Below are 57,319 nucleotides of genomic sequence, written 5' to 3' on the forward strand. Positions count from 1 at the left end.
TGCTGAACATCGGCCGGCTCTGTCCCTCCGGTCCGCCGTGGAAGCTGACGACGACGGGCACCTTCTTGCCGCCCGTGTTCCTGGGCACGTAGAGGAGCGCGGGCACCTGCACGCCGTCGGTGGACGGGTAGCGCACGAGCGTGGGCTCCACGAACGCTTCCGTGTCCAGACCGCCCACCTCCGAGCGCGTCCAGCGCGTCGGCTTGCGCGACTTCAAGTCCACCGTCCACACGTCCATGGGGCTGCGCGCGCTGCCCAGCGAGAGCGCCAGCACGTCCGAGCGCTTGCGCGGGAACTTCAGCCCGCCGCCCACGCCCTTGGGCAGGACCGTCAGCGCGGACAGGGCGCGCGTGCGCGTGTCGAGCAGCGACACCGTGGTGTAGCCGTCCTCGTTGAAGGCCACCGCCAGCTTGCGCCCGTCCGGGGACAGCGCCAGGTCCGTCACGCTCCACCGCACCGCCTTCGTCAGCGACGCGGGCGGCTGGGCCGTGGGCGCGGTGCGCGTGTCGAGCAGGTACAGCTCGGAGAAGTCGCTGTAGCGGTCCGTCACCAGGTACACACCCTGGCCGTCCTTCGTGAAGGTGGCGCCGTCGACGCTGCCCTTGCCCTCGGAGGGCGTGAGCTGACGGCGCTCCCCGGACGCCACGTCCACCAGGAACAGGTCCGAGTCATCCGCGGCCCGGAAGCGCTGCACCAGCAGCTTCGAGCCATCCGCGGAGAACTCCTGCGGTGAGTACGTGCCCTCCAGCTCCGTGAGGCGGCGCGCCTTCGTGGGCTCCGACGTGGGGGCCACGTACACGTCTGTGTCCTTGCCGTTGCGGCCCGTGCCCGCGTACGCCAGCCAGCGGCCATCCGCGGAGACGCGCAGCGCCTCGTGGCGGCTCTTGCCATCCGTCAGGAGCTCCGAGCGGCCCGTGCGCCGGTCCAGCTTGAACACCTGGAAGAACTCACCGCCGCCCTTGTCCTGCAGGTAGTAGACGACGTTCGCGTCGCCCGGCTGGAAGACAGCCCGGTTGATGGGCTCCTTCGCGAAGGTGATTTGCGTGCGCGCGCCCATGGGCATCTCCACCACGTGGAGCTGGTTGGTGTCCGCGAAGCGCGTGGTGATGAGCAGCTGCTTGCCGTCATCACTGGCGTCCGAGAGCGCCGCGGTGCGGGACTCCAGGTACTGCTCCATCCGGCGACGCAGCGCGTCCGGCACCGGGGGCACGTTGCTCACCCACACGTTTGGCTGACCGGGCAGCGGCGCGATTCCGGGCACCTGCGACGGTTTCGCGGCGGCGCCCTGGGCGGCGGCGGGGGTCGCGGCGGGCGCGGGCGCCTGGGTCCAGAGCAAGGACACGACGAGGGGAATCAGGCCTGGGTTCATGGGGCGGGCACGGTAGCAGCGCTCGCGCGGACACGTCCCATCAACCAGGTCCACCGCCTCATTTCGTAAGGGCCCTCCAACAACGAACAGGCCCTGGCTCCCCCGAGCCCGAAGGCCGCTTCAATGGAGGCGCACATGAAGAGGAACGCCTGGAATCGCCGTGGCATCACCCTGGCGCTGGCCGCCACGCTGTCCGCGCTCGTCGGCTGCGGAGACGACGACGAGACGCCGCCCGACCCGACGCCGTCCACCCAGGCGAAGCTGCGCGTCGTGCACGCGTCGCCGGACGCGCCCGCCGTGGATATCTACGCGGAGGGCAACTCCACGCCACTGTTCACCAACGTGCGTTACGGCGACACCACGTCCTACGCCACGGTGCCGACGGGGACGTACAACGTGCAGGTGCGCGCGGCGGGCTCGGCGGCCACGTCCGCGCCCGTCTACTCCACCGGTCCCCTGACGCTGACGAAGGACCAGAGCGTGAGCGCGGTGGCCGCGGGTCTGCTCACCGCCACCGACAGCGCGAGCGGCTTCCGCGTGCTGCCCCTCACCGAGGGCTTCGGCGCGCCCGCGGAGGGCCGGGCTCGGGTGCGCATCGTCCACGCGGGCGCGGACGCGCCCACCGTCGCGCTGGACGTGGGGGATGACGGCAGCTCCGAAATCACCAGCCTGGCGCGCTTCCAGGACACGGGCGCCGCGGGCGTGGAGTTGCCCTCCGGACAGTCGCTCCAGGTGGGCGTGCGCACGACGGACAACCAGAAGGTGACGTCCTTCACCGTGCCCGCCCTGCCCTCGCGCGGCGAGGTGTTCGTCATCGCCACGGGCAGGCTGTCCGAGAAGGCGCACGCCCCCGCGGGCTTCGGGCTGCTCGCCGCGGGCGTAGGGCTGGTGCGCCAGAACCCCGTCGTCTACGCGCTGCACGCCTCGCCGGACGCGCCCCCCGTGGACGTGTTCGTCGGCAACGCGGAGCTGGTGGATGACCTGAGCTTCGGCGAGCTGTCCGCGCCCATCCAGGTGCCGCCGGGCAGCTACACCCTGGACTTCTTCGCCAGCGCCTCCGGGAGCACGCGCCCCTCGGGCGCCCCCGCCGCCAGCCGGCCCACGCCCGCGCTGGTCGCCGGTGAGCGCTACCTGGTCCTCGCCTCCGGCTTCCTGAGCCCCGCGGCGGACGACCCGGCGGATTCCACCTTCGAGCTGCTCGCCTTCACGGAGGGCTTCACGCGCGACACCGACAGCCTGCGCCTGCGCGTGGTGCACGCCTCCCCGGACGCGCCCGTGGTGGACGTGTCGCCGGTGGAGAACGGCGTCGTCCCGGCGAGCGCCGCCTTCGATGACATCCCCTACCGGCTGGCCACTTCGGTGGAGGGCTTGGAGCTGCCCGGCGCCCAGCTGCTGGTGGGCGTGGCGGCGGCCAGCTCCGCCAACCGCTCGCCGGTGGCTCGGTTCCAGCTGGACACCAGCGCGTTCCTGGGCCGGGGCGTCTTCGCGGTGGCCGCGGGCGCGCTGTCGCCGTCCACGTCGGGTGAGGCCAGCTTCCGGTTGGTGCTGGTGGACACGAGCACCACGCCCTGGAGCGCGCTCAACGTGCATCCCCAGCCGTAACGCATTTTCCCGCCGTCCGTCTGCGAAGACATCCAGGCCAGCCAACTGGCGCCGCGCAAGCCTCGTGCCCGCGGCGCCAGTCGTTCGTTCCGACGGGAGGAAGGCTCCATGCAGCGCCGCGTCGCGCCCATCCTGCTGCTCCTCACCGCGCTGACGGGCGCGTGCCTGGACCCCATCCGGAGCGCTCCGACGGACACGTGCGCGGAGGACCCCGAGGCGTGTCCGGAACCGGACTCCGAGCCGAGGGGCGTGGCGCGAAAGGTGACGGTGGGACGGCAGCACGCGTGCGCGCTGTTGGAGAGCGGCGGCGTGCGGTGCTGGGGCGGCACGGGCCTGGTGGGCGACGGCACGCGCGCGCTGCGGGCCTCGGCCGTGGCGGTGAAGGGCCTGTCCACCGGAGTGCTCGGCGTCTCCGCGGGCGCGGACCACACCTGCGCGGTGCTGGAGGGCGGCACCGTGCGCTGCTGGGGGGACAACACGTCGGGGCAGCTGGGCCAGGCCTCGCTGTCGTCCTCGCTGGAGCCCCTGGATGTCGGCGGCGTGGGCTCCAACGTGCTGACGGTCTCCTCGGGCGAGGCGCACACGTGCGCGCTGCACGCGGGGGGACAGGTGACGTGCTGGGGCGACAACTCACGACTTCAGCTGGGCTCGACGGAGGTGAGCGAGCGGAGCTACGCGCCCGTCGAGGTGCGGGGCCTGCCCGCGAACCTCACGGTGCTGGCGGCGGGCGCGTACCACACCTGCGCGGCCACCACGGCGGGCGAGGCGTGGTGCTGGGGTGACAACGCCTACGGCGCGCTGGGGGATGGGCTTTCGGGCGTGGGGCTGAAGTCGCCTCCCGTCCGGGCGCGGAGCCTGGCCCTGCCCGTGAGGGCGCTGACGGCGGGCAAGGGACACACCTGCGCGCGCGTGGGCGACGGCGCGGTGGAGTGCTGGGGCTTCAATGCCTCCGGGGCGCTGGGGGATGACACCGCGCTCGACAGCACGGTGCCGGTGCGGCCGGTGGGGCTCACGACGGACATGCGTCAGGTGCGCGCGGGCACGGACTTCACCTGCGCGCTGAGCGCCGAGGGACGGGTGCGCTGCTGGGGCCTGAACGAGGCCGGGCAGCTCGGCGACGGGACGCGGGTGCATCGCGCGGCGCCGGTGGACGTGTCGGGCCTGGCGAACGAGGTGGTGGACCTGGGCACGGGTGTGACGAGCACGTGCACGGTGCTGAGGGATGGGCGCGTGCAGTGCTGGGGCGCCAACGCCGCCGGACAGCTGGGTGACGGGACACAGACGGAGCGCGCCGGGCCCGTCGAGGTCCAGGGGCTCGAGGCCCCTTGAGGGGAGGACGGCATGTCGCTGTTGAGGGACGACCCGCGGTTGCTGCAGGCCTTCCGCCGAGGAGAACCGGAGGCGCTCGCGCGCGTCTATCGGGCCTACTCCGCGCACGTGGCGCGGTTCCTGTCGCGCACGTACGTGTCCCACGGGCCTGGGGGCCTGGGACGCGTGGGTCCGTTGGATTTGGAGGCCGCGCACCAGGAGACCTTCGTGCGCGCCTTCCGTGAGCAGGCGCGGCTGGCGTACGACGGCGTGCGTCCGTATTCGACGTGGCTCAACGCGGTGGCGAAGCAGGCGGCGGTGGACGTGCTGCGCTCGGCGGGCCGCATCGCGCGCGAGGCGGTGGCGCTGGATGACACGCCGATGGCGGAGCGGCTGGCGAGCACGTCGCCCTCTCCCGAGGACCGGGCGCTCGAGGGGGAGCTGCGGGAGCTGGTGAGGCGCTTCCTCGCGGGGCTGGACGAGGGGACGCGGAGGTTGGCGGACCTGCGCTTCGTGCAGGGGTTGTCCCAGGAGCGCGCGGGGCTGCTGTTGGGGTGGTCCCGACAGGAGCTGAGGACGCGCGAGATGAAGCTGCGGCGCGCGATGACGGCGTTTCTCGTGGAGGAGGGCTGGCTGATGGCGGAGTCGCCCGATGGGCTGCCTTCCGCCGCGGCCACGGCCGCGATGGTGGCCCTGCTCTTCCCCCTCTTCGTGCCCTGACGAGAGTGAGTTGCCCATGGCCTTGTTCACTCCCCACGTGGACCGACAGCTCGTCCACCTCGCCAACGACGGCACCCTGCCTCCGCGACAGTGGAGCCGGGTGCTGAGTCATGCGCGAGCCTGCGAGCGCTGTGGCGCCCGCTATGCACAGGTGATGAACCTGCGCCGCGTGTTCGCGCGGGACACCGTCACCGAGCCGACCCCGGGAGAGTTGGAGCGGCTGTCCACCCACGGCCTGCAGGCGGTGCTGGGGGCGCTGGAGCGGCGTGAGGTCTCGGCGTCCGTGGACGTGACGAAGGGCCCGTGGGCGCGCGTGCTCGAGTGGGTGCGCGGGGCGTGGAACATGCCGACGCTCGGGCACGTGGGCACGGCGTGGGTGCTGGCGCTGATGGTGTCCGCCGGGGTGCTGTGGACGGGCGTGCCTGAAGACACGGGAGAGTGGGCGGCGCGCGGCGAGGGCCCCGGCACCGCGGTGCTGCGGCTGTTCTGCGTGCCGTCGGACGCGGAGCTGCGTGAAGTGCGCGGACAGGGCACGTGTCCTTCGGGAGCATCCCTCGCGTTCGCGGCGGGCGTGCGGGCGCCGTACACGCATGTCGCGGTGGTGGTGCGCACGGAGCAGGGCTCGCGCGTGGAGGGGCCGTTCGAGGTGAAGGCGGCTCCGGGCGCGGAGACCGCGCTGGACATCACGCCACGGCTGCCCGCGTCGGGCGAGGTGGAGCTCACCGCGGTCTTCGCGTCGAGCGCGAGCGTCGCGCTCTCGGCCGCGCGCGGAGAGACGGTGCAAGGCGAAGTGGTCCAGGTGCGGCACAGGGTTCGAGTGGGGGGCGGCAAGCCATGACGCACTGGATGGAAGGGGAGCGTGGAGGCGCGCACGAAGGGCCCGGGAGGGAGTCGCCGGGCACGAGGCGGCTCGGGGCATCGCGGCGCATGCGGGAGTCTCGGCGCGGGAGATGGCGCGAAGCATCGCGCCCCCTCCATGAGTGCACCGTCACATCGCAGCGCGTGACGCGCACCTCAGGCCGCATCGAGGTGTGGCAACTCGAAGCCCCATCCATCCAAGAGCGCATCGACACGGAACGAATCGGCACGTCGAGCTGCGTGACGCGCACTCCATGCAGCATGGTGATTCGCTCCCTCTCCAGGTCCCGGGGGCTGCGATGAGTCGAGAGCGCTACGCACTCCTCGGGCGGTCATGGGCGCTGCTGCTCCTGTGCACGGCGACGATGAGCGCCGCGCAGGCCGAGAATCCGGCCTCGCCGGAGCCGTCTCCCGTGCGACGCGCCCTGGTCGTCGCATACAACGGCAGCGACACCCCGGGCATGCCGCCGCTGCGCTACGCGGATGACGACGGCGTGCGCTGGGCCGAGACGCTGCGCCGGCTCGGCGTGGACGTGGTCCTGCTCACCGTCCCCGACGCCGAGACCGCCCAGGCCGAGCGCGAGCGGCTGGCCGACGCCCGCCTCCCCACGCTCACGGTGCTCGATGAGACCGTGGACCAGCTCGCGCGTCGCAACGCCGAGGACCGCGCCGCCGGGCGCGCCGTGGACTTCCTCTTCATCTACGTGGGCCATGGCCGCACCGGCGAGTCGGGCCGCGCCTACCTCACGCTCGCCGACGGACAGCTGGACCAGGAGGGCCTCTACTCGCGCGTGGTGGAGAAGCTCGACGCGGACTACGTGCACCTGCTCGTCGACGCGTGCCACGCGGCGGGCGTCGTCGGCAGTCGCGGCGGAGACCCGCTCGTGCTGCGCAGGCTGCGACGCGCGCTGGAACAGGAGCAGCTCGCCGGCCACCCGCGCGTGGGCGCCATCTTCGCGGAGAGCACCGAGGGCGAGACCCACGAATGGTCGCGCATCCGCGCGGGTGTCTTCAGTCACGCGGCGCGCTCGGCGCTGCTCGGCGGCGCGGACGTCAACGGCGATGGCCGCGTCGAGTACAGCGAGCTCGACGCCTTCGTCGCCGCCGCCATCCGCGGCGTGAAGTCCCCCCAGGCCCGGCTCGCGGTGCGCACCTTCCCTCCCGCCCTCAGCCCCTCACGCGCCCTCGTCGGCCCCGCCCCGGAAGGCCCTCGCCTCGACCTCCCCCCCGCCCCCCGAGGCGCGCGCATCTCCGTGGAGGACACCTCCGGCGTGCGACTCGTGGACGCGCACCAGGCGGCGGGAGAGCCCCTGACGCTCGCGTTGCCAGAGCGCTCGGCGTACTGGCTGCGAACGCCCGGCGGCGAGGCACGCGTGCGTCGCTCGGACCTCGGCTCCGGAGAGCTCCCGCCCGCCTCTCCACCCGAGGTCGCCTCTCGCGGCGCCGCCGAGGAGAGCCTGCTCCAGGGCCTCTTCGCCCTGCCCTTCGGCCGCGACTTCTACGAGGGCTACGTCGCCTCCACCGGAGTGCCCGCCGTCGACTTCTCCAGCCCCCTCGCCCCAGGCGAACCCTCCGGCGTCCCACGCTCACTGGGCCTCGAAGTCGGACTCACCCTGGGCGCGCCGCCCCTGGGAGGGCGCGGTGTCGCCCGCGGCCTCGCCCTGTCCTGGCGCACCCCCGGCCCTGGCCTATCGCGCTTCGGCGCGCGCGCCACCTACGCGCTGGCACCCGACGCCTGGGCGGACGACGCCACGCTCCAGCGCATGTCCGTGCTCGCGATGGCGGGCCTGGGAGGACGCGGCACCCTGGCCCCCTTCGCGGAGGTGGGCGCGGGCTGGCTGATGACCGTGGTGGACCGACCGGGTCGCCGCGAAGGGGACGCCCTGGGGCTCTCCGCGCGCGCCGCCGCGGGCCTCCGCTGGAAGACGGGTGACTTCGCGCTGAGGGGCACCCTCGGGCTGGACTGGGACTCGGTCCGCGTGGACGGACAACGGCGGGGACGGTGGATGCCCGGCGTCGAGCTGGGCCTGGAGCGCTGAGCCACCGCCGTCCACCCGGTGCACGGCCGCTGTGAACGGCGTTGACAGTCCTGCCCGCTCGCCCGCCCAAGCTCCTGGAATCAGGCCCGCCCCGCGCTGGCAGGGCGCTTGCGATGGCCCCCTCCCGAAAGGGACGGGCCATGGACACGAGCGACACACGGTGGGGCGAGGCGCGGTGGGACACGGGGAAGCTCGTCCGGTGGAGCGTCCTCCACGTGGCGGCCCTGCTCGGCGGCGCGCGGTACCTGGAGTGGAGCGCCGTGGCGGTGTGGGCCGCACTCACGGGCCTGACGATGTGCCTGGGCGTCTCGGTGGGCATCCACCGCGGCCTCATCCACCGGGCCTTCCGCGCGCCGCTCGCGGTGGAGCGCGCGCTCGGACTGCTGGGCACCCTGGCGGGCCTGGGCGGCGTCATCGCGATGAGCCGCATGCACCACCTGCGCGACTTCCATCAGAACCAGCCGGAGGCGGACTGCCCCGAGTACTTCGGCTACCGCGACGGCTTCCTGAGCGCGATGAGCCACGCCCTCTTCCGCACGTGGCACCCCAAGAGGCCCACCGCCGCGGCCCCGGTGGAGCCCGCGGTGGCGGACGACGCCTTCTTCCTCGCGCTGGAGCGCTGGGGCCTGTGGCTCCAGGTGCCGCTGGCGCTCGGGCTGTACGCGCTCGGCGGCCCCGCGTGGGTGGCGTGGGGCGTGTTCGTGCGACTGGCGCTCACGCAGGACGGCTTCTGGTTCGTCCACTACGTGAGCCACGTCGAGGGCGAGCAACCCTACGAGCTGCCCGGCTGCGCGGAGCAGGGCCGCAACGCGGGCTGGCTCGCCTTCGTCAGCATGGGGGAGTCGTGGCACAACAACCACCACGCGTGGCCACGCTCGGCGCGGATGGGCCTCGGCTGGCGCCAGCCGGACCCGGGATGGTGGATGGTGCGAGGGCTCGCCGCGCTGGGGCTGGTGCACGACGTCAAGACGCCCGCCAACCTCCCGCCGCGCCCCGGCGTGAAGGAGCGCCCCACGCCTCCACGCGGCCAAGGCCCCTGCCACCGAGGCGCGCACGGCGTCGCGCTGTAGCGCCACCGTGTCAGAAGGCCCAGCCCAGGGACACTTGCAGTCGCTCATCGAAGGTCCAGCTCCGCCCCTTCGTGGTGCTGCTCACCTCGCCGCTTGGCAGCACCGGCTGACGGCTCTCATACCGGTCCGAGGAATGACGTGCACCCACGCCGACCCCCGCCTGCACCGCGAGCCCCTGTCCCAGGATGGCGGTGTAGCCCACCAGGGCCGCGCCCCCGAGCTGCAGGGAGCGGATGCTGCTCTCATTGCCCTCGTCCTCGACGACGAACTGCTCGTACTCGCGCCACTGGTGGATGACCTCCAGCTGCGGTGACACCCAGAGCCCCTCGGGCGCCGTCCCGGACAGGAAGAACCGGGCGCGCGGCACGACGCCCAGCTGGAAGAGGGAGTCCCTCGTCTCCAGTCGCTGCTCCGTCCGCTCCAGGTCCCTGCTGCCATTCGAGACATGGAATCCGACGAGCAGCCCCAACCCCACGCTGACGCGCGGGGCCACCACCCGCTCCCCCTCCAACACCAGCTGTCCCCAGTCCGTGGGATTGACGGCGAGCCCCAGCACCGTCTTGCGAGGCACGGCCTCGGTCGACCCGGTGCTCGTGGGATTGGCCTGGGCGACGGCGGACGACAGCAACACCAGACACAGCGACGACATGACGCTCATGTGCGGAACTCCCCCTGTGCATGCAACCCCCCGGGAGGGTCCTCCCTGGGCATCACGCGCCCACTGCAACGCGCGTGCACAACCCATTTCGAGAGGGAGCCGCGCTCGACGAGGACCGACGCCGAGGACAACCTGTCAGCACTCCGCGTTCCAGGGCCGGACATGCTGACAGCGATTCCGGGATTCGACGCAAGGCATTGCGCAGGAAACCCGCGGCCAGGGTTCTTCCCCGCGTTGACCCTCTCGTATGGGAATGGAGCCCTTCGATGTCGCGTTCGCGTGTGCTGTGGGTGGTGGGGTTGTTGGCGCTTGGCGCGTGTGGGGGTGAGGACCGCGAGCCCCAGGAGGAGCCGGGGAACAGGCCGCCGCCGGGCGGGTCCAATCCTCCCGTCACATATCAGCGCTCCAACGTGACGGGCACCTACGCCGTCACGGGCACGCTGCAGAGCAACGCTCCGGACGGGAGCGGGCACAACATCGCCAACCTCCGGGACTCCATCACCGTCTCGGAGAACACGAGTGGTCTCAACCTGCTGAGCATCAACATCGCCAGCATGAGCTGCGGCGGCGGCATCCGCGCGGCGATGAACGGGGAGCGCACGTTCGACGTCAGCGGGGGCACGTGCCCGGTGGACGTGGAGTCGGGCTGCACCGCGAGCATGAAGGTCAACAACGGGAGCGGCAGCCGTGACGCGGGCGGCGCCTTCCAGCTCGAACTGCGCGGCGAAGTCTCGATGACGTGCGGGCCGGTCTCCAGCCGCCGGATGTTCGTCATGAGACTGGCGGGCACGTCCTCCGGGCTGTCCGCCCCGGACACGACGTTCGAGAAGCTGTCGCTCGGAACGAGCATCTCCGACACGTTGGAGCTGCTGTCGACGGAAACCGGACACACGCCGTGACACGGACGGACGACGCGCCGTCGCCGTGAATTGCGTGACCGAGACGTCGTAAGAATACTCCGGCCCCAGGATTCCAGTCGGGAGCGGAGGATGTCGATGATGCGGATGCGCGTGGTGACGGCGGCGCTGTTGCTGGGGCTCGGAGCGTGTGGCGGAGGTGACGACGGCGGCGACGACGGCGGGACGGTGGACCATCGCCCCAACGTGACGGGCGCCTACGCCAGCACGGGGACGATGACCCTGGTCATCTTCGGCCAGTCGCAGACCAATGACTTCTCGGACACGATTCGCATCGCCGCGAGCGCGGGCTCCAACAAGTCGGCCCTGAACCTGCGCTCGGATGCCTTCGAGTGCGGAGACGGCTTCCCGGGCACCATGACCGGGGAGCGCGCGTTCTCCGTCCAGCAGACCGAGTGCCAGGTCCACCTGGACGAGCAGAACTGCGACGGGACGTTGACGGTGCGCTCGGGCACCGGCAACCGGGACGAGGCGGGCACGCTCCACCTCTCCATGAAGGGCGACTTCTCCTCGCGCAACTGCGCCCCCATCCCCGTCACCGGCCAGTTCACCATGGAGCTGACCGGCAACCGCACCGGCGAGTAGCCCTTGTGCCACCGCGCGCCCCGACGAGCTTCCGGGGCGCGCGTGGAGCCACGTGGCCAGGTTGCGCTGCCAGGAGTCCTTGGCGCGCTCCTCCGCCGCGTCCCCTGCCAGCCCTCGCCCACCCGCACCGCCGCCGCCACCACGGGCACCAACGCCCACGGCGCCAGCCGCCACGCCTCGCGCACGAGCCCCCTGGGGCGCAGCTTCTCCAGCAGGCTCACCGAGTCCGCCGCGCGTCGTCCGCTCAGCCGCACCGCGAGCGCCTGGGCGATGCCCAGCCGCTGCCGCATGCCTCCTGAACACTCCTTCACCTCGCGCTTCGCCGCGAACGCGAGGTCCAACCGCTCGAGCAGCTCCGCGCACACCTTGGCGGACGATGTCCACGCCCTCCAGCGTCACCTCACCCGACGTGGGCTCCAGCAGGCCGAACATCCCGAGCGGAATCTCCAGGTCCACGCCACGCAGCGCGGACACCGGCCCCGGATACACCTTCACCCGCATGCGAGGGAGAGCATCGCTCCCTCCACGCAGACGACCTCCCGCCATTTCCCCGCCCTGAGGCGAACCGCGACGACGAAGGTCTTCATCTGAAAGGCAATCGGCTGGCGTTGAATCCCCGCTCGGCCCGAAAGCCAGACATCACCTCACGGCGCCGAGCGCACCAGCCGCAATGGCACGCGTGCCCCCGTGGCCGCCGAAGCCGCCAGCATGGGCACCTCCGGCGACAGCGTCTCCGGCTTGCCCTGCGTGAGGAACTCCACCGCCGGCGCCACCACCTCCGGCGCATACAGGATGCGGTGGTGCCCCAGTCCCTGCGTGCGCGTCAGCCTCGCGCCCGGCCACGCCCGCGCCACCGCCTCCCCCGCGACGAGCGGCACCTCCCGGTCCCCCACGTCGTGGAACACGTGCAGCGGCACCTGCCCCAGCAGCGGCACGAAGTTCGGCAGCGCCAGGTCCTTGAGCCGCACGTGGAAGCGCCGCTCGATGCGCTCCTCCATCCGCATCCACACCCCGTCCGTCAGCCCGAAGGCGCGCGCGAAGGCCTGGATGCCCCCACGCGGGTCCGCTGGCGGCGACACGAACACCGCGCGCCCCACCTTCAGCCCATCCCGCATCGCCACCGCCGTGGCCGCCGCCCCCAGCGAGTGCGCCACCACCGCGTACGGCCCCCCCGTCGCCCTCGCCACGTCCGCCACCACCTCCGCCATCTCCGGCAGCGAGCTGGTCCGCCCCGACGAGCGCCCATGCCCCGGCGCGTCGTACGTCACCACCGAGAACCCCGCCGCCACCAACGGATCCACGAACGCCGTGAGCTGCCCGCCGTACCCGCTCCACCCATGCACCAGCAGCACCCGCGGCCCCTCGCCCCAGCTCCACACCGCCACCTCCTCGCCACCGAGCGTCAGCATCCTCGGCTGCCCCCGCGCCAGCACCGCCTCCGCCGTCCGGGAGCGGTGCGGCCGCCACGGCGTGCGGAACCGCTCGTCCGCCCACGCCGCCGTCAGGCCGGGCGCCACCGTCCCCGCCCCCAACGCCGCCGCACGCATTCCCCACTTCGCCAGTTTAACGCGAACGTTCGTGCTATTTTCCGCCATGACGAGGTCCTCCTCGGAGGGACACAGAGCCTTTGAAGAAGTCAGGAGCCCGTGGGACGGGCGGCGCGCAGCAGGGCCTCGAAGCCGCGGCGGGCCCAGGTCTCCGCGCGGGGCTCCTTCAGGAGCCGGGCGGCGTGGTGGAAGCCCAACAGCAGGGCGTTCTCGTCGTGGGCGAACTGCTCCACGTCCACGTCCTTGTGGAAGTGCCCCTCGGCCACGGCGATGCGCGCGGCCTGGGCCAGGCAGTCCATCCAGTCGCGCTGCGTCTGCACCAGCCTGTCGCGCGCGGGGCCCGGGGCGTCATCCAGCTCCGTCGCCGCCGCCACGAAGATGCACCCGCCCTCCGGCACCAGCTCCCGCTCCCACGTCAGCCAGTTCTCGAAGAGCGCCCGCACCCGGGGCTCGCCGCGCGGCTGCATCAGCGCCGGACGGATGACCCGCTCGGTGAACAGCGCCGTGGCCGCCTCGAGAATCTCCACCTGGAGCGACGTCTTGGAACGGAAGTGCGCGAACAGGCCGCTCTTGGAGAGCTGCAGCTCCTCCGCCAGCCCGCCGATGCTCAGCCCCTGCAGGCCCACCCGGCTGGCGAGCTGGATGGCCCGCTCGAGAATCGCCTGATGGGTGAGCTCGCCCTTGCGCATGGCGCCTTTCTAAACGCCCGTGCTTTTTTCCGCAAGTCGACGGCGATGCGGAGGCTCAGCCCTCGGTGTTGCGCAGGAAGTCGGCCACCTGGGCGAAGCGCTCGTCCAGGAAGCGGCGCAGGCCGCCCGTCACGCCCCGGGCATCCATGGCGCGCTGCATGGCCCGAAGCCAGGCATCCCGCATGGACAAATCCACCGGCACATGGCCATGGCGCATGCGCAGCCGCGGATGCCCATGGCGCTCCGCGTAATGCTGGGGTCCTCCCAGCCAACCCATGAGGAACAGGCCGAAGCGCTCACGCGTGCCAGGGTTCACCCGGCCTTCGGCATCCAGTTCGTGCAGCTTCGCCAGGGCGGGCTCGTGGGCATCCATCGCGTCATAGAACGCGCCCGCCAGCGCCATCGCCGCCTCCGCGCCGCCCAGGCGCTGGTACGGCGTGTCCTCCAGCGAGGGAACCCAGTCATCCGAGGCAGGAGCGTTGAGCTCCAAGGGCTTCAAATCAACAGACATGACTTCCTTCAACGGCACGCGGGGCCCGGCGGCTTCCCTCTCGTACTGCTCGTCACGAGCGCTCGCACCGCCGCCATCAGAGGTGTCGAGCGGGCGACAGGTTGGCAGTCCCGCCGTGCGTTGCCCATCGAAGAATTGACCGAGGCGAGAATCGATTGCTAGAGCCTCGCTCCACCCGTGCCCCCCACCGACCCCCGCCTGCCGGACCCGATGCAGGCCGCGCCCCTGGTGTGGGTGCTCGACGACAGCGCCGGAGAGACGGAGGCCATCCTCCGCGCGCTCACGCCCATCTGCCAGGTGGTGACCTTCACGGATGGCGCCGCGCTGCTGGAGGCGCTGGGTCAGGGCCGCACGCCGGACGTGCTCGTGCTGGACTGGTACCTGCCAGGGATGACGGGCCTGGAGGTGTGCCGCTTCGTGCGCCAGGGCTCCACCACCGCGCTGCTGCCGGTGTTGCTGCTCACCGTCAACACCCGCGCGGCCGACGTGGTGGAGGCGATGGCCGCGGGCGCCAATGACTATGTCTTCAAGCCCTTCCGCCCGCTGGAGCTCCAGGCGCGCGTCACGGCCCTGGCCAGCCACGAGCGCAAGCGGCGCCAGCAATTGGAGGACGAGCGCGCGCGGCGGCTGCTCGCGGAGGGCACGCTGACGGAGATGCAGGCGGCCGAGGAGCGCGCGTGGCGCAGCGAGCTGCGCTTCCGGCTGGCCGCCCGGGCCACGCGGGACGCCGTCTGGGAATGGGACCCGCGCACGGGCGCGGTGGATTGGACGAGCGGCCTGCACGAGCAGTTCGGCTACGCCTCCTCCCTCATCCGGGACACGCGTGCCTGGTGGGAGGAGCGGCTGCACCCCGAGGACCGCGAGCGCGTGGTGCGAGGCCTGCGCCTGGCGGTGTCCAGCCAGAGCCACGAGTGGCAGGAGAACTACCGCTTCCAGCGCGGCGACGGCACCTGGGCGCACGTGGTGGACCGCTGCCACATCGTCCGCGACACCGAGGGCATCGCGGTGCAGGTCGTCGGCGCCATGCAGGACGTCACCGAGATGCAGCAGACGGAGTCGGAGCGCCTGCGCCTGCTCGCGGAGGTGCACGCCCAGGCGGACTTCGAGCGGCAGCTCATCGGCATCGTCAGCCACGACTTGCGCAACCCCCTGGGGGCCATCACGCTGGCGGCGTCGCTGCTGGCGCAGACGCCGGACGCGGACGAGCGGCAGCAGCGCAACGTGCAGCGCATCCAGCGCGCGGCGGACCGGGCCACGCGGATGATTCGCGACCTGCTCGACTTCACGCGCGCGCGCCAGGGCCGGGGCCTGCCGGTGTACCCGCGGCTGATGGACCTGCACGAGGTGGTGCACGCGGCGCTGGACGAGTTGCAGGTGGCGTGGCCGGACCGGCGCATCCTCTCCGAGTACACGGGCAACGGCGTGGGCCAGTGGGACCCGGACCGCGTGGCGCAGGTGCTCGGCAACCTGGTGGGCAACGCCATGCAGTACAGCGCGCCGGACACGGTGGTGCGCGTCGTCGCGCAGGGCGAGGACTCGGGCGGCGTGGTGCTGGAGGTCCACAACCAGGGCCTGCCCATCCCCCTGGAGCTCAAGTCGCGCATCTTCGAGCCGCTCGAGCGCGGCCTGGAGCGGCCCGAGGACCGGGGCATGCGCAGCATCGGCCTGGGGCTCTACATCGTGCGCAGCATCGTCGTGGCGCACGGCGGGACGGTGGACGTGCGCTCCACGCAGGACGACGGCACCACCTTCACCGTGCGCCTGCCGCGACAGGCGCCCGTCGCCCTCGTGCCCCAGGACGACCGGGGCGACAAGGCCGCGGGCTAGTCCACCCAGCGCTTCGGTCGGCGCTTGAGCGTGGTGACGCCCAGCCTGTCGCAGAGCGCCTCGAACCGCTGGCGAGGCACGCCCGCCCAGGCCACGTCCGCGAGCGTCTTCGTCCCGGGCAGCGGCGCGTCCTCCACCAGCGTGGCGAGCTTGCGGTACAACAGCGCGTCCTCACGGTGGGCGCGCAGCGTGGCGGCCAGCTTGTCCGCGCCGCGCGGCCGCACGGACCAGGTGGAGGCGTCGTCCGGAATCGCCTCCAGCCGGCCATACGCGGACACGAGCGCGGACGCGCCCTTCTCCCCGAAGCCGTCCAGCCCGGGGATTCCGTCGGCGACATCGCCCATCAGCGCCAGGAGGTCCGGCACGCTCGTGGGCGGCACGCCCAGCTTCGCGCGCACCGCGTCCTCGTCCAGCACCTTCTCCTGTCGCCGGTCCACCTGCACCACGCGCTGGCCGCGCACGCACTGGCCCAGGTCCTTGTCCGGCGTGCAGATGCGCACCTGCTCCACCTCGCCGCCGAAGCGCGCCGCCGCCGTGGCCAGCGCGTCGTCCGCCTCGTGCTCCTTCATGGACCACACGCGCACGCCCAGCGACGCCACCGCCTCCTCGGCCAGGTCGAACTGCGCGCGCAGCTCCGGCGGCACGCCCTCGTCCCCCTTGTAGTCGGCGAACAGCCTGTTGCGGAACGAGCGGATGGGGTTGTCGAACGCCACCGCCACGTGCGTCACCGCCTCGTCCGCGTCGTGCAGCAGCATGAGCAGCGACGACATCAACCCCACCGTCGCCTTCACGTCCTGGCCATCCGGCGCGGCGTGGCCCGGCCGGGGCGAGAAGTGGGCGCGGTACAGCTCGTACGTGCCATCCACCAGGTGCAGACGCATAGGCCCCACGTCCTATCGCTTGCGACGACGGGCGGCCAGCGCGCGCTGCGGCACCGTCACGCGGCTTGGCGAGCGCAACCCCTGCCCGCCCCACCCCGGGGATGCCCGGTCCCTCCCCATGCGGCCTGTGCCCTCGTGGATTGCCGCGCTGTCGGCCCGAGCACACTTCTGGACCTGGGGCGCGACACCCGCGCTCCGTGGACCGACGGCTGGAGGTAGACCGTGCGCCCGAAGCTGCTTGCCGCGATGCTGTGCGCCACCCTGTTGGGGTGCGCCAGTCAGAGCGTGAAACCCACCTCGAACACCCGACGGACGGAGGCGGTGGCCTCCATGCGCGCCGCGGAAGGAGCCGGCGCAGCGCGCATCCCGGAAGCCGCGCGCCATCTGGAGTTCGCCCGCCAGCAAGTCAACCATGGCGAGCAGCTGCTGATGGACGATGACGCGGAAGGCGCGGAGCTGAGCTTCATGCAGGCGGACGCGGACGCGGACCTCGCGCTGGCGCTCGCACGCGCGCTGCCCATGGAGCAGCAGGCGAAGAGAACCACCCAGCAGGCCGAAGCGCTGCGGCGCGGCCTGCAGTGAGCCCCAGTCCGGGAGGAGACCGTCATGGCAGGCAGCAAACATGGTTGGAAGGCCCTCGTCGGAGCCTCGGCGCTCCTCGTGGCGGGGAGCGCGAGCGCGGCCGCGCCGAAGGAGCTGGTGGAGGCCCGCGCCGCCTATCAACAGCTCGCGGCGAGTCCGCAGGGGCGTGAGCGTCCCCGCGACGTGGCCGAGGCCCGCGACGCCCTGCGCGCCGCCGAGCGCGAGTACCAGCGCGACGAGAAGTCCCAGCGCACGCGGGTGCTCTCCTACGTGGCCCTGCGCAAGGCGGAGACGGCGGGCGCCTGGGGCATGGCGGACATCGCCGCGCGCCAGCAGGCCCAGGCGGAGGTCGCGCTGAACCAGGCCCAGGCGCTCCAGGAGCAGCAGCGCCTGGCGCAGGCCCGTCAGCAGGAGGGCGAGCTGCGGCTGTCCGAGGAGGCCGCGCGGCGTCAGCAGGTGGAGCAGGAGGCGCAGCAGCTGCGCGCCCAGAACGAGGAGCTGCAGCGACAGGCGCAGCTGCTCCAGGGCCAGCAGCAGACGCAGAGCCAGGCGGACCAGCAGGCCGCGCAGCAATTGGAGGCCGAGCGTCAGGCGCGCGTGGAGGCCGAGCGACAGGCGGCCGAGGCCATCTCCAAGCTGGACCGGGCCAACAAGGACCTGAAGGTCCGCGAGGAGGCGCGAGGCACGGTGCTGACGTTGTCGGGCAGCGTGCTCTTCGCGTCCGGTGCCTCGGACCTGCTGCCGGTGGCGCGTGACCGGCTGGCGGACGTGGCCCAGGTGCTGAAGGAAGGGGACCGGCCGCTGCTCATCGAGGGACACACGGACTCGCAGGGCTCCGACGCCCTCAACGAGCGGCTGTCCTATCAGCGCGCCGAGCGGGTGAAGGAGTTCCTCATCAACCAGGGCGTGCCCGCCAACCGCATCGAGGCGCGCGGCATGGGGGAGTACCGGCCGGTGGCCTCCAACTCCACCGCCGAGGGCCGCGCGAACAACCGCCGCGTGGAGATCATCCTGGAGCGCGGAGGCTCGCGCGCCGTCGGCGGCAGCGGCCAGGAGCAGCCCGGCACGGGCGGCTCCTCGAGCGGCGGCGAACAACAGCAGCCTGGCACCGGCGGCTCCTCGAGCGGCGACGAGCAGCAGCAGGCGCCGGAGTCGGGCGCGGTGCATGACGAGGACTTGGGGGACGTCCAGCAGCCCGGCACGGGCGGCTCGGGCGACACCTCGGAGAGTGGCGGCCAGCAGGACACGTCCGACGACCACCACCAGTTCCATGGCTCGGGCGACGGTGCGAGTCAGGACGTGCGGCAGTAACGCCTCACCGCTCCCGCTCGGAGAAGACGCTCCGGGCGGGAGCTTTCTTTTCCGGGGGCGTGCGGGACAGCGCGTGGCGCGTTAGCTTCCGCGGCCGCCGACACGCCATGGACTCCGACAAGCCCATCGTCCTGCTCACCACCGAGCGCCTGCGCATCACCCAGCTCCCTCCGGACGGGGCCGCGCGCGTCGTCGCATACCACGAGGCCAACCGCGAACACCTGGGCCTGGTGTCCCCCTCGCGGCCCGGCAACTTCTACACGCTGACGTACTGGCGCACGCGGCTGGCGCAGGACCTGGAGGACGCGCGCTTCGACCGCTCCCTGCGCCTCGTCGTGCTGCCTCGCGACGCGCCGCCCTCCTCCGCGCCCGTCATCGGCAACATCTCGCTCGCGCACATCCGCCGAGGGCCCTTGCAGGCCACGGACCTGGGCTACGGGCTGGACCATCGCCACGAGGGCAAGGGCTTGATGACGGAGGCCCTGCGCGCCGTCTGCGCCCACGCGTTCCACGGCATGGGCCTGCACCGCATCCAGGCCAACCACCTGCCGGAGAACCTGCGCAGCGCGGCGGTGCTGCGCCGGCTGGGCTTCGTGGTGGAGGGCTACGCCCGCGACTTCCTGGAGATCAACGGCCGCTGGAGGGACCACGTGCTCACCTCCCTCGTCGCCCCCGAGGACAGGCCCGGCGCCCGCTAGGCCCCCCTCGCGAGACATTCGTCCGCGTCCACCGACTCACCGTCCCAGCCGGAGCGAAGACGCACTGGCCACGCGGTCCCGGAGCGTCTACGGACAACGAGGACTGGAGGTCGGCACATGGCGTATCTCTTCCTGCTCGGGGCCATCGCCTTCGAGGTGGCCGCGACGAGCCTGATGAAGTCCACCGAGGGCTTCACCCGGCCGTGGCCCACCGTGGCGTGCCTCACCGGCTACGGCGTGGCCTTCGCGCTGCTCTCGCAGGCGGTGAAGCAGGTGCCCATCGGCGTCGCGTACGCGATGTGGTCCGGGCTGGGTACCGCGGCCATCGTCGTCATCGGCGTCACCTTCCTCGGCGAGGCCATCAACGTCACCAAGGTGGCCGGCATCCTGCTCATCATCGGCGACGTCGTGCTGCTCAACCTGCGCGGCGCCCACTGAGGCCACGGGCACCGTCTCAGCGGGGCAGGAGCGACGTCCTGGCCGCGCCGCCGGCCGAGCCGGAGGGCAGGTGCGCGTCCATCCACTCCACCGTGCGCCGCATCCGGTCCACCACGTGCTCGGGTTTGCGCAGGGTGTGGCCCTCGTCCGCGTAGACCACGAGCTGCGTCTTCACGCCCAGCTCCTTCAGCGCGCGGTGGAACTCGTGCCCTTGCGTCACGGGCACCTCCAGGTCCCGCTCGCCGTGCAGCACCAGCGTGGGCGTGCGCGCCAGCTTCACGGAGTTGATGGGGGAGCTGCGCGTGTAGATTTCCGGCTCGTCGTACAGGGACGCGCCGAAGTACGGCTTCATCCACGCGTCGATGCGGTTGGTGCCGTAGTAGCTCTGCCAGTTGGAGATGCCCGCGCCCGCCACCGCCGCGCGGAAGCGCTGCGTCTGCGTCACCGCCCACATCGCCATGAAGCCGCCGTAGCTCCACCCCGTCACGCCCAGCCGCGCGGGGTCCACCGGCGCGCGCGCCAGCACCGCGTCCACGCCGGACAGGATGTCGCGCAAGTCTCCAAAGCCGAAGTCGCGCCGGTTGGCCTGCGCGAACTGCGCCCCCTGGCCGAAGCTGCCCCGGTAGTTGGGCAGGAACACGTAGTAGCCGCGCGCGGTGAACATCAGCACGTCCGGACGGAAGCCCGGCACGACGCCCGCCGCGGGCCCGCCGTGCACCATCGTCACCATGGGCGCCCGCACACCGGGGGGCGGCATCATCGACGGAGGCGGCGCCACCAGCCAGCCCTGCACCTCCGCCCCGTCGCTCTTCCACGTCAAATCCCTCGCCTCGCCCACCAGCGCGCGCAAATCCTCCTCGCGCCGCGTGACGCGCTCCCACTCCCCCACCGGCCCCACCCAGAGGTTCTGCGCCCTGGAGAACGACTCGCGCACCACCGCGCTCACCTTGCCGTCGCGCGACAGCGACAGCCCCACCTGACCGCGCGCGCTGATGCGCTCGGCCCCCTTCCACAGCACGCGCGGCTCACCCTGCTGCGTCGGGTCCACCGTGGCCACCGCCGACTCGCCCCGCACCTGCGCGCCGAACACCAGCGAGCGCGACGACACCCACTCGAGCGACATCGCCGTCGCCTTCATCCCCGCCGTGAGGTTGCGCGCCTTGCCGCCGTCCAGCGGCACCAGCATCACGTCCCCGCCGTTGGAGCCGTGGTCGCTCATCAGCCCCTCGATGACGGCCACCTGCTTGCCGTCGGGGCTCCAGGTCGGCTCGGTGAGCTGCCACTTCGGCGCGTATAGCACGCGCGAGCGCGCGCTCGCCGTCTCCACCACGTGCAGCTTCGCCAGCCACCAGCTCGCGTCCCCCGGCGGCGGCGCGCCGGTGTACGCCAGCCGCGCCGCGTCCGGGCTCCACGCGAACTCGTAGACGAAGGTCTGCTCCGGCGTGACGAAGCGGTGCGAGCCCTCCGCCACCGACACCACCGCCACCCGCTGCACCGGATGCGACTCGCGCACCACGCCCGTCTCGCGCGCGCCGGGACCGCGGGGCCCCAGGGCCTGCGCCGCGCCCTCGCCCTGCATCACCAGCACCCCCACCGACGCGCCGTCCGGCGACCAACGGGGCGAGGCGATGGGGCTCTCGAAGGACGTCAGCTTCGTCGCGACGCCCTCCTGCAAATCCGCCACGTACACCTGTGTCCTGCCACGCTGGTGCCCGTCCGACAGGAACAGCAGCCGGCGCCCCTCCGGGCTCCACTGGATGGAGGACTCGTCGCACGTCTTGCCCTCGGGACAGGCGCTCACCAGCAGCGCCTTCGGCTCGCGTGCGCCCAGCTCCATCGCCTGGATGAGCGTGCCGCCCGTCGCCGCCACCTCCACCCACGCCAGCCACTCGCCGTCCGGAGACACCGCCACCTGCTTGAAGCGCGTGGTGCGTCCCATCACACCCAGCAGGCTCTCCACCGACGGCTTGCTCGACTTCGCCGCGCCCCCTCGCGGGACGCTCACCGCCAGGTCGAACGCGGACGGCGCGGGCGCCGACTCCTGCGCGACGACGGGCGCCGCGAATCCCAGCACGGCGACCAGGGCCAGCATTCTCGCCACCATCCGAATCAACACGTCCCCCCACGGGTCAGGAAGAGGCCACCAGACTACATGAGTGGGACGGCGCTTCGCGCCCATTCCCAGCCCACGCCGCATTCGTTGGACCTCGGAAATTTGGGCGTGCGAGCACAATCCCTCACGTCCATCCGCCAACGAAGCACCGGACATCTTCCGCGTCGCGCCCGCGCGGGCGTGGACACTGCCGGCCATGGCACGGACCGAGATGGAGAAGATGCTGGCCGGCGAGCTGTACAACGGCTGGGACGCGCAGCTCACGGCGGCGCGCTCCCGGGCGCGGCGGCTCTTGCGCGCCTACAACGACACGCTCATGGAGGACGAGGACCTGCGCAAGCAGCTGCTCGGACAGCTGCTGGGACAGGTGGGCGAGGGCGTCTACCTGGAGCCGCCGTTCCACTGCGACTACGGCACCTTCATCCAGCTGGGCAAGCGCGTGTACATGAACTTCCAGTGCGTCATCCTGGATTGCAACCGGGTGACGATTGGAGACGACGTGTCCTTCGGCCCCAACGTGCACATCTACGCGGCCACGCACCCGCTCGACGCGGACGAGCGCATCAAGGGCCCGGAGCTGTCCAAGCCCGTCACCATCGGCGCGAAGACGTGGGTGGGCGGCGGCACCCTCATCCTCCCCGGCGTCACCGTCGGGGAGGGCGTCACGCTGGGCGCCGGCAGCGTGGTGACGAAGGACGTGCCGCCCCATGTCCTCGCCGCGGGCAACCCCGCCCGCGTCATCCGCGCGCTGCGCTGACGGACTTCAGCGCTTCGTCATGTCGAACAGCGCGCGCGCCTGCGGCCCCAGGAAGCCGTCGAAGTCCGGCGCGCGCTGCGCAATCTCGAAGTACGCATAGGGCCAGGGGCGACGGCCTCCCTCGCGCAGGGCCACCGACAGCGGGGCCGCCTGGGTGGCCGTCTGCCTGAGCGACGTGCCCGGCGCGCCCTCGATGTCCGCCTTCATGGGCACGCCCGCCTCCCGCATGCGGTGCTGCCACGCCTCCACGTCATCCACGGAGCCGGTGAAGTGGTTCACCTTGCGGCCGAAGGCGAGCAGCCAGGCGCCGTACTGCGACTCCTTCTCCAGCTCCAGCAGCGCGGCCTCCGACGGCGGCGGCGGCGAGCAGAACCACGACGCCAGCGCGTCCACGTCCTCGGGCGGGGGCGGGTCGTCCGGCAGCGTGGCGAGCAGCTCCCGGGCGCGCGGCGACAGCTCCTCCGACTTCAGCTCGGAGATGAAGACGCGCGGCAGCCCCTCCGGGTGCGACAGGTAGATGGCGGACAGGTGCGCGTCGGGGAACGTGTACGCCCCCGCCGGCTTCCAGCCCAGCCGCTCGAAGGGACGCGAGAACAGCGCGATGCCTCCGCCGGGCCGGGCCAGCGAGCGCAGCGCGACGTGGTCATTGCGGAAGCTGCCCCCGGAGAGCTGCACGAAGGTGCGCGCGTACGGCACCTCCGAGGCATAACGCTCCCAGAGGAGGTCCAACAGTCGGGTGGCCTGTGAGGTCGACATGGCGGAGCAGTCTAATCCGCCAGGAAAAGTGCGGCGGCGCGCGGCCCCGAGCCCTTGGAGGGGATTTCGTTCGGAGACGCGCGCCGCGCGCTAGAGACTCGCCTTGGAGTTTCGAGTCTCTGTGTCCTTGTCCTTGGTATGCATTGACTTCCGTACCGGCCCGCTCCGCACCACTTGAAGTCGTGCGGCCAAATAGGGTGTGACGTTGGAAAACGCCAGCGCGACGCAAGAGTGAGCATCAAAGTCCCATTGCGCCAGCCTGTAGCCCCACTAATTGACACAATTGTGAACGTAAAGTTTCGTCCCCGCTGTGCCCGCACCGCCGGATTGAAACGAAAACCCCCGAGCGAGCCCGCGTGCGCACCACCTTCCGAGAAGGAGAGCGGCGCGGATGACCTCGTCCCCTCTCGATTTCTCGCCGCTCGGAAGGCACATGGCGGCCTGCCCTCGGGGTTGACGCGCCGCTCCATGCGGCGTGGAGCAGGTCAGTGGAGGTGCTCGGGGTACATGGGCAGGCCGTGGAAGAAGCGGCGGCCGGACTCGAAGCGGCGGTGGAAAGAGACGCGGTCCTCCACGTAGAGGCGGGCCATGTCCTCCTCGCCGTAGGCGCGGAAGAAGGCGGCGCGAGCCTCGTCGCAGGCGCCCTCGTACTCGGCGAGCAGGGCCTCCCAGTCCTCGGGGGGCGGCTCGTCGGCGTCGTGCCACACGCCGTCCTCCATGCCGTACTCGCGCTCCATCAGGTCCAGCTCCAGCGCGAGCCGCTGGACGCGCGGCACCTCCGTCAGCGCCTCGTCCGCCATGGCGGTGAGGATGTGGGCCACCAGGAAGAAGCCGGCGTCCGGCGGTACGACGCCCTCCTCGCGCGCGGCGCGAAAGGCCACCAGCAGCTGCGCGTCCATCGCGTCGTCCCCGAGCTCCAGGAGCCGGGCGGCGAGTCCACGCCACTTCTCCTCTGTCTCGCGGGCCTCCTGGAGGGCCCGGCTCAGCTCGGGGTCTCGGGTCTTCTTCATCGCGTACTCCTATCGGGAATGCACCGAAGCTCTCATCCAGGTCTGACGTCCGGCCCCTCGCCTCGCGGACGTGGGGGGCCGGGGGTTGCTTCAATCCGCGTCGTCGGTTGGACGCGGGCGCCCGGCGGCGTGTCGGGTGGTGGACGCCCGGGTGTCCGCGCGTCCATGCTGCCCGGCACCGTGCCGCTCACCTCGCGTCCCCGCGCTCCCTCCGACGACGGCTTCCTCTTCGACCTGTACGCCAGCACGCGTGCGGGCGAGCTGGCGACGTGGGGTTGGACACCCGCGCAGCGCGAGGCGTTCCTGCGCATGCAGTGGTTGGCGCGCGGGCGCGACTGGGCCGTGCGCCATCCGACGGCCGAGGACCGGGTGGTGTTGGTGGCGGGTCAGCCCGCCGGCAGGCTGCTGGTGGACCGAGGTGCGCGGGAGTGGCGATTGGTGGAGATCGCCCTGCTTCCCTCCCACCAGGGCGGTGGACTGGGGACACGGCTCTTGCGTGAGCTGTTGGACGCGGCCACCGAGGCCCGGGTGCCCGTGCGGCTGCACGTGCTGCACGACAGTCCCGCGCGCGAGCTGTACGCCCGGCTGGGCTTCCAGGAGGAGCCGTCCTCACAGCCCCCGGACGCGGGGCCGCCGTATGTCGCCATGCAGTGGAGTCCCGCGCCGCGCGCGGGGTGAGGGCCAGGAGGGCCGTCTCGGGGGAAACGCGCCATGCCTCGAAGGACGAACGGGCCTCGCGCCGATTGCGCGCGAGGCAGCCCGTGTCCTTGAGGCAACGGACCGCCTCGCCTTCGTGGCCCGCGTGATTACCGCGGCCCCCTCCGACACGAAGGCGAGTCGTTCCGCCCGGCTTCAGACCGCATCCACCGCGACGCCGCGTCATGGGCTCCGTGAGGAGCCGCGCGGCGCGCGCCGGGATGCACCGCCGCCCGGAGGTGGGCCGACCTTCCGGGGTGCAACCTCCGCGGGCGACACGAGGCACCCGCACACGAGGGCCGGGCGTCCTGTCGCTTCCGCGAAGTCCTGCCGAGGCGAAGCCCGCTCGGGCCGCCTCACCGTCAGCATGAACCGCGTGGCTCCGCGCGCCGCCGCGAGGTCCTCACGCCCCCCGAGGAGACCTCGGAGGATGCCGTGCTCCACCGCCGGTCCGGAGGGACCGACGATGGCCGCGACCCACGACCCTCGATGAGACCTCGGGGGAGGAGGCCGCGCACCACCGCCGGTCCGGAGGGACCGACGATGGCCGCAATCGACTCCCCTCGAATCAGAGGAAGAGGTTCTCCGGGTTCGGCACCACGGTCTGGATGACGTAGCCATCCGCGCCCGCGCCGGGCGCGATGGGGTTCGTGAGGTTTCCGCCACCACCCGAGCCGCCCGCGCCGCCCATGGCACCACCGCCACCGCCCGCTTGGATGACCTGGCTGGCGCCGGTCGGGAGCGCCGTCGTTCCGGGCGCGCCACCGGTGACGACGAGGCCGCCCGTGACGGTCGGAGACGCCGAGGAGACGACCTGGATGATGCCTCCGCCACCACCACCGCCGCCGCCCTTGCCACCACCGCCGGCCAGGTTGTTGCCGTTCACACCGTTGCCGCCCTGCGCGCGGACAAAGCCCTGCACCGTCACGCCGGCCTTGCCGAGGATGACCACCACACCACCCGCGCCCCCACCGGCGCCTTGAGTGTTCTCGAGCACATTGCCACCCGACGCGCCCGAGGCATTGATGACGCCCGAGCCCTGGATGCGCACGGTGCCCTGGGACAGGATGACCAGCGAGCCACCGCCGCCGCCGAACGGACCCGCCACGGTGCGCGCGCCCGAGCCGCCGCCCTTGTTGCCGGGCCGCAACAGCTGCGCCGCGTGGACGGGCGAGACGCCGAGCCCACCCGAGGGCTCACCCGCCGGAGCGCGGGACAGGCCCGAATCCGCCCCGCCCGGGCCGGTGTCCAACGAGCCTGGGTCGACGATGATGGTGCCGCTGATGGTGACGTCGCCCGTGGCCCGGATGACGGTGCCGCTCGGGACGATGAGCGTGCCGGAGACGTTCACGGTGGTGAACTGCATGTGGTGCCGGCCCGCGAGGGTGGAGAACCCGCTCACCGTGGTCAGGTCGACCGTGTTCGAGACGGTGTACGCACCGGCCGAGCCATCACCGAACACCCCCGTCGAGCCCGCCGGCCCCTGAGGCCCCGTGGCGCCCGTGGCACCCGTCGCGCCCGTGGCTCCCACGGGGCCCTGCGCGCCCGTGGCGCCGGTGGCACCCGTCGCGCCCGTCGCGCCAGGCACCCCCTGCGGCCCCTGGGCTCCGTTGCACACGTAGCGCGTCAGCGCCGCGTTGACCTCGCCCGCGTCCAGCACGCCGTTGCCGTTGGCGTCCTGGCCGAACTGCAGCCGCACGCCACCCGTCGCACAGTTGGCTCCAGCAGCCTCCGCGGCCGTGGCCGCGACCGAGTGGATGCCCGCGGCGCCCTGCGGCCCCGTCTCGCCGCGCAGGCCCTGCGGCCCCTGCTCGCCGCGCAGGCCCTGCTCGCCGCGCGGGCCCTGCTCGCCCTGGGGACCCGTCTCACCTCGCGGGCCCACCGGGCCCACCGCGCCGGTGTCACCGCGAGGCCCCTGCTCACCCCGGGGACCCACCTCGCCTTGAGGACCCACGGGGCCCTGCGCGCCCGTCTCACCCCGCGCGCCCTGCGGACCCTGGGGGCCGTTGCACACGTAGCTGGTGGCATCCACCTCGGCTTCGTCCAGCGTTCCATCGCTGTCGTCGTCGACGCCGGTGTCGATTCTCACGCCGCCCGTCGCGCAGTTGGCGCCAGCGTCCTCCACGGACGTGCGGGCCAGGGAGCGCTTGCCCTCGGGCCCTTGAGGACCGGCGGGACCACCCGCGGGGCCCTCTGGCCCCTGCGGCCCCTGCGGCCCCACCGGGCCGACAGCGCCCGTGTCACCCTTCGGTCCAACGTCCCCCTGCGCGCCCGCGGGACCCTGTGCCCCCGCGGGTCCCTGCTCACCGGCAGGCCCCGCGGGTCCTTGCGGTCCCTGCGGCCCCTGGGGCCCCTGCTGACCTTCGTCACAGCCGGTCAACGACAGCAGCGCCACCACGGGTAGAGCCGTCAGCCACCGCGACCAGGTCGCGGCGCCTTGCCATTTCATCTGAGCCATTGATGCGTCTCCCCTCTTGTCGAACCTCGGCGCGCGAGCCAGAGCAAGTCACGAGCCAGGATGGATTATCGAGCCGTTCGCCGCCGACCCACCAGGGCGGGCGTGCTTGTGATTCGAATCCCGCCCGCCACGGAACGCCCGTTCGCGTTCCCTCGGGACGCGGCGCCGTCACACCGGAACGCATGACGCACGCGGACGGGAAATCCCTTCGTGGGCGCCCCTCCTCGTGAAGCAGGGACCGACACACGGCCCTGATTCGTTCCCGACCCAGGAGGAAGGGCTGGCCGATGCTTTGCTCTGGTGTGTGTGACGCGTACTCATTGGCGCGTGAAACACACACACGAAAGGTGTACCCATGTCCGAGCCATACATTGGTGAGATCCGCATGTTCGCGGGCAACTTCGCGCCGCGCGGTTGGGCCTTCTGCCAGGGGCAGATCCTCGCCATCGCGCAGAACACCGCGCTGTTCTCGATTCTGGGCACGACGTATGGCGGCAACGGGCAGACGACGTTCGCGCTGCCGGACCTGCGCGGTCGCTATCCGATGCAGCCGGGCCAGGGGCCGGGGCTGTCGCCGCGGACGCTCGGCGAGCAGGGCGGCAGCGAGACGGTGACGCTGATTTCGAACCAGATGCCGCAGCACACCCACAGCCTCAACGTCAGCTCGCAGCAGGGTGACACGGAGACGCCGGTGGGCACGGTGCTCGCGGCGGACAACAACGGCACCATCTTCAACTACCGCGCGGCGCCCATCGACGGGACCATGAACCCGGCGGCCATCGGCATCGCGGGCGGCAGCCAGCCCCACAACAACATGTCGCCGTTCCTCTGCCTCAACTTCATCATCGCGCTGGAAGGCATCTTCCCCTCGCGCAACTGACGCCTCCCGCGTCACGGCCAGGCGCGTTCCCCTAACGCGCCAGCTGTCGACCCGTGGACAGGCCTCGTGATGGCCGGGCGTCGGGCTGGAGCCCACTCCACAGCCGGGCCGCTCCGGGCATGCGGGCACTGGCGCTCCGGCCCCATCGTGCTTACCGCGACACGGTGAACGGTGAGCCGGGGCCCGGGGGTACGGTGGCGGAGCAGGATGGAGCCAGACAGCGCTCTCAGGTGACACCGAAGACGGTGTTCACCGTGTGTTTCGCGGTGCTGGCGGTGGTGGCGCTCGTGGTGCTCGTGGTGCGCACGCGCGTGGCGCTCACGTTGACGGGCATCGCGGCGCTGATAGCGCTCGCGCTGGAGCACGGCGTGTCGCGGCTGGAGCGCTGGCGGGTGCCGCGCGCGCTGGCCATCGCGTTGATGCTGGCCGGCGCCCTGACGGTGCTGGCGACGCTGGCGCTGCTGGTGATTCCGGCGACGGCGGCGCAGGTGGACGCGCTCGTGGTGCAGTGGCCGCAGCTCTGGCAGGAGGTGCGCGACTCGCGCCCGTTCCGAGGGCTGAACCAGCGGCTCCACAACCTGGGCTGGATTCGCCCGCTCGAGGACGCGACGCCGGAGCTGGCGACGGGGACCTTGCCCTCGCTGCTCATGTACGCGCTGGGCAGCATGGTGGGGCTCGTCGGCGGCGCGCTGAGCGTCTTCTTCCTGGTCGTGTTCATGCTCGTCTTCGGCGGCGGCCTGCTCAAGCGGCTGCTCGACCTGCCCAAGCCCGAGCACCGGCTCCGCTACGTGCGCGTGATGCGCAACGTGTATCGGGCCACGGGCGGCTACCTGACGGGGCTCACGCTCATCTGCACGTTCAACGCGCTGCTCACCTCCGCGGTGCTCGCGGCCATGGGCGTGCCGTACTTCCTGCCGCTGGGCATCATGAGCGGCTTCTCCAGCATGGTGCCCTACGCGGGCCCCGTGGTGGCCGGCGGCTTCATCACCCTGCTGACGTGGGCCACGGGCGGCATGTGGATGGCGCTGGGCGTGCTCGCGTACTTCGTGCTGTACGGACAGCTCGAGGGCAACGTGCTGGCGCCGCTCGTCTTCCGCCGCACGGTGCACGTCAACCCGCTGCTCATCCTGCTCGCGGTGCTCTTCTGCGCGGAGCTGGGCGGCATCGTCGGCGCGGTGGTGGCGGTGCCCGTCGCGGCCACGGTGCAGATCATCTTCCGGGAGATCCTCCTCTTCCGGCAGGAGCGCCGCATCGCCAGGCCCGAGTCTCCACCACCGCCCTCCGTGCTGACCTGAGTCACCCAGGCTGACGCGAGACGGTGGCCGCTCCACGCGGCGGACCTCCGCAGGCACGGCCGCGAGCGACACGCGTCCCGGTGAGACCCGAAGCGGCGAGCGCCTCAGCCGCCCGCCACCTCGCGCAGCGACTCCTCCATGCCGCCCAGCAGCTCGTCGAGCGCTGTGTCCGGGATGTTCAGCGCGGGGGCGATGTACACGGTGTCGCCGAGCGGGCGCAGGTACAGCCCCCGCTTGCGCGCGGCCTCGTACACACGCCATCCACCGCTGGCGAGATAACCACCGCCGCCCAGGTCCACCGCGCCCACCATGCCCACGGCGCGCGGGCGCACCAGGCCCGGAATCGTCGCGGCCATCCGCTCGAACGCGGCCTTCACCTTCGGCGCCTTGCGCGCCACCTGCCCCAGCACGTCCTCGTCCCGGTACACCGCGAGCACCTCGCGCGCGATGGCCGCGCCCAGCGGGTTGCCGCAGTACGAGTGCCCGTAATACAGCGCCCGCGACGACGCGCCGAGGAAGCCCGAGAAGATGCGCTCCGACGCGAGCGTCACCGCGAAGGGCATCAGCCCGCCCGACAGCGCCTTCGCGAGGCAGAGCAAATCGGGCACCACGCCCGCCAGGTCCACCGCGAAGCGCGCGCCCGTGCGCCCCAGGCCGGTGAAGACCTCGTCCGCGATGAGGAACGTGTCCACCCGGCGGGTGGCCTCGCGCACCGCGCGCAGGAAGTCCGGCGAGTACATCTGCATGCCGGAGGCGCCCTGGATGACGGGCTCAACGATGACACCCGCGATGTCCTCCGGGTGCTCGCGCAGCGCGGCCTGCACCTGGGCGAAGGCGCGCTCCCAGCCGCCCTCCTCCGCCGGCGACGGCACGTGCACCACGTCGAACAGCAGCGGGCCGAAGATGTCGCGGAACTCGCGCACGCCGCCCACACTGGTGGAGCCCAGCGTCTCGCCGTGGAACGCGCCCGTCAGCGTGATGAAGCGCGTGCGCTCGGGCTGCCCGTTCTGCGCCCAGTACTGCGCGGCCATCTTGATGGCCACCTCCACCGCGGTGCTCCCGTTGTCCGAGTAGAAGACGCGCGACAGGCGCTCCCCCGAGGGGAGGTCCGCGCGCTGTGCGCCCGGGGCGATGGCGACCAACTCGGCGGCGAGCGCGGCGGCGGGCTCGTGCGTGATTCCGGCGAGCGAGACATGGGGCAGCCGGCCCGCCTGCTCGACGAGGGTGCGCACCAGCCGAGGGTGACGGTGGCCCAGGGTGGACACCCACCAGGAGCCGTTGGCGTCCAGGTAGCGCCGCCCGTCGACGTCGAAGAGGTAGGCCCCCTCCGAGCGCGCGATGACCAGCGGGTTCGTCCCCGCGATGTACGCCTCCATGGCGGTGTACGGGTGCCAGACGTGCTGCTTGTCCAGCTTGACGATGTCGGCCCGCTCCATGGGTGTTCCCCTTCCCTGCGTGTGACGTGTAGGCGGAGCGCTCCGTACCGGAAACCGGGCCCCTTGCGCCGCGCGTCAACGCGGCGGGCCACACGTTGGACTGATGGGGGCCTGAAGCCGGGGGCCATCCGAGGGTCCACGGGAGGCATCTTCCGGCCCGGGATGACGTGGCCATGACATGGGCGGTGTTGGCTCTCCTGGACACCGAACCGGGAAAAGCGCCATGGCCGTCCTCATCTTCTTCGTCTCGCACTGGCTGCTCTGCGTGTTCTTCCAGAGCTTCTTCCAGCACCGGTACGCCGCGCACCGCATGTACACCATGGGTCCGCGCACGGAGCGGGTGATGCACCTGCTCACCTATCTGGTGCAGGGCTCGTCGTACCTGTCGCCCAAGGCCTACGCGATTCTTCACCGCGAGCACCACGCCTTCTCGGACACGGAGAAGGACCCGCACTCGCCGCACTTCTTCACGGACGTGTTCCGGATGATGCTGCACACGAAGACGCGCTACGACGACTTCGCGTCGGGCAAGGGTGAGACGGAGAAGCGCTTCCTCGGGGGCTATCCCGAGTGGCCGCTGGTGGACGACACGCTGCGCAACTCGTGGGTGGCGACGCTGGGCTGGGTGGCGTTCTATTCCTCGTTCTACGTGCTGTTCGCCACGTCGCCCTGGCAGTTCCTGCTGTTGCCGGTGCACTTCCTGATGGGGCCGGTGCACGGGGCCATCGTGAACTGGTGCGGCCACAAGTACGGCTACCGGAACTTCGACAGCAGCGACAAGTCGCGCAACACGCTGCCGGTGGAGGTGCTGTGCATGGGTGAGCTGTTCCAGAACAACCACCACAAGTACGGCAGCAGCCCGAACTTCGCGGCGCGCAGGTTCGAGGTGGACCCCACGTGGCAGGTGATGCGCGTGCTGGCGAAGCTGGGCGTCATCCGCATCGCCACGCCCCAGCGCGCGGTGTGGCCGGAGCCCCGCGAGACGGCGCGTGAGGCAGGCGCCGCCCGGGCGGCCTGAGGCCTCTTCCAGACTTCGAAGGACACGTCGCGCCGAGGGGATGACCGTCCCCCCGGCGCGAGTCGTTTTTTGGCCGTTACCTCCACCGGAGACCGGGCGAGCGGGCGGGTGGGCGGCGCGGACGCGGGGCACGCGTTAGAACTGCTCCCCGTGCCTACAGAGACCCCGCTCCGCCTCCGTATCCTCGACGCAGTGACAGACGTCCCGGCCGCTGACTGGGACGCGCTGACCGGCCTGGACGCACCGCCCTTCATCAAGCACGCGTGGCTGGCGGCGATGGAGGAGAGCGGCAGCGCCACCGAGGAGACCGGGTGGGCGCCGCATCACCTGACGCTGTGGCGGGGCGAGACGCTGGTGGCCGCGGCGCCCGCGTATCGCAAGTTCCACAGCATGGGCGAGTACATCTACGACTTCGGGTGGGCGGACGCGGCGGCCCGGCTCGGCGTGGAGTACTACCCGAAGCTCGTCGTCGGCGGGCCGCTGTCCCCCGCCACGGTGCCGCGCCTGCTGGTGGCCTCGGGAGAGGACGTGCCCGCGATGCGCAAGGCGCTGCTCACCGCGGCGGTGGAGAGCGCCGAGGAGGCGGGCTGCTCGTCGGTGCACTTCCTCTACCCGACGGACGACGAGGCGGACTTCCTGGAGGAGCAGGGGCTGGCGCGCCGGGTGACGCTCCAGTTCCATTGGAAGAACCCGGGGTACGGCGGGTACGACGACTATCTCTCGCGGTTCGACTCCAAGCGGAGGAACCAGCTCAAGCGCGAGCGGGCGGCGGCGGCCACGCAGGGAATCCTGCTGCGCACGGTGCGGACCACGGAGTTGACCCCGGCGCACGCGAAGCGCGCGTACGAGTTCTACACGGCCACGTGCGAGCGGCACGCGTGGGGGCAGATACAGCTCACGCCGGGGTTCTTCTCACGGGTGTTCAAGGCGATGCCGGACCAGGTGGAGATGGTGGAGGCGGTGCGCGAGGGACGGGTCATCGCGGGGGCATTCAACCTGGCGACGAAGGAGCGGCTCTATGGCCGCTATTGGGGCAGCACGGAGGAGCACCCGTTCCTGCACTTCCACGTGTGCCTGTACCACTCGGTGGACGACTGCATCCGAGCGGGGCGCAAGGTGTTCGAGCCGGGCGCGGGCGGTGAGCACAAGGTGTCACGAGGCTTCGAGCCCACGGCGGTGCACAGCGCGCACGTCATCTTCGACCGCAGGCTGGACGGCGCGGTGCGCGACTACGTGCGGCGCGAGCGGGCGCGGCTCAACATGGCGGTGGAGGAGGCCGAGCAGATCTGCGGCCTCAAGCCCTGGCCCCTGAAGCAGGCCAGCGGCACCTGACCCTCGTCGGCTGAGACTTTCCGCCGGATTCGCGGGGCTCCAAGGGTGCCGAGCCGCCGTTCAGGCACCTCCAGGCCCCCCGCTGGGCCCGCGCCGAGGCCTTGCCCCGAGGACGAGCCCCTCCCGGGCCCCCTCCGGGGGGCCGCCCGCTGTCTCCCACCAGCCAGGCGCGCGCCCGGCCCCTCACGGGGAAGTTGAGAAACCGGGGTGACCCTCTAGAGTAGACGCGTCATGAAAGCCCCGGAGAAGGACGAAGACTTCATCCAGTGGTACGAGGACTGCTGGGCGGACCGCGATGAAGTCGAGTACCCCAAGCTGTTCGGCGCCATCGACGAAGGCGTCTTCACGCTCGACCAGACGGACGCCATCCAGGCCTGGATGGAGAGCGAAATCGCGCAGGTAGAAGGTGAACCGGACCCCAACTGGGGCCCCATGGGCGTGCGAGTGGCCAAGCCCAGCCCCGACTACCCCTACTGGACCTACGTCACCAGTGGCCTGTCCAACCCCTTCACCATCGCCCCCGGTGAGGAGATCGCCCCCGACGCCCCCAGCGGCATCGGCTACGAGATGGTCATCCACACGCCGGAGGAGGCCAAGTGGCCCGTGTTCCGGCTGCTGGACATGATGGCCTACAACCTCGTGTGCATGCGCGCGTTCGCGCTCAACCACCGCTACCCCGTCGAGGGCACGCTGGACGGCGGAGACTCCAAGCTCAGCGGCTTCGTCTTCGTCCGGGACCCGTCGCGCCCCGACCACTTCGCCCTGGAGAGCGGCAAGGTGCAGCTGCTCACGCTCGTCGGCGTCACCAAGAACGAGATGGCCTTCGCGCGCTCCAACGGCATGGACAAGCTGATGGAGAAGCTGGTCGCCGCGGGCTCGGGCTACATCACCCGGCCCGAGCGCGACGAAGTGAAGCTGTAGTCACCCTCTTCGCGCCACGCGCGGCAGCGGCTCCAGGGCCCTGTCGCGCGGGGGCGCGCCCTCCACCAGCGCCCTGAGCGTCCCCGGGTCGAACGGCTTCTCGATTCGCGGCAGCGGCACCGACTGGAGGAACGCCCGCGCCCGCTCCGTGAAGGCGCCGCCCGTCATGAAGACGAAGCGCGACAGCAGCTCCGGCCCCCGCGCCGTCAGCTCCGCGTGCAGGTCCATCCCCGTCAGGTCCGCCATCATCAAGTCACAGAAGACGCGGTCGAAGTCCGCGTCGCGCTCGAGCAGCGCCAGCGCCTCGCGGCCGCTGTGCGTCACCACCACCTCGTGGTGTCGTCCCAACAGCCGCCGCAGGAGCGACGCGAGCTGAGGCTCGTCGTCCACCACCAGCACCCGCTTGCGCTCCGGCACGTCCCTGGGCGCGCCCTGGGCCACCGCGTCCGCCACCACCGCCGTCACCGGCAGGCGCACGCGGAACATGCTCCCCGCGCCGGGCGTGGTGTCCACGCTCAGCTCGCCGCGCATGCTGCGCACCATGCCCAGGCTGGTGGACAAGCCCAGCCCGCTGCCCTCGCCCACCGCGCGCGTGGTGAAGAACGGCTCGAAGACGCGCTCGGCGACCTCGGGCGTCATGCCGTGGCCCGTGTCCGCCACCTCCACCACCACCCACGGGCCCTCCAGCCACGTGGACAGCGTGACGCGGTGCCGGGTGAAGTCGCCCTCGGGAATCGCGTGCGCGGCGTTGACCAGCAGGTGCAGGAACACCTGCCCCAGCCGCGCCTCGTGCGCCATCACCGTGGGCACCTGCGAGTACCTCCGCACCACCTCCGCCCGGTAGCGCAGGTGCGGCATCGCCATGGCCAGCCCGAACTCCAGCGCCGCGTGCACGTCCACCGGGGACAGGTGCGGCTCGTCCGCGCGGGCGAACGTCTGCAAATCACGCACGATGACGCGGATGCGCTCGGCGCCCTCGCGGGCCTCGCGCAGCGCATCCAGCGCCTCGGCCAGCGGACCGCCCTGCACCTGGCCCTGCAGCACCGTCTCCATCTGCTCCAGCGCGAACTGGAGGTTGCCGCTGACGTAGGAGAGCGGGTTGTTGATTTCGTGCCCCACGCCCTCGGCGAGCTGGCCCGCCATGGCCAGCTTCTCCGACTGCACCAGTCGCTCGCGCGCGGCCACCAGTTCCTGCGTGCGCTCGCGCACCAGGGCCTCGGCCTCCAGGCGCCCCGAGTGCTCACGCGTCAGGAGCGCGTCCCGCTCCGCCTCCGCGCGCTTCTTGCCGGTGATGTCTCGCGAGAAGACGGAGACGTTCTGCCCCGAGCACCACGCGTGCACCTCGTGCCAGCGCTCCGGCGAGGTGCGCACCTCGAAGATGGTGGACGAGCCCTCGGCCGCCACGCGCCGCAGCTCACGCTCGAACAGCGTGCCCACCAGCTCCGGGCACGCCTGCCACAGAATCTTGCGGAAGACCTGCTCCTGCGTGCGCCCGGTGATTTCAGCGGCCTGGCGGTTCACGTAGGTGATGCGCCACTCGGCGTCCACGGTGAAGAACGCCTCGGGGGTGCTCTCCAGCACGTCGCGCACCCAGTCCAGCGTGTCGCGAAGGCCCTCCTCCATCCGCAGCGCGCTGGTGACGTCGCGCAGGCGCAACAGCACACCGTCGCGCAGCGGCACCGCGGTGCCGAGCAGCCACGCATCACCTTCCGGGAAGCTGTCCGCGGCGGGTCGCCCTGACTCCACCACCTGCTTGAGGATGGCGAGCCGACCGCCGAGGCCCGCCACCGGCGAGACGTCGCCCAATCGCTTGCCGCGCAGCGAATCGGTGCCGTGCCCGAGCGCGCGTGAGGCGGCGGGGTTGGCCCACAGCCACTCGAAGTCGACGATGGCGCCGGACGCGTCGCGCACGGCGCTCAGCACCATGCACCCTTCCGAGTCATGGCGCTCCGCCTCTTCCAGCGCCTCCAAGAGCGTGTCCGCGCCCAGGGCCGGGACTGTCTGTCTCGTGTCCTTCGCCGACATGCCCCGCTCACTCCGGGCATCCGCGCCACCCGGAGGCCAAATCTCCGGAACCCTTCAGCAGGGCCGCAATTCCTGGAAACGTCCGGAGTCCCCGCATGTCGCCATGAAAGGCTCGCAGGCACAAGCCGAGGCTGTGAGACCCACATCCGCCTCCCTGACACCTCGGAGCACCGGGTTGAATACGATGAGCCGACCTCTCGCGTGTCCCCTTCTATCCAGGGAGCGGACCAGGATGCCTTTCCGGACATGACGCCCACCCTCATCACCGCCGTCCAGTTCGAGCCGTTGGACCTGCCGCTGACGGAGCCGTTCGGCATCGCCACGGGAGCGCAGCACGCGGCCGAGAACGTGTTGGTGAAGCTGACGCTCGCGGACGGCACGGTGGGGTTGGGCGAGGCGGCGCCGTTCCCCGCGGTGAGTGGGGAGACGCAGGCGAGCACGCTCGCGGCGCTGGAGGGGGTGCGTGCGGGACTCATGGGTCGGGACGTGCGCGCGTGGCGACCGCTGTCGGAGTGGCTCGGGGACGCAATGGCGCTGGCGCCGGCGGGGCGGGCGGGTGTGGAGATGGCGGTGCTGGACGCGTTGGCGCGGCATCACCGCGTGCCGCTGTACGTGATGCTGGGTGGGGCGTGCACGGTGCTGGACATCGACATGACGGTGACGGTGGGGGACGTCACGCACGCGGCCGAGTCGGCGCGGTCCATCCTGAAGCGCGGCATCACCACGTTGAAGGTGAAGGTCGGCGCGCTCTCTCCGGACCAGGACGCGGCGCGGATGGTGGCCATCCACGAGGTGGCGCCGCGGGCGCGGCTGTTCGCGGATGCGAACGGGGGTTACGACGTGGCGGAGGCGCTCGCGTTCGTGAAGGAGTTGGAGCGGGCGGGGGTGCCGCTGGCGTTGCTGGAGCAGCCGGTGCCGGCGTCCGACGTGGCGGGGATGGCGGAGGTGGCGAGGCGCTCGAAGGTGCGGGTGTGCGCGGACGAGTCGGCGCGCTCGGCGAAGGACGTGCTGCGGCTCATCCGCGAGGGGGCGGCGCACGGCATCAACATCAAGACGATGAAGTGCGGGGTGGTGGAGGCGCTGACGATGTGGAGCCTGGCGCGGGCGGCGGGGTTGGAGTTGATGGTGGGAGGGATGGTGGAGAGCGTGCTGGCGATGAGCGCGTCGGCGCACCTGGCGGCGGGGCTGGGGGGCTTCACGTACGCGGATCTGGACACGCCGTTGTTCATCGCGCGGCATCCGTTCCGGAGCGGGATTCGGTACGAGGGCTCGCGGTTGCACCTGGATGAAGGGGCGATGGGGCACGGTGTCACATTGAGCTGACCCAAGAGGTGGCGCGCGCGCGTTAGGATGGGCGCATGGGTCTGGCCGTCTGTGTGGGTTGCGGCGAAACGAAGGAGGGCGCGTTCGACGTCTGCGACGGGTGCGGTCTGGACCCGGCGCGCGGCGGCACGGACCGGATGCTCCAGGCGCGCAGCCTGTGGTTGTCGGAGCGGTTCTTCTCGGAGCGGGAGCTGGTGGAGCTCGGGCGCAAGCTGAGCACGGGCGAGCCGGTGGCCTATGACACGGGGCAGCTGTCGCAGCTGGTGGACGAGCTGAAGACGCAGAAGCTGCCGGTCATCTCCCAGGCGTCACCGGGGTGCTCCATCGTGACGTGGAGCCTGTTGGGCATGTTGCTGGCATTGGCCGCGGGGCTCGCGTACCTGTATGGCACGTGGAGACACTGAGACTGTTGCATCAGGGTGACGGCGCTGCCGTGGCGGCGACGTCGAGGGCCTTGTCGAGCTGCGGGTCCTTGCCGGAGGCGTAGGGCAGAGTGTCGGGGACCTCGACGTCCACGGGGACGCCGACGCCCTCGAGCAGGACGCCCTCGACTTCGACGGCCTCGACGGCGAGGTAGAGCAGGTCACCGGTGGACAGGCGCAGTGGGGTGCCGGCGAGCACGGCGCCCGCGGTGTGCTGGCCCACGAGGGTGGCGAGCCCGAGTCGCTTCATGGTGAAGGCGACGACTTCCTTCCCGCTGCGGGAGTTGCCGTTGACGAGGAGGACGGCGGGCTTGCGCCAGGTGGCGGACCACGGGTTGCGGCGGCCGTCTCGGCCGATGCCGACGAAGCGAGGGACGGCGCGGTCGAAGAGGTTGAGGAAGGTGGGACTGCAGCCGCCCCAGCCGTCGCGGAAGTCGATGACGACAGCGTCCGCCTGGGCGAAGTCGTCGGAGAGGGCGTCCTGGAGCTTCTGTTGATGCTCGGGGCCGGCGCACGAGTAGAGCTGCTGGTAGGCGACGCGGCGGCCCTGGTGGTCGACGACGCGGGTGCTGGCGTGCTGGGCGTCGAGCCACTCGGCCTTGGGGTTCACGAGGCGCGGGGTGATGGTGAGGACGGTGGGCTCGGCGCCGAGGGTGCGCTCGATGGTGAAGCGCGTGGGCTTGTTGACGCGTTGGGTGAGTGAGGCGACGGAGGTGAAGGGTTTGCCTTCGACGGAGAGGAGGCGGTCTCCGCGCAGCAGGCCGGCCTTGGCGGCGGGGCCGTGGGCGAAGACGTGGCGGGCGAAGAAGCCTTGTGGGGTCTCCTGGATGTCGGCGCCGATGCTGGGGACCTCGACCTTGGGGAGCTTGAGGTAGCGCTGGAAGATGGCGGAGAGGTCGGCGTGGCCGGTGGTGCCACGCGGGTAGAAGGCGGTGTGCGAGGCGTTGAGTTCGGAGAGTGCGGCCTGGGTGCGCCGGGCGAAGTCGTCCGCGCTCGTGGCCGCGGCGCCGTAGCCCTGGTGCTTCGTGGCCCAGGCCTCGCCGCGCTTCGCGTCGTAGAAGCGCGAGCGGACGTGGTCGACGACTTCGTCACCGGGCTTGAGGAACGGACTCGCGGCGTGGGCGCTCGTGGCAAGCAGGGCGGCGGCCAGCAGGATGCGGGGATAGAGACGCTTCGACATGGCCGCGGGCTCCTCCTGGTGGACAGTATCAGGCGCGTCATTCCTGGGACGCCCCTGGGTCGTCTGTCAGCGTCGTCTGGTACTGCCTGGGTGTGCCCGCCTCACCGCGGGCCTCTTGCCAGGGACTACCATGACGCTTCGTTGGGTGGTGTTGCTGCTCCTGTCGATGGCCGTTACGGGGTGCGCGACGGGTCGCGTCGTGCGGCTGGAGACCGGGGAGGACACCTTCCTCGTCACCCCTCACGAGGAGCCTGATGCGGAAGTGAGTGCGGCTGAACTCGGAGACGACGAATTCGAGGAGGCCCTCACGGAGCTGGCGCGAGATGTTCCTCTCTCTCGCAACCCCATGCAGGCCGCGCGGGAGCGCTTCGGCGTTCCATCCCGGAGCGGAGTGTATGGGTATGAGCGTGGTTCAGCGCGACTCATCCCTCAAAGTCGAGGGGATGCGGAGGGTCCCCGGCTGCTGGAGGACTACGCGGACGAGGCACTGACGCGCGCCTACGGCCAGTGGTGTGAACGGAAGGACCGACCTGGGGACTGCTTGCGGCTGCTGGACGAGGGCCCGCTGCTGGCCAGCGACGGCAAGTACACCTGGGCCCTGGCCATCGCCATGGACTCGGTGTTGGAGGAGACGGCCGAAGCCCTGGAGGACATGACGGACCCCCAGGCCGTCGTCGCTGGCATCACCGCCTCCGCGACGATGTACCTGCTCTTGTGGTCGCTGCCCGAACCGGTGAGCAAAGGCGTGGCGGCGACCCTGACAGCATGTCTCATCGCCTACCTGGGCGTGGACACGGTGTGGAGCATGCTGGACGGGTGGTTGACCCTGATGCGCCAGGTGGACCGGGCAACGAGCGTCGAGCAACTCCACGCGGCGGGCGAGGCGTACGGAGAGGTGCTCGGGGAGAACGCGGCGCGCGTCTTCGTGATGCTGGCCACGGTGGCCATCGGGAACACGGCGGGGCTCGCGGCGAAGTCAGTGGGGTTGCCGGGTTCCGCCCAGGCGGCCCTGGCCGTTGAGTCCCAAGTGGGCTTCCAGTACACGGCCGTGGGCAGCGTGAGCGCGGTCTCCTTGACGGCGGAGGGGTTCACCATCGCGCTCGCGCCGAACGCCGTGGCCATGGCGAGCCGGAGAGGGCGCAGCGAGCGTCATCACATCGCCACGAACAAGAACGACGTCTCCACCGCGCGCGGCGGGCCCTGGACGCCAAGATTCAGGAAGCTATTCGCAGGAGCCGGGATGAAGCTGAAGGACCCCGAGAACGTTGTCGAGGTCGTAGGCCACAAGGGGCCACATCCGCGGAAGTATCACGAGTACGTCCATGATCGACTGGAGCAAGCCTTGGGGGAGTGCCGCAAGGTAGAAGACTGCCGGAAGGCTCTGACGGATACGCTCCGTATTCTCGCTAGAGAAGCGCAGACCCCAGGAACCAGAATCCACAGGCTTTTGACTCGCCCCCAGTGAGGACTCTAGGAAGTCCACCATGCCGAATCCGTCCCGATACTTCAGGCTCAGAGAAGACGTTCAGGGTGGGAACTGGTTCCTTGGAGACCCGCTGGATGAGACAGGCAGCGAGGTCGAAGCCATCTGGCAGTTCACCCGCGGGCGGTCCATCCAGCTTGCAGGCCGACTGAAGTTTCCTATCGAGGAGCCCGGAAGGTGGTTGGACTACTGTACGGCCGGCGCCGGTGGCGCTCCTGTTGTCCACGTCCGGGTGGCCAACATCTTCGCCGAACTGGCGCCCGATGATGTGCAGTTGATACCCGTCGATGTCGAAGGTCGCCCGGAACAGCATGTCCTGCTCGTCGCCACGAAGCTGATCCGCTGCATCGATGACGAGGCCTCGGAAGAGGCGACGTACTACCAGCCCGAGGATGATGTGCCGGAGAAGCTCGGCCAGTACAAAGGCATCTACGGGATGCGAATCGACCGCACGAAGGTGGGCAACGCGAAGGTCTTTCGCACCTGGGGATGGGAGATCGCCCTCGTCATCTCCGAGGACATCAAGGTTGCCCTGGAGCGCGCGAAAATCACGGGGGCGAAGTTCGAGGAAGTCTGAGCCGACACACAAACTCCAGGCGTCCCCAGGTGAGACTGCCCCGGCTCCGTGAATCCCCCTGTTCGTGCCCTCTTCCGGCTCGGTGAATCCACCGCCTTCGCGTTCAGCCGTGAGCACTCACGGCGCCAACGCGGGCGGCGCGTGGAGCACCCCGTTATGGAAGAGGTTCCGTGCTGGATGCATCCCTCTCACCCTTGCGTCTCGCGTTGGTCGCGGAGGACCCGCTCGCTCGAGGTGCGCTCTCACGAGTGCTCGGGGACCAGGGGAGCGAGCTGCAACTGTTGGCCTCGGGCACGCAGGTGGAGCTGGAGACCACGCGGGGCGAAGCGCCTGACGTGGTCCTCTGGGACACCGGTCTGCGCCTCGCCGAGACAGAGGCGCGATTGGACGCGCCAGACCTGGGCGCGCCGGTACTCGCGCTGGTCGCGGACGAAGCAGCGGGCGAGCTGGCACTCGGCGCGGGAGCCAAAGGGTTGTTGTTTCGCGACGTGAGCCCAGGCCCGCTCACAGCGGCGCTGTACGCGGTGGCACGGGGGCTCGCGGTGTTCGACCCAGGGCTCTCGGAGCTGCGGGCCAGCACGAGGACCACAGCCTCCGTGACCACGAGCGCTCAGGGACCTGATGCCCTCACGCCGAGGGAGCGCGAGGTGCTCGCGTTGCTGGCGGAGGGCCTGTCGAACAAGGCCATCGCGGACCGACTCGGCATCAGCGAGCACACAGCCAAGTTCCACGTGAACGCGGTGCTCGCCAAGCTGGGTGTCCAGCGACGCACCGAGGCCGTCGTCCGCGCCGCGCGCATGGGCCTCGTCACGCTGTGAGCCAATCGCCTCGTCGATGCTAGGCTCCCCACCGCATGGCGAACCAGGATTGGGTGTCGCGCCTGCTCTCCGGGCGCGCGTCGGTGGACAAGGGGCTCAACGTCCACCTCTCCGAGCGTGACGGCGGCAGCCTCCACGACAAGATGCGGCAGGCGTACTGGTGGATCACCAACAACGCCGTCATCTGCCCCTACTACGACATCGAGTTCGGCGGCTCCGCCTCTCTCAAGAGCAGCGCCGGGGACGAGCTCCACCTCCCCGAGGACATGAGCTACAGCTCCTTCGTCCTCATCCCCCTGCTCACCCTCTTCACCTGCCGCCGAGCCCTCCTCATCGGCGGACCCGGCCGCGGCAAGACCACCTCCGCCGTCCTCATGGCCCTGCTCTCCGGCATGTCCCGCGAGGACATCCACCGCTCCATCCAACGCGGCCACCCCCAGCTCTCCATCGCCGACCTGCTCGGCGCCCCCCTCCCCTCCGACATGCTCAAGGCGGAGGACCTCTCCGCCGTCAAGGTGAGCTGGCGCAAGTGGATCACCCAACGCGTCAAGATCATCGACGAGTACAACCGCATCCCCACCAAGACCCAGTCCGCCCTGCTCTCCCTCATGGCCGAGGGCTACGCGGAGATGATGGACCAGTACGTCTACGCGGGCCGCTCGTCCTGGTTCCTCACCGCCAATGACGACCAGGGCGGCGGCACCTTCCAGGTCATCGAGGCCCTCAAGGACCGCCTCGACGTCGTCGTGCGCGCCGTCCCCTTCAACTCGAACTTCATCGACACCCTCCTCCAGCGCATCGAAGCCGACAAGTCCCCCGAGGAGCTGCTCCCCAAGGACATCGTCTTCACCCCCGGCGAGCTGGAGCGCGCCTACACCTCCATCCTCGAGGTCGAGGTCCCCCGCGACGTCCTCGAGCGCGTGGCCTTCTTCCTCGGCCAGCTCGACTTCTGCCGCATGGCGTCCCCCCGCTTCGAGTTCAAGCACAAGGACACCCTCAAGCTCGCCGGGCAGACCGTGTCCGCCGTGTGCAACGAGCAGTGCCCGCTCGACAAGAAGGTGCACCTCTGCACGCAGACCGAGAACGGCGTCAGCGTGCGCGCCTACCAGACCATCCTCCACTACGCGAAGGCGCTCGCCTTCTTCCGCGGCCACTCCGTCGTGGAGCTGGAGGACTTCCGTCAAATCGCCCCGTGGGTGCTGCACGAGAAGCTGGTCCCCAACACCCGCAGCGCCTTCTTCGAGGCGAAGGGCCACAAGCTCCTCCTCCAGGACCGCGTCGCGTGGATTCGCCACATGTTCGACATGGCCATGGGGCACCACGAGAAACACGAGCCCATCCGCCGCAAGGTGGGCGTGCTGCGCGAGGAGCTGGACAAGGGCCTGTCCGGCATCGACCTGCGCACCACCGAGAAGCGCCTCACCGCCGTCACCGCGCTGATGAACGAGCTGCTCACCAAGCAGGAGCTCTCCGGCCCCATCTACGAGGACCTCATCCACTTGAAGTCCATGTACAGCCGCTACCGGAACTACGCGACGTGGCTCAAGGAGAACCCGGGCGGCGGAGGTCGGCCGTGAGCAGCTACGCCGACGAGCTCGAGTCCAGCGCCCGCGCCCGCTACGTCCGCTGGGACGCGGACCTGTGGCGTGAGCTGATTCAAGGCCCCGCGCGAAAGCTCGGTGACGCCCTCACCCAGTCCGGCGCCGCGCCAGAAGAAGCCGAGGAGCTCCTGCGCGCCTACCTGCGCCTGGGCGCCGAGGCCATCGGCCTGGGCTATCTCTACCCCGCCACCGCGGGACGCCAGAACTTCTTCACCCTCGCGTGGTCCGACCTGGTGCCCCGCCTGCTCACCGGCGTCCCCGCCCCCGAGCGCGCCGGCGTGCTCGCGCAGCTCTGGAACGTGGGCGAGAACCTGGAGTCCACGCCGCCGTGGGTGCAGCGCATCTTCTACCGCGTGAGCCAGCGGCTCGGCTCGCTCGCGGGCATCGAGGAGCGCCTGCGCGAGACGGCCGCGCTCGCGATGGAGCCTCCCGCCTCGAAGCTGGGCGACAAGGCCCAGCCCTTCCTCGTCGACCTGTCCCGCGAGGACAGCCGCTTCCTCCCCGGCGCGATGCACTTCCTCGCGCCCACCGTGCTGTGCGTGCACGACCGGCACCGACACGCGGTGGCCGGACGCGAGGCCGCGACGCAGGGCCTGCTGCTCGCGGACACGCCGATTCCGCTCGGCGCCATGGGCTGCCGCGAGACGCCCGAGGTGACGCACCAGCACACGCCCCACCTGGGCGCCGTGTCGTGGAACGACCCGCGCGTGGACGCGTGGTACGCCACCCTCACCAACGACTGGCGCGCCGCCGGCACGCTGGACACGTCGCAGCACGTGCTGGTGCTCGTGCCCGCATGAGCCCGTCGCGCTTCACGCCCGAGCACATCGAGCAGTGCTGGCGTCAGGCGCTGGCGCTGTGGGACGTGCAGGTGCGGCTGAGCCCGCCGGAGCCCCACGTCCCCTTCCAGCCGGACGCGGACCATGCGAACGAGCCGCTCGCGTACATCGACCTCGCCAGGCGACAGGTCTTCGTGCACTTCCAGCTGCTCCAATCCATGGGCGCGGCGGACAGTCTGTTGGCGGTGCTCGCGCATGAAATCGGCCACCACGCGAGGTTCCCCCACACGCTCGGCTGGGACGCGGAGCTGCGCGTCGTGGAGCAGCGGCTGGTCCCCGGACTGAAGCAGTCGCTCACCAACCTCTTCTACGATTTGCAGGTGAACGAGGTGGTGGGCCGCACCCACGCGGAGGACCTGTGCCGCGTGTACCGGGGCTTCCAGCGCACGCGCGGCGACACGCCGACGTCTCCGCTGTTCTTCTTCTACCTCGCCATCTACGAGGAGCTGTGGGGCCGCGCGCCCGGGGACCTGGTGCCCCCCGCGGCGATGGCGCCGATGGAGGAGCAGTTCCCCGGCCTGCGCGCGGAGGCGCGGATGTTCGCGCAGACGTTCTACGCGCTGCCGAACCCACGGCTGCAGTTCCTGTACTTCTGCGCCGCCTTCATCCGCTACCTCGGCAAGCCCGACGAGCTGTCCTACGTCCTACCGCTCGGCGATGACGTGTCACAGCCGGACGTGGATGACTGGGACGCCGCGCTCCAGAGCGGAGGCCGCTGGGAGGACGTGCTCGACGAGGCGCGGGAGCGCGGGTGGCTCGACGCGGTGCCCGACACGACGGAGCCGGACCTGCTGGACCAGATTCGCCGCATCACCCACCACCTGCCGGGCGTGGGGGATGGGAAGCTGCGCCAGGCGCTCGTCGCGCGGCACTACCGGCGGCTCGTCGACCAGCACCTTGTGAAGCTGCCGTCCGCGCCGTCCCGCCCGGAGCCGTACCTGCGCACCACACCCCAGGCCTGGGAGCATGGCGACGACCCGTCCGCCATCGACTGGACGTTGACGGTGCTCACGCAGGGACACCTGGCCGCGGTGTCGCCACTGCGCCGCGAGCTGGAGGCCGACGTGCCGCCTCCGTCCGAGCTCGGCGTGCCCTCGGTGGAGCTCTACCTGGACACCAGCGGCTCCATGCCCGACCCCGCGCAGCAGCTCAACTCGATGACGCTGGCCGCGCAGGTGCTGTCCGCCTCCGCGCTGCGCAAGAAGGCGAAGGTGCGCGGCATCATCTACTCGCATCACGCGCCCGTGGTCTCGCCGTGGATGTACGACGAGGAGCGGGCGCGTGACTTCCTCCTGGGCTACATCGGCGGGGGGACGCAGTACCCCTTCGACATCCTGGACGCGCTGTCCGAGGAGGACCCGGACGCGCTGCGGGTCATCATCTCCGACAGCGACTTCCTGGCGAACGTGACGGCGAAGGGGGCGATGGAGGCGCTGGTGCGCGCGACGAGGCGCTCGCGGCTGCTCGTGGCGTTCCTCGCGTTGGGGGAGGACCTGCGCGCGCGGCAGGTGCTCGGGCCGGTGTTGAAGGAGCGCAACTTCCGCCTGGTGGTGGTGAAATGGCTGTCGGACTTCGGCCAGGCCGCCGCGGCCCTGTCCCAGGCCCTGCTGGAGAAGTGATGGTCTTCGACGTCAAGGACATCCAGAAGCAGCTCACCGCGGCGCCCATCGTGTCGCCGTATCCGCACGACCTGGCGATGGCCATCGTCTGCGACACGTTCCGGCTCGCGGGCCTGAGGCCGCCGTCGCGTGCGGACTGGGAGGACCTGGAGCGGCGCGCGAAGCAGGGGGCGCTCTTCCGGGAGCAGGTGGTGATGCTCGCGTACGCGCTGACGTCGTCCTCGCTGCGGGCGGACACGGTGGCGTCGCTGCGCAAGAACGTCGACACGCCGAGGCTCCTGCGCGGGTTCTTCCTGGAGGTGGAGCCGCTGACGGCGGAGATGATTCGCTCGAACGCGTTCCGCCAGGAGGAGTTCCTGCGCAAGTGGGTGCACGCGGTGGACGGGCAGGTGAAGGACGAGTCGCCGAAGGAGTCCGCCGCGCGGCGCAACCAACTCGACTACCGCACCGCGCTCCGGGAGATGGAGCGGGCGGAGCAGGCGAGGAAGAAGGAAGCGGACCGGCGCGCGAAGGAACTCCAGGAGGCGGCCCAGCGGGCGACGGACGCGCGAGGGTGGCGCGAGTGACGTTGGGTCTCCCGTCGGACGCGCGCGTGGCGCCTCGCGCGAACATCCGTCGGGACACCGCCTCTCAGCGGCCCCATGTGCCCTGGGCGAAGGCAATCGCCCGCGAGCTGTCGCACTTCGCGTCGCTCGAGGATGAAGCCGAGGCGCGCGCGGCATTGGAGTCGCGCCTGGGTGCGCTGCGGGACACGCTGCTCGCCTCGCCGTACTACACGCGGCGACTGCGGGAGGCCGGGTTGCATCCGGGGGATTTGCAGACGCTCGCGGACCTGGAGCACTTCCCCCTGCTGGAGCGCGAGGTGCTCGCCAGGCACTGGGACGAGGTGCCGCGACCGCTGGAGCCAGCGGACGAGGGCGTGGTGGTGCGCAGCTCCGGCTCCACGGGCGAGCCCGTGAAGGTAGTGCGGGACAGGCGGGACTGCCTGCACATGTGGGCGGTGCTGCGCTTCTGGCTGGAGCGAGCGGGCGCGGTGTTGCCGCCGCGTCCGCGCGTGGTGTTGCTCGACGCGCTGCCTGGCGGGCTGGAGTACTCGGTGCGGCTGCGCCTCCTCGAGGAGGGGGCGCTGCATCGAATCTCGGTGCTGCGGGAGGATGCGAGAGCGCGGCTGTGTCGGGTGCGGCCGACGGTCCTCTTCTCGGACCCGGAGGGATTGCGTTGGTTGGCGGAGCAGCGCGAGGTGCCCACGCCCGCGCTGGTGCTCACATCGGCGCAGCACCTGCCCGAGGACACGCGCGAGGCGCTGGCGCGCGGGGTGCCGGCACCGGTGCTCAACTACTACGCCTCCACGGAGACAGGTCCGCTGGCGTGGGAGTGCCTGCGGGGCGTGGGGCGCTTCCACGTCCTCGCGCCGGATGTGTGGCTGGAGCCGGGGAAGGACGAGGTCGTGGTGACGCGGCTGCGGCCCAGCGTGTTGCCGCTGCTGCGCTATCGCCCCGGGGATTCGGGCTTCGTGCAACGGGATGCGTGTGCCTGCGGCTTCCACGGCTGGACGCTGGAGGGCTTCGGAGGACGAGGTGCCTGTCACTTCACGACACCCACGGGTCGGCGGGTGGACGCGTGGGCGCTGGCGTGGGTGTTCAAGCACCACGCGCTGCGCGCCTTCCGACTGACGCAGGTGGAGGGCACGCGCTTCGAGCTGGAGCTGGCCGACGCGCGAGCGCAGGACGTGCCCGCGCTGTGCGAGCGCCTCTCCGCCGCCCTGCGCAACCTCGGCTGGCGCGAGGCCCCGCGGATTGAAGTGCGTGCAGTGAGCGCCGAGTCCCTGTCCTCGGGCACCAAGCCCCTGCCCTTCCGCTCGCGGCTTCCGTAGTCGTCACGGCACGACAGTCAAAACAGACACCCCGGGCGGAGCTACCTGCCGCACCCGCATGACAGGCTGAGCTGTTAGATGTTGTGGCCCATGCCCCTCCATCGAACCCATTGGCTGAGGTGGGTTGTGCCCTGGCTGGGTTGCGCCACCACGAGCCATCCTTCCACGCAGCAAGCCTGGGACGGCGAGGTGGAGTGCGATGACCCATCCGTGCCTCAGCCTGTTCGGCGCTCCAGTCCATCGTCGTGGCGGAGTTCCATGCCGAGGGAACACCTCACGTCTCTTCGATGGGCGGCGCTGTTGCTCGCGCTGACCGCCATCACGGGCTGCTCGACAACGCGAGTCGTGCGGCTGGAGGCAGGACGTGACTCCTTCGTCATCACTCCGCGCGAGGAGCCAGGCGCGGCGGTGGAGGAAGCCGAGCTCGACGACGACGAGTACGAAGAAGCCATCACGGAGCTGGCGCGGGACGTGCGCCCCTCGCGAAACCCCATGCAGCAGGCCCGAGCCCTCTTCGGCGTTCCGTCTCGCAGCGGGGTCTATGGTTATGAGAGCGGTCCCCCTCGATTGACGCTCCAGCGTGGAGAGGAGGACAGCCCCCATCTGTTGGAGTCATACGCGGACGAGGAGTTGACGCACGCCTATGGCCAGTGGTGCGAGCGAAAGAGCAGGCCCGGCGACTGCTTGCGCTTGCTGGATGAGGGCCCTCTGCTCGCCAGTGATGGCAAGTTCACCTGGGCTTTTGCCATCGCGATGGACTCGGTCTGGGATGAGACCACCGAAGCACTGGAGGACATGGTGGACCCCGTCGCGGTCATGTCCACCGTCACGGCCGGCGCGACGATGTACCTCATGCTCTGGGCACTACCCGAGCCCTTCTCAAAGGGAGCCGCCGCGACGCTGACAGCCCTGGCCATTGCCTACTTGGGCGTGGACACCGTGTGGCGCCTGCTGGACGGGTGGTTGACCTTGGTGCGTGAGGTGGAGCGGGCCACGACCTACGCGCAGCTCAGCGCGGCGAGTGAAGCATATGGGGAGGTGCTCGGGGAGAACGCGGCACGCGTCTTCGTGATGCTGGCCACCGCCGCTGTCGGCAATACCGCGGGGTTGGCGGCGAAGGCCGGAGGGCTGCCGGGCTCAGCCCAGGCCGCGCTTGCCGTGGAGTCTCAGGCGGGCATTTCGTTCGCCGCGGTGGGCGGCGTGCGGAGCGTCGCAGTCTCGGCGGAGGGCTTCACCATCGCCCTCGCACCCAATGCCCTCGCCATGGCGGGGCGTGGCATGGGCAGCGACGTCGGAGAGCGCCACCACATCGCCACGAACAAGAACGACATCTCGAAGGCGAGAGGTGGCCCCTGGACACCCGCATTCCGGAAGCTCTTCAAGAAGGCCGGGATGGAGCTGAAGGACCCTGAGAACATCGTCGAGGTCAGGGGGCACAAAGGGCCGCATCCACAGGAGTACCATGATACGATTTTCGTGCGCCTTTCAGGAGCGATGGGAACCTGCCGCACGGTGGTTGCTTGCCGACAAGCCCTCACGGTCGAGCTGCGCCGCCTTGCCAAGGAAGTTCAGACCCCGGGCTCGGAGCTCCACGGGCTCTTGACGCGAAGCAAGTAGGGCCCTCGAGTAGACCACCATGGTGAATCCGTCGCGGTACTTCCGACTCAGGCCACAGATGCTGGGCGGGCAATGGTCCTTGGACGAGCCGCTCGACGAGCAGGGCAACGCGTTGGAGAACTGGAAGGAGTTCACGTCAGGACGGCCTGCCCACGTCCCTGGCCGCCTGGTGATTCCCATCGACGAGCCCGGGAGGCGGCTGGAGTTCAGCACCGCGGGCGCGGCCATGACTCCGGTCGTCCACGTTCGGGTCGCCACCCTCTTCGCGGAGCGGGCCCGCGCCGATGTCCAACTGATACCCGTGGACATCGAGGGTTGCCCCGAGCAGTACCTCATTCTCGTGGCGACCTCCCTGGTCAGGTGCATCGACGACAAGGCCTCCAGAGAGGTGTCGTACTGGACGGAGGAGGATGAGCGCCCGGACAAGCTCGGCATGTACCGAAGCGTCCATGGGATGAGGATTGACCCCACGAAGGTTGGCGGCGTCAAGGTGTTCCGCCCCTGGGGTTGGTCCGAAGTGCTCATCGTCTCCGAGGACATCAAGGTGGCGATGGAGCGCGCAGGCGTCACGGGAGCGGCGTTCGACGCGGTCTAGGGTCATTGGCGGCGCGTCACCCACCTGGCAGTACATACCCTGCCCCAGGACTCCTTCCAGCGCATGGACAGGACAGACGACCTGGACCTTCGTCGGATGCGCGCCATGCTGGATGCCCCCATGAATCCTCTCTGACTCATGCGCCGCCGCGCCATACACAAACAACACACCTGAAAGTCTTCATCGCCAGCGTCAGACAACTCCGGGTCAACGGCGCCCCGTCCGACTGGAATGCCGCCGTCCATTGAACACGTTCGTACGGGAGGCACCTCGGCGGAGCACCGAGCGTGTTCATTCAATCACTTGCATCATCTAGGGGAGCGGACACCCCGCCAGTCGTACCATCATGCGAGCCCTGCCTCTCACCGCGAGCGCTTCCCCATCGAGCGCCCACGGTGTCACCCCGTCGTGAGGAGGCCTCTCGCCTTGCCCACGCCCGTCTCGCATCTGGAACCCACGCGTCCGTCCGGCGCCATGCGCGCCCTGGCCCCGCTGTCTCCCGACCCCAGGAAGGCCTGGAGCTGGCTGCAGCGCTCCTGGCTCGGCCGCTACGGCGTCGCGCTGCTCTTCTTCTGCTTCGCGCTGCTGCTCCAACGGGAGCTGTGGCCGCTGATGTCCAACAGCCCCTTCCTCTTCTTCTACGGCGCCGTCATGGTCGCCGGCTGGTGGGGCGGCTGGGGCCCCTCCCTCCTGGTGACGACGCTGTCGCTCATCGCCGTGGACCACTTCTTCCTGCCGCCACGGCTCACCCTCCAGATGCGCTCCGCGGACGTGCTCGCCCTGGGCATCTTCGCCCTGCTCGCCATCTTCATCACCAAGCTCAACGTGTCGCTCAGCCGCGCGCTGGAGGAGCGCGCCAGCCTGCTCGAGCGCGAGCACCAGGCCCGCGCCGCGTCCGAGGCCGCCAGGACACGCCTGCACACCATCTTCATGCAGGCCCCCGCGCAGATCTTCTTCCTGCGCGGCGCCTCGCACGACTTCGACTTCTCCAACGCCCGCAACAGCTCGATGCTCAAGAACCGCGACACCCTGGGCAAGCCCTTCCAGGAGGGCGTGGTGAAGGTGGGCGAGGAGGACGCGCGCGACGTGCTGGACCGCGTCTACGCCACGGGCGAGCCCTTCGTGAGCGGCGCCGTCCCGCTGCGCTTCCTCCAGGCCGACGGCATGGAGAAGGAGACCTTCCACAACCTCGTCTACCAGCCCACGCGCGATGCCCAGGGCCAGGTGGACGGCATCGCCGGCTTCGGCTTCGACGTCACCGACCTGGTGCACGCCCGCCAGCGCGCCGAGGCCCTGGCCACCGAGCTGCGCCAGGCCGAGTTCCGCACCCGCGTGCTCGCCGAGGTCAGCACCGTGCTCGCCTCGTCGCTCGACTACGAGGGCACCATGCGCAACCTGGCGCGGCTGGTGGTGCCCGCGCTCGCGGACTGGTGCTTCGTGGACCTGGCCCAGCCCGACGGCACCTTCCGCCGCCTGGAGGTTGCCCACGCCCGGCCCGAGGACGCCCCCGTCGCCGCGGAGGTCCTCCACTTCAACCTCATGCCCGAGGGCAACCCGCGCCACCCGCCCACCGCCGCGCTGCTGCGAGGCGAGGCCATCCTCCTGGAGGAGATGACGCCCGCGCACATCAAGCGCAGCGCGCACAACGAGAACCACGCCCGGGTGATGCTGGCCACGGGGCTGCGCTCGTTCATCGCCGTGCCGCTGGTGGTGCGCGGCCACACCATGGGCGTGTTCAGCTTCTTCACCTCGTTCTCCAACCGCCGCTACACGCAGGCCGACCTCGCCTTCGGGCTGGAGCTGGCCTACCGCGCCGCGCTCTCCCTGGAGAACGCGCGGCTGTACCGCGAGGCCCAGGAGGCCATCCGCCTGCGCGACGAGTTCCTCTCCATCGCGAGCCACGAGCTGAAGACGCCGCTGACGCCGCTGAGCCTCAAGCTCCAGGCGCTCTCTCGCGAGCTGGAGCGACACCCGGACAACATCCCCTACGCCGTGGTGAAGGGCTACGTGGACACCGGGGCCCGGCAGGTGAAGAAGCTGGCGGAGCTGGTGGGTGACCTGCTCGACGTGTCGCGCATCGCCGCGGGCAGGCTGGCGCTGGAGCTGGAGGACGTGGACCTGGGCGCGCTCATCCACGAGGTGGCGTCACGCTACGAGGCCCACGCGGCCAGGTCCGGCTCCTCGCTGCAGGTGGAGGGCGGCGAGGCGGGGCTGGTGGGCCGCTGGGACCGGCTGCGGCTGGAGCAGGTGGTCACCAACCTCATCGACAACGCGGTGAAGTACGGCGCGGGCAAGCCCATCGTGTTGAGTCTGGAACAGGGCCCCAGCCGCGCGCGCCTCAAGGTGCGCGACCAGGGCATCGGCATCGCGCCCGAGCACCTGCCCCGGCTGTTCGGCCGCTTCGAGCGCGCCGTGTCGGAGCGGCACTACGGCGGCCTGGGCCTGGGGCTCTACATCACCCGGACGCTGGTGGAGGCCATGGGGGGGCGGGTGCGCGTGGAGAGCGAGCAGGGCCGAGGCTCCATCTTCACCGTGGACCTGCCGCGGGAGCGTGTCGTTCCTGTTGACGTGTCGGCGTCCCAGCCGCAGTAAAGGCCCCCTCAGGTGTAACGGGACGCCGCGCTGGCGGGAGGGATGTCGACATGGAGACACGGACACTCGGCAAGCAGGGCCTGAAGGTGTCGGCCCTGGGCCTGGGCTGCATGGGGATGTCGGACTTCTACGCGGGCCGGGACGACGCGGAGTCGGAGGCCACGCTGCTGCACGCGCTGGACAGGGGCGTCACCTTCTTCGACACCGCGGACATGTACGGCTCCGGCAGCAACGAGGAGCTGGTGGGCCGGGTGCTCAAGCCCCACCGCGCGAAGGTGGTGCTGGCCACCAAGTTCGGCATCGTCCGCGACCCGAACAATCCGCAGGCCCGCGGCATCAACGGCAAGCCCGAGTACGTGAAGCAGGCGTGCGAGGCCAGCCTGCGCCGGCTGGGCGTGGAGGTCATCGACCTGTACTACCTGCACCGCCTGGACGCGACGACGCCCATCGAGGACACGGTGGGCGCGATGGCGCAGCTGGTGCGCGAGGGCAAGGTGCGGCACCTGGGCCTGTCGGAGGTGGACGCGGACACGCTGCGGCGCGCGTCGAAGGTGCACCCCATCACCGCGCTGCAGAGCGAGTACTCGCTGTGGAGCCGCGAGCCGGAGGACGGCGTGCTGCGGGCGTGCCGCGAGCTGGGCATCGGCTTCGTGCCGTACAGCCCGCTGGGGCGCGGCTTCCTCACGGGGCAGCTCAAGCGCTTCGAGGACCTGGCCGCGGATGACTACCGCCGCAACTCGCCGCGCTTCCAGGGGGAGAACTTCACGCGCAACCTGGAGCTGGTGACGAAGGTGGAGGCGCTGGCGAAGCAGAAGGGGTGCTCACCGGCGCAGCTCGCGCTCGCGTGGGTGCTGGCCCAGGGGCAGGACCTGGTCCCCATCCCGGGCACCAAGCGCCGCAAGTACCTGGACGAGAACCTGGGGGCGCTCGCGGTGAAGCTCTCGGAGAAGGACTTGAAGGACATCGACGCCGTCGCGCCTCCGGGTGTCGCCGTGGGCGCGCGCTACCCGACGACGATGCAGAGCACGCTGCCGAAGTCCGGCAAGTAGCCTCAGGCGGGGGCGCCCGTGGGCCTCGCGCGAGGAAGCTGCGCGTGGGGCATCCACGGGCCGCTGGCGCCCAGGCAGTAGCGACAGGTGGCCAGGGGCGTGTCCCGCTCCAGCAGGCCGAGCATGCGCTCCAGCAGGTCCGGGGAGTCCAGGCGCACGCCGTCCACCTCGCCGAGCGCGGGCATCTGCGGATACGCGGGGCCGAGCACGGTGGCCACGTGGGGCGGACGGGTGCACGAGTAGAAGCGGCCCTGGTGGACCAGGTGGCAGCGGACCTTGAGCCAGCAGCGCGCGTGGACCTCGCGGACCTCGGCGTCGGTCGCGAGGGGCGCGTCCGGGGTGATTTGCTGGAAGGCGTCGATGCGCTTCACGGTGAGGTGGACGCGGTGACGCTCGCAGCGCTCGGTGATGCGGGCCAGGGACGCGTCCGTGAGCGGGGCCGAGGAGTAGACGGACAGGGTCATCCGGTCCAGTCGCTCGTAGACGGCGTCCGGGGCGCTCTGGGCGAGCAAGCCGTTGGTGGTGACGGAGAGCTGCTCGGAGATGCCGGAGGCGCGCGCGGCGTCGAGGACGCCTGAGAGGTCGGGGTGGAGGAAGGGCTCGCCGCCGGTGAGCTTGAAGACGTTGGGCTTGAGCACTCGCGCGAGGCGGGTGAGGTCGGCGCCGAGGGTGGCCGGGTCCACCGCCCACGCGGGCAGGTGCGGAGACATGGGGCAGCACTGCACGCAGCGCAGGTTGCAGTGGGTGACAACGTGCGTCTCCAGGGACCAGGTGAGGATTCGACCGTCGTGCAGCTCGTAACGCACGGAGGGGACTATAGCGGGGTTGCCGGCCAGGCCCGCGGCTTGCGACAGTCCCAGCGTGTCCGCGTCCCCCGGCGACCCGAGCGGCCCGCTCGCCATCCTGCCCTCCTACCAGGCCATGTCCGAGAGCACGGAGGCGTCCGTGTGGAGGTTGCTCGCACGGCGGCGTGCGGACGCCACGGGTCAGCCTCGTGACGAGCGCCGAGGGCCTGAATCCGAGGTGGGCCCCCAAGATGCGCCTCGGCGCGATGCAGGAGGGCTGGACCCCGACGCCGTCGCTGCGTTCCTGAACCACGCGCTCATGCCGCACCAGAGCCTGTTCGAGGGGGTCCACCGTGTGGCTCCGCCCCTGCCACGCGTCCATCGGAGTCATCACCGACAAGAGGACGAGGAGCGCGCGGCAAGCGAGGGACAGGCCCGCGTCACCACGCATCGCGAGGCCCACCCTGAGGAGGGACACGCTCGCATCACCACGCATCGCGCGGCCCACCAGCCTGAGGAGGGACACGCTCTCATCACCACGCATCGCGCGGCCCACCCTGAGGAGGGACACGCCCGCGTCACCACGCATCGCGCGGCCCACCCTGAGGAGGGACACGCTCTCATCACCACGCATCGCGAGGCCCACCCTGAGGAGGGACACGCTCTCATCACCACGCATCGCGCGGCCCACCAGCCTGAGGAAGGGCTCGCGAGCATCGCCACGCATCGCGAGGCCCACCCTGAGGAGGGACACGCTCGCGTCACCACGCATCGCGAGGCCCACCGACCTGAGGAGGGACACGCTCTCATCACCACGCATCGCGCGGCTCACCCAGTGGACGGACAGACGCTCATCGCTACGAATCGTGAGGTCCGGCGACATGAAGGCGGACAGGCCTGCATCGCCGCGCACCACACGGCCCACCAACATGAGGACGGGCAGGCCGTTGCTCACGGCGACGATGCGCTCGCCCAGGAACTCCTGTCCGCCTGCTCCGATGCCGTCTCCGCGAGGCTGGATGAAGGGGCACGGGACGTCAGCCTGAGCGGCGGCGTGGACAGCGCGGTGCTGTGCATGCTCGCGGCACGCCTCGCGCCGGGCCAGGTTCGCGCCTGGAGCATGGACGTCCACTTCGCCGATGAGACGGAGCGCCGCAACGCGCGCACGGTGGCTCGGCTCGCGGGCGTGGAGCATGTGGACGTGCCCATCCCGGACGCTGTGCTGCCCGAGTTGTTCGAGCAAGCCGTCCTCGCCACTGAGAGCCCCCTCCTCAACGCCCGAGCCATCGCGAGCTTCGCGTTCTACGCGGAGGCGCGACGACACGGCGCCTCGGTGATGCTGAGCGGCGCCGGCGCGGACGAGGTGCTGATGGGCAACCCCGGCGCGCTCGCGGCGGCCATGGCGCGCATCGAGGAGGACCGACGACTCGTTCAAACGGTGCTTCGCGCCTCTGTGGACAACTTGCGGATGGGCAACCCGCGCGCGTCCGCGCCCGGTGCGGCCAGCGTAGCGGAGGACCGACGGCTCGTTCGCACCTCTGTGGATAAGTCACAGATGAGCAGCCTTCGCGCGGCCCCGCCTGGCGGAGTGGAGGAACATCGCCGCCCCCGAACCGACGACGAATCACAGAAGGACAGTCCCCACGTGTTCTCCCCGCCTCCGGCTCGTGCCGAGGAAGACGGTCGACACACAAGAACGAGGCGTCGCGGCGCTGTGGACAACTTGGGGACGGCACCCTGGTCCGTCACGGAAACCTCCGCCTCCGAAGAGGTCCGTTACGCGGCCTGGGTCCTCCGTGAGCTGGTGTTGCCCCCCGAGCTGCGCGGTGCCCGGGCCCACGGCATCACCGTGCACACGCCCTATCTCGACACACGCTGCGCGGACGTGGCGCTCGCGCTCCCCGAGTCCTCACTCCGGCGAGAGGGTGTGGGCAAGTGGCTCTTCCGTCACGCGGTCCGTGGGCTCGTCCCCGATGAAGTCCGCCTCGCTCGCAAGACGCCCCGCTACGGACACACCGCGCTCTCCAGCCCCGTGCGAGCGCGCTGGCTCGAGCTCTATCGTGAGTGGCTGTCCCCCGCGCACATGGAGCCCCTCGGAGTCATCCTCCCGGGGGCTCCGCTCTCGCTCCTGGAGCGCTACATCCGCCTGGAACCCGAGGCGCCGGAGGCGAGCGTCGTGGACCGCCTGTTGATGCGCCTGTGCTCCCTCGCCATGCTCCACGCGCACGCCGTGCGACTCCGCCCATGTCCCGAATCCTGATCGCCACCTCCCCCGAGAAGGGCCACATCAACCCGATGATGGGCGTCGCGCAGTGGCTGCGCCGCCTGGGACACACCGTGGGATGGCTCTGCATCCCCGAGCCGTCGCCCCAGCTCTCCACGCTCGGCGTGGAGGTGCTCCACCTTCCCGCCGCCGCGCACGAAGCCCCCGGCATCGAGACCGGAGGCGAGGCCCTGGCGCGACTGGTGCGCGACGAAGCCACGCTCGGGAGGTGGATTCGCGGACTGCTGCTGGACGCGGTGCCCACGCTGCTCGAGCCCGTGAGCGCCGTCGTCCGGGCCTTCCGTCCGGACGTCATGTCCCTCGATGGAATGCAGTACGCGGCGGTGCTCGCCGCGCATCGCGAAGGCATTCCCTG

General features: G+C 70.9%; 50 protein-coding genes (2 of these 50 running past the window's edge). 36 read left to right on the forward strand and 14 right to left on the reverse strand.

Annotated elements, in window-relative coordinates; all coding sequences use genetic code 11:
- On the reverse strand, positions 1-1,369 hold the 5' portion of the coding sequence (locus VZQ01_RS17620; RefSeq protein WP_426748428.1) for a S9 family peptidase. 653 nt of this gene lie to the left of the window's left edge; 1,369 of the gene's 2,022 nt are visible here — the first part of the coding sequence; its start codon is at positions 1,367-1,369; the stop codon falls past the left edge of the window.
- A 135-nt stretch (positions 1,370-1,504) separates the two neighbouring features.
- Here VZQ01_RS17620 and VZQ01_RS17625 point away from each other — a divergent pair, with 135 nt between their 5' ends.
- From VZQ01_RS17625 to VZQ01_RS17650, 6 genes are all read left to right on the forward strand, one after another.
- On the forward strand, positions 1,505-2,971 hold the full coding sequence (locus VZQ01_RS17625) for a DUF4397 domain-containing protein (protein WP_426748429.1): 1,467 nt from the start codon (positions 1,505-1,507) through the stop codon (positions 2,969-2,971).
- Positions 2,972-3,079: 108 nt separating this feature from the next.
- A complete protein-coding gene (locus tag VZQ01_RS17630; protein ID WP_426748431.1) occupies positions 3,080-4,300 on the forward strand; it encodes an RCC1 domain-containing protein in 1,221 nt (406 codons plus the stop codon).
- A gap of 12 nt (positions 4,301-4,312) precedes the next feature.
- Positions 4,313-4,999, forward strand: a complete 687-nt coding sequence (locus tag VZQ01_RS17635) for an RNA polymerase sigma factor (protein ID WP_223782200.1) — start codon at positions 4,313-4,315, stop codon at positions 4,997-4,999.
- 16 nt (positions 5,000-5,015) lie between these two features.
- Complete coding sequence (locus VZQ01_RS17640; protein WP_426748432.1) at positions 5,016-5,837, forward strand: hypothetical protein; 822 nt, start codon at positions 5,016-5,018, stop codon at positions 5,835-5,837.
- Between the two features lie 319 nt (positions 5,838-6,156).
- Complete coding sequence (locus tag VZQ01_RS17645; protein WP_426748433.1) at positions 6,157-7,896, forward strand: caspase family protein; 1,740 nt, start codon at positions 6,157-6,159, stop codon at positions 7,894-7,896.
- Between the two features lie 140 nt (positions 7,897-8,036).
- A complete protein-coding gene (locus tag VZQ01_RS17650; RefSeq protein ID WP_426748434.1) occupies positions 8,037-8,966 on the forward strand; it encodes a fatty acid desaturase in 930 nt (309 codons plus the stop codon).
- Between the two features lie 10 nt (positions 8,967-8,976).
- Here VZQ01_RS17650 and VZQ01_RS17655 read toward each other — a convergent pair whose 3' ends face one another.
- A complete protein-coding gene (locus tag VZQ01_RS17655; protein ID WP_426748435.1) occupies positions 8,977-9,624 on the reverse strand; it encodes a hypothetical protein in 648 nt (215 codons plus the stop codon).
- Positions 9,625-9,890: 266 nt separating this feature from the next.
- Here VZQ01_RS17655 and VZQ01_RS17660 point away from each other — a divergent pair, with 266 nt between their 5' ends.
- Together VZQ01_RS17660 and VZQ01_RS17665 are read left to right on the forward strand one after the other, a co-directional pair.
- Positions 9,891-10,523, forward strand: a complete 633-nt coding sequence (locus VZQ01_RS17660; protein WP_426748436.1) for a hypothetical protein — start codon at positions 9,891-9,893, stop codon at positions 10,521-10,523.
- A gap of 96 nt (positions 10,524-10,619) precedes the next feature.
- A complete protein-coding gene (locus VZQ01_RS17665) occupies positions 10,620-11,126 on the forward strand; it encodes a hypothetical protein (RefSeq protein ID WP_426748437.1) in 507 nt (168 codons plus the stop codon).
- 644 nt (positions 11,127-11,770) lie between these two features.
- On the opposite strand, the gene VZQ01_RS17670 is transcribed toward VZQ01_RS17665, so the two are convergent.
- From VZQ01_RS17670 to VZQ01_RS17680, 3 genes are all read right to left on the reverse strand, one after another.
- A complete protein-coding gene (locus VZQ01_RS17670; RefSeq protein WP_223751453.1) occupies positions 11,771-12,673 on the reverse strand; it encodes an alpha/beta fold hydrolase in 903 nt (300 codons plus the stop codon).
- Between the two features lie 89 nt (positions 12,674-12,762).
- Positions 12,763-13,362, reverse strand: a complete 600-nt coding sequence (locus VZQ01_RS17675; protein WP_046710528.1) for a TetR/AcrR family transcriptional regulator — start codon at positions 13,360-13,362, stop codon at positions 12,763-12,765.
- Positions 13,363-13,417: 55 nt separating this feature from the next.
- Positions 13,418-13,873: a globin domain-containing protein gene (locus tag VZQ01_RS17680; RefSeq protein ID WP_046710527.1), complete on the reverse strand. Its 456-nt coding sequence runs from the start codon at positions 13,871-13,873 to the stop codon at positions 13,418-13,420.
- A gap of 177 nt (positions 13,874-14,050) precedes the next feature.
- Here VZQ01_RS17680 and VZQ01_RS17685 point away from each other — a divergent pair, with 177 nt between their 5' ends.
- Entirely contained in the window at positions 14,051-15,700 is a 1,650-nt protein-coding gene (locus tag VZQ01_RS17685) for a hybrid sensor histidine kinase/response regulator (protein ID WP_426748438.1), read from the forward strand.
- Here VZQ01_RS17685 and VZQ01_RS17690 read toward each other — a convergent pair.
- Positions 15,697-16,581, reverse strand: a complete 885-nt coding sequence (locus VZQ01_RS17690; protein WP_223751456.1) for a 5'-3' exonuclease — start codon at positions 16,579-16,581, stop codon at positions 15,697-15,699. The genes VZQ01_RS17685 and VZQ01_RS17690 overlap by 4 nt on opposite strands.
- A 222-nt stretch (positions 16,582-16,803) precedes the next feature.
- Here VZQ01_RS17690 and VZQ01_RS17695 point away from each other — a divergent pair, with 222 nt between their 5' ends.
- The 4 genes from VZQ01_RS17695 to VZQ01_RS17710 all read left to right on the forward strand — a co-directional run bounded on the left by VZQ01_RS17695 (position 16,804) and on the right by VZQ01_RS17710 (position 19,610).
- Positions 16,804-17,163 carry a DUF4398 domain-containing protein gene (locus tag VZQ01_RS17695; protein WP_046710524.1) on the forward strand — a complete coding sequence of 120 codons (360 nt, stop codon included), beginning with the start codon at positions 16,804-16,806 and terminating at the stop codon, positions 17,161-17,163.
- A 24-nt stretch (positions 17,164-17,187) separates the two neighbouring features.
- Positions 17,188-18,474, forward strand: coding sequence for an OmpA family protein (locus VZQ01_RS17700; protein WP_223782192.1), 1,287 nt, complete (start codon positions 17,188-17,190; stop codon positions 18,472-18,474).
- A 107-nt stretch (positions 18,475-18,581) separates the two neighbouring features.
- Positions 18,582-19,172, forward strand: coding sequence for a GNAT family N-acetyltransferase (locus VZQ01_RS17705; RefSeq protein WP_223751458.1), 591 nt, complete (start codon positions 18,582-18,584; stop codon positions 19,170-19,172).
- A gap of 117 nt (positions 19,173-19,289) precedes the next feature.
- Complete coding sequence (locus VZQ01_RS17710; protein ID WP_426748439.1) at positions 19,290-19,610, forward strand: DMT family transporter; 321 nt, start codon at positions 19,290-19,292, stop codon at positions 19,608-19,610.
- Positions 19,611-19,626: 16 nt separating this feature from the next.
- On the opposite strand, the gene VZQ01_RS17715 is transcribed toward VZQ01_RS17710, so the two are convergent.
- Entirely contained in the window at positions 19,627-21,702 is a 2,076-nt protein-coding gene (locus tag VZQ01_RS17715; protein ID WP_426748440.1) for a prolyl oligopeptidase family serine peptidase, read from the reverse strand.
- 217 nt (positions 21,703-21,919) lie between these two features.
- Between VZQ01_RS17715 and VZQ01_RS17720 the strand changes: the two genes are divergently transcribed.
- A complete protein-coding gene (locus VZQ01_RS17720; protein WP_267698440.1) occupies positions 21,920-22,480 on the forward strand; it encodes a sugar O-acetyltransferase in 561 nt (186 codons plus the stop codon).
- 6 nt (positions 22,481-22,486) lie between these two features.
- Here VZQ01_RS17720 and VZQ01_RS17725 read toward each other — a convergent pair whose 3' ends face one another.
- Both VZQ01_RS17725 and VZQ01_RS17730 read right to left on the reverse strand, forming a co-directional pair.
- Positions 22,487-23,236: a DUF1338 domain-containing protein gene (locus VZQ01_RS17725; protein ID WP_046710520.1), complete on the reverse strand. Its 750-nt coding sequence runs from the start codon at positions 23,234-23,236 to the stop codon at positions 22,487-22,489.
- A gap of 485 nt (positions 23,237-23,721) precedes the next feature.
- The gene (locus tag VZQ01_RS17730; RefSeq protein WP_141329688.1) at positions 23,722-24,246 is read right to left on the reverse strand and encodes a hypothetical protein; all 525 of its coding nucleotides are present in this window, start codon (positions 24,244-24,246) and stop codon (positions 23,722-23,724) included.
- 165 nt (positions 24,247-24,411) lie between these two features.
- On the opposite strand from VZQ01_RS17730, the gene VZQ01_RS17735 reads away from it, so the two are divergent.
- Positions 24,412-24,924: a GNAT family N-acetyltransferase gene (locus tag VZQ01_RS17735; RefSeq protein WP_223782188.1), complete on the forward strand. Its 513-nt coding sequence runs from the start codon at positions 24,412-24,414 to the stop codon at positions 24,922-24,924.
- A 586-nt stretch (positions 24,925-25,510) separates the two neighbouring features.
- Here the strand turns inward: VZQ01_RS17735 and VZQ01_RS17740 are convergent.
- Complete coding sequence (locus tag VZQ01_RS17740) at positions 25,511-27,400, reverse strand: DUF7151 family protein (protein ID WP_426748441.1); 1,890 nt, start codon at positions 27,398-27,400, stop codon at positions 25,511-25,513.
- A 355-nt stretch (positions 27,401-27,755) separates the two neighbouring features.
- On the opposite strand from VZQ01_RS17740, the gene VZQ01_RS17745 reads away from it, so the two are divergent.
- A complete protein-coding gene (locus VZQ01_RS17745; RefSeq protein WP_223751463.1) occupies positions 27,756-28,280 on the forward strand; it encodes a phage tail protein in 525 nt (174 codons plus the stop codon).
- 245 nt (positions 28,281-28,525) lie between these two features.
- Entirely contained in the window at positions 28,526-29,575 is a 1,050-nt protein-coding gene (locus tag VZQ01_RS17750; protein ID WP_223751464.1) for an AI-2E family transporter, read from the forward strand.
- A 104-nt stretch (positions 29,576-29,679) separates the two neighbouring features.
- Here the strand turns inward: VZQ01_RS17750 and bioA are convergent, their stop codons facing one another.
- Positions 29,680-31,011, reverse strand: a complete 1,332-nt coding sequence (gene bioA, locus VZQ01_RS17755) for an adenosylmethionine--8-amino-7-oxononanoate transaminase (RefSeq protein WP_426748442.1) — start codon at positions 31,009-31,011, stop codon at positions 29,680-29,682.
- A 223-nt stretch (positions 31,012-31,234) separates the two neighbouring features.
- Between bioA and VZQ01_RS17760 the strand changes: the two genes are divergently transcribed.
- From VZQ01_RS17760 to VZQ01_RS17770, 3 genes are all read left to right on the forward strand, one after another.
- Positions 31,235-32,029 (forward strand): acyl-CoA desaturase, encoded by a 795-nt coding sequence (locus tag VZQ01_RS17760; RefSeq protein WP_426748443.1) that lies wholly within the window; start codon positions 31,235-31,237, stop codon positions 32,027-32,029.
- A 150-nt stretch (positions 32,030-32,179) separates the two neighbouring features.
- Positions 32,180-33,361 carry a GNAT family N-acetyltransferase gene (locus VZQ01_RS17765; RefSeq protein WP_426748444.1) on the forward strand — a complete coding sequence of 394 codons (1,182 nt, stop codon included), beginning with the start codon at positions 32,180-32,182 and terminating at the stop codon, positions 33,359-33,361.
- A 231-nt stretch (positions 33,362-33,592) separates the two neighbouring features.
- Complete coding sequence (locus VZQ01_RS17770; protein WP_408888391.1) at positions 33,593-34,282, forward strand: suppressor of fused domain protein; 690 nt, start codon at positions 33,593-33,595, stop codon at positions 34,280-34,282.
- Here VZQ01_RS17770 and VZQ01_RS17775 read toward each other — a convergent pair whose 3' ends face one another.
- Positions 34,283-36,307, reverse strand: a complete 2,025-nt coding sequence (locus tag VZQ01_RS17775; RefSeq protein ID WP_223751469.1) for an ATP-binding protein — start codon at positions 36,305-36,307, stop codon at positions 34,283-34,285.
- Between the two features lie 246 nt (positions 36,308-36,553).
- Here VZQ01_RS17775 and VZQ01_RS17780 point away from each other — a divergent pair, with 246 nt between their 5' ends.
- Positions 36,554-37,630: a dipeptide epimerase gene (locus VZQ01_RS17780; protein WP_426748445.1), complete on the forward strand. Its 1,077-nt coding sequence runs from the start codon at positions 36,554-36,556 to the stop codon at positions 37,628-37,630.
- A gap of 35 nt (positions 37,631-37,665) precedes the next feature.
- Positions 37,666-38,034: a hypothetical protein gene (locus VZQ01_RS17785; protein ID WP_141328413.1), complete on the forward strand. Its 369-nt coding sequence runs from the start codon at positions 37,666-37,668 to the stop codon at positions 38,032-38,034.
- A 10-nt stretch (positions 38,035-38,044) separates the two neighbouring features.
- Here VZQ01_RS17785 and VZQ01_RS17790 read toward each other — a convergent pair whose 3' ends face one another.
- A complete protein-coding gene (locus tag VZQ01_RS17790) occupies positions 38,045-39,232 on the reverse strand; it encodes a S41 family peptidase (protein ID WP_426748446.1) in 1,188 nt (395 codons plus the stop codon).
- A 130-nt stretch (positions 39,233-39,362) separates the two neighbouring features.
- Here VZQ01_RS17790 and VZQ01_RS17795 point away from each other — a divergent pair, with 130 nt between their 5' ends.
- The 12 genes from VZQ01_RS17795 to VZQ01_RS17850 all read left to right on the forward strand — a co-directional run bounded on the left by VZQ01_RS17795 (position 39,363) and on the right by VZQ01_RS17850 (position 53,895).
- Positions 39,363-40,697 (forward strand): AHH domain-containing protein, encoded by a 1,335-nt coding sequence (locus VZQ01_RS17795; protein ID WP_426748447.1) that lies wholly within the window; start codon positions 39,363-39,365, stop codon positions 40,695-40,697.
- Between the two features lie 19 nt (positions 40,698-40,716).
- Positions 40,717-41,292, forward strand: coding sequence for an imm11 family protein (locus VZQ01_RS17800; protein WP_267698448.1), 576 nt, complete (start codon positions 40,717-40,719; stop codon positions 41,290-41,292).
- 170 nt (positions 41,293-41,462) lie between these two features.
- The gene (locus VZQ01_RS17805; RefSeq protein ID WP_426748448.1) at positions 41,463-42,110 is read left to right on the forward strand and encodes a LuxR C-terminal-related transcriptional regulator; all 648 of its coding nucleotides are present in this window, start codon (positions 41,463-41,465) and stop codon (positions 42,108-42,110) included.
- 35 nt (positions 42,111-42,145) lie between these two features.
- Positions 42,146-43,687, forward strand: a complete 1,542-nt coding sequence (locus VZQ01_RS17810; RefSeq protein WP_223782174.1) for an AAA family ATPase — start codon at positions 42,146-42,148, stop codon at positions 43,685-43,687.
- The gene (locus VZQ01_RS17815) at positions 43,684-44,511 is read left to right on the forward strand and encodes a hypothetical protein (RefSeq protein ID WP_426748449.1); all 828 of its coding nucleotides are present in this window, start codon (positions 43,684-43,686) and stop codon (positions 44,509-44,511) included. The genes VZQ01_RS17810 and VZQ01_RS17815 overlap by 4 nt, the downstream gene beginning before the upstream one ends.
- Positions 44,508-46,169, forward strand: coding sequence for a M48 family metalloprotease (locus tag VZQ01_RS17820; protein ID WP_426748450.1), 1,662 nt, complete (start codon positions 44,508-44,510; stop codon positions 46,167-46,169). The genes VZQ01_RS17815 and VZQ01_RS17820 overlap by 4 nt, the downstream gene beginning before the upstream one ends.
- The gene (locus VZQ01_RS17825; protein ID WP_248545059.1) at positions 46,169-46,735 is read left to right on the forward strand and encodes a hypothetical protein; all 567 of its coding nucleotides are present in this window, start codon (positions 46,169-46,171) and stop codon (positions 46,733-46,735) included. Before VZQ01_RS17820 ends, VZQ01_RS17825 begins: the two co-directional genes overlap by 1 nt.
- Positions 46,732-48,042: a phenylacetate--CoA ligase family protein gene (locus tag VZQ01_RS17830; RefSeq protein ID WP_223782170.1), complete on the forward strand. Its 1,311-nt coding sequence runs from the start codon at positions 46,732-46,734 to the stop codon at positions 48,040-48,042. The genes VZQ01_RS17825 and VZQ01_RS17830 overlap by 4 nt, the downstream gene beginning before the upstream one ends.
- A gap of 258 nt (positions 48,043-48,300) precedes the next feature.
- On the forward strand, positions 48,301-49,659 hold the full coding sequence (locus tag VZQ01_RS17835; protein WP_223782169.1) for an AHH domain-containing protein: 1,359 nt from the start codon (positions 48,301-48,303) through the stop codon (positions 49,657-49,659).
- A 19-nt stretch (positions 49,660-49,678) separates the two neighbouring features.
- A complete protein-coding gene (locus VZQ01_RS17840) occupies positions 49,679-50,254 on the forward strand; it encodes an imm11 family protein (protein ID WP_223751481.1) in 576 nt (191 codons plus the stop codon).
- A gap of 426 nt (positions 50,255-50,680) precedes the next feature.
- A complete protein-coding gene (locus tag VZQ01_RS17845) occupies positions 50,681-52,846 on the forward strand; it encodes a sensor histidine kinase (RefSeq protein WP_426748451.1) in 2,166 nt (721 codons plus the stop codon).
- A gap of 50 nt (positions 52,847-52,896) precedes the next feature.
- Entirely contained in the window at positions 52,897-53,895 is a 999-nt protein-coding gene (locus VZQ01_RS17850; protein ID WP_267698453.1) for an aldo/keto reductase, read from the forward strand.
- 2 nt (positions 53,896-53,897) lie between these two features.
- Here VZQ01_RS17850 and VZQ01_RS17855 read toward each other — a convergent pair whose 3' ends face one another.
- A complete protein-coding gene (locus VZQ01_RS17855; RefSeq protein WP_426734013.1) occupies positions 53,898-54,701 on the reverse strand; it encodes a radical SAM protein in 804 nt (267 codons plus the stop codon).
- A gap of 814 nt (positions 54,702-55,515) precedes the next feature.
- Here VZQ01_RS17855 and VZQ01_RS17860 point away from each other — a divergent pair.
- Positions 55,516-56,940 carry an asparagine synthase-related protein gene (locus VZQ01_RS17860; RefSeq protein ID WP_426748452.1) on the forward strand — a complete coding sequence of 475 codons (1,425 nt, stop codon included), beginning with the start codon at positions 55,516-55,518 and terminating at the stop codon, positions 56,938-56,940.
- A protein-coding gene (locus tag VZQ01_RS17865; RefSeq protein WP_426748454.1) for a glycosyltransferase crosses the window boundary here: on the forward strand, positions 56,925-57,319 show its 5' end (the start). Its footprint extends 799 nt past the window's final position; the window shows 395 of its 1,194 coding nt (coding positions 1-395); the start codon lies at positions 56,925-56,927; its stop codon lies beyond the right edge, outside the window. Before VZQ01_RS17860 ends, VZQ01_RS17865 begins: the two co-directional genes overlap by 16 nt.

Source organism: Myxococcus faecalis (genome assembly GCF_050039385.1).
Taxonomy (GTDB): domain Bacteria; phylum Myxococcota; class Myxococcia; order Myxococcales; family Myxococcaceae; genus Myxococcus; species Myxococcus fulvus.

Coding starts and splice junctions, on each gene's coding strand:
- VZQ01_RS17795 (WP_426748447.1), top strand. CDS start 39,363: ATGACGCTTCGTTGGGTGGTGTTGCTGCTCCTGTCGATGGCCGTTACG.
- VZQ01_RS17790 (WP_426748446.1), bottom strand. CDS start 39,232: ATGTCGAAGCGTCTCTATCCCCGCATCCTGCTGGCCGCCGCCCTGCTT.
- VZQ01_RS17660 (WP_426748436.1), top strand. CDS start 9,891: ATGTCGCGTTCGCGTGTGCTGTGGGTGGTGGGGTTGTTGGCGCTTGGC.
- VZQ01_RS17655 (WP_426748435.1), bottom strand. CDS start 9,624: ATGAGCGTCATGTCGTCGCTGTGTCTGGTGTTGCTGTCGTCCGCCGTC.
- VZQ01_RS17630 (WP_426748431.1), top strand. CDS start 3,080: ATGCAGCGCCGCGTCGCGCCCATCCTGCTGCTCCTCACCGCGCTGACG.
- VZQ01_RS17625 (WP_426748429.1), top strand. CDS start 1,505: ATGAAGAGGAACGCCTGGAATCGCCGTGGCATCACCCTGGCGCTGGCC.
- VZQ01_RS17825 (WP_248545059.1), top strand. CDS start 46,169: ATGGTCTTCGACGTCAAGGACATCCAGAAGCAGCTCACCGCGGCGCCC.
- VZQ01_RS17780 (WP_426748445.1), top strand. CDS start 36,554: ATGACGCCCACCCTCATCACCGCCGTCCAGTTCGAGCCGTTGGACCTG.
- VZQ01_RS17800 (WP_267698448.1), top strand. CDS start 40,717: ATGCCGAATCCGTCCCGATACTTCAGGCTCAGAGAAGACGTTCAGGGT.
- VZQ01_RS17710 (WP_426748439.1), top strand. CDS start 19,290: ATGGCGTATCTCTTCCTGCTCGGGGCCATCGCCTTCGAGGTGGCCGCG.
- VZQ01_RS17760 (WP_426748443.1), top strand. CDS start 31,235: ATGGCCGTCCTCATCTTCTTCGTCTCGCACTGGCTGCTCTGCGTGTTC.
- bioA (WP_426748442.1), bottom strand. CDS start 31,011: ATGGAGCGGGCCGACATCGTCAAGCTGGACAAGCAGCACGTCTGGCAC.
- VZQ01_RS17675 (WP_046710528.1), bottom strand. CDS start 13,362: ATGCGCAAGGGCGAGCTCACCCATCAGGCGATTCTCGAGCGGGCCATC.
- VZQ01_RS17840 (WP_223751481.1), top strand. CDS start 49,679: ATGGTGAATCCGTCGCGGTACTTCCGACTCAGGCCACAGATGCTGGGC.
- VZQ01_RS17810 (WP_223782174.1), top strand. CDS start 42,146: ATGGCGAACCAGGATTGGGTGTCGCGCCTGCTCTCCGGGCGCGCGTCG.
- VZQ01_RS17705 (WP_223751458.1), top strand. CDS start 18,582: ATGGACTCCGACAAGCCCATCGTCCTGCTCACCACCGAGCGCCTGCGC.
- VZQ01_RS17700 (WP_223782192.1), top strand. CDS start 17,188: ATGGCAGGCAGCAAACATGGTTGGAAGGCCCTCGTCGGAGCCTCGGCG.
- VZQ01_RS17770 (WP_408888391.1), top strand. CDS start 33,593: ATGAAAGCCCCGGAGAAGGACGAAGACTTCATCCAGTGGTACGAGGAC.
- VZQ01_RS17680 (WP_046710527.1), bottom strand. CDS start 13,873: ATGTCTGTTGATTTGAAGCCCTTGGAGCTCAACGCTCCTGCCTCGGAT.
- VZQ01_RS17850 (WP_267698453.1), top strand. CDS start 52,897: ATGGAGACACGGACACTCGGCAAGCAGGGCCTGAAGGTGTCGGCCCTG.
- VZQ01_RS17715 (WP_426748440.1), bottom strand. CDS start 21,702: ATGCTGGCCCTGGTCGCCGTGCTGGGATTCGCGGCGCCCGTCGTCGCG.
- VZQ01_RS17635 (WP_223782200.1), top strand. CDS start 4,313: ATGTCGCTGTTGAGGGACGACCCGCGGTTGCTGCAGGCCTTCCGCCGA.
- VZQ01_RS17775 (WP_223751469.1), bottom strand. CDS start 36,307: ATGTCGGCGAAGGACACGAGACAGACAGTCCCGGCCCTGGGCGCGGAC.
- VZQ01_RS17740 (WP_426748441.1), bottom strand. CDS start 27,400: ATGGCTCAGATGAAATGGCAAGGCGCCGCGACCTGGTCGCGGTGGCTG.
- VZQ01_RS17640 (WP_426748432.1), top strand. CDS start 5,016: ATGGCCTTGTTCACTCCCCACGTGGACCGACAGCTCGTCCACCTCGCC.
- VZQ01_RS17745 (WP_223751463.1), top strand. CDS start 27,756: ATGTCCGAGCCATACATTGGTGAGATCCGCATGTTCGCGGGCAACTTC.
- VZQ01_RS17665 (WP_426748437.1), top strand. CDS start 10,620: ATGATGCGGATGCGCGTGGTGACGGCGGCGCTGTTGCTGGGGCTCGGA.
- VZQ01_RS17730 (WP_141329688.1), bottom strand. CDS start 24,246: ATGAAGAAGACCCGAGACCCCGAGCTGAGCCGGGCCCTCCAGGAGGCC.
- VZQ01_RS17820 (WP_426748450.1), top strand. CDS start 44,508: ATGAGCCCGTCGCGCTTCACGCCCGAGCACATCGAGCAGTGCTGGCGT.
- VZQ01_RS17645 (WP_426748433.1), top strand. CDS start 6,157: ATGAGTCGAGAGCGCTACGCACTCCTCGGGCGGTCATGGGCGCTGCTG.
- VZQ01_RS17670 (WP_223751453.1), bottom strand. CDS start 12,673: ATGCGTGCGGCGGCGTTGGGGGCGGGGACGGTGGCGCCCGGCCTGACG.
- VZQ01_RS17735 (WP_223782188.1), top strand. CDS start 24,412: ATGCTGCCCGGCACCGTGCCGCTCACCTCGCGTCCCCGCGCTCCCTCC.
- VZQ01_RS17720 (WP_267698440.1), top strand. CDS start 21,920: ATGGCACGGACCGAGATGGAGAAGATGCTGGCCGGCGAGCTGTACAAC.
- VZQ01_RS17650 (WP_426748434.1), top strand. CDS start 8,037: ATGGACACGAGCGACACACGGTGGGGCGAGGCGCGGTGGGACACGGGG.
- VZQ01_RS17725 (WP_046710520.1), bottom strand. CDS start 23,236: ATGTCGACCTCACAGGCCACCCGACTGTTGGACCTCCTCTGGGAGCGT.
- VZQ01_RS17785 (WP_141328413.1), top strand. CDS start 37,666: ATGGGTCTGGCCGTCTGTGTGGGTTGCGGCGAAACGAAGGAGGGCGCG.
- VZQ01_RS17690 (WP_223751456.1), bottom strand. CDS start 16,581: ATGCGTCTGCACCTGGTGGATGGCACGTACGAGCTGTACCGCGCCCAC.
- VZQ01_RS17835 (WP_223782169.1), top strand. CDS start 48,301: ATGCCGAGGGAACACCTCACGTCTCTTCGATGGGCGGCGCTGTTGCTC.